Origin of the sequence: Catellatospora methionotrophica (genome assembly GCF_011297335.1) — a bacterium.
Lineage (GTDB): Bacteria > Actinomycetota > Actinomycetes > Mycobacteriales > Micromonosporaceae > Catellatospora > Catellatospora methionotrophica.
Window position 1 is genome coordinate 57,227 of record NZ_JAAOTJ010000003.1, and the last position, 57,671, is coordinate 114,897.

General features: G+C 70.2%; 46 protein-coding genes (2 of these 46 running past the window's edge). 10 read left to right on the forward strand and 36 right to left on the reverse strand.

The genetic code is table 11. The features are described from left to right. Positions 1 to 50: the beginning of a Gfo/Idh/MocA family protein gene (locus tag HAV40_RS11020; RefSeq protein ID WP_166380845.1), read on the reverse strand. The gene continues 1,039 nt to the left of window position 1, outside the view; only the first 50 of its 1,089 coding nucleotides appear in the window; its start codon is at positions 48 to 50; its stop codon lies off the left edge, out of view. A gap of 93 nt (positions 51 to 143) precedes the next feature. Between HAV40_RS11020 and HAV40_RS11025 the strand changes: the two genes are divergently transcribed. Further along, on the forward strand, positions 144 to 875 hold the full coding sequence (locus HAV40_RS11025) for an endonuclease V (RefSeq protein WP_166380846.1): 732 nt from the start codon (positions 144 to 146) through the stop codon (positions 873 to 875). Positions 876 to 979: 104 nt separating this feature from the next. Next, positions 980 to 1,447: a 2-C-methyl-D-erythritol 2,4-cyclodiphosphate synthase gene (gene ispF, locus HAV40_RS11030; RefSeq protein ID WP_166380847.1), complete on the forward strand. Its 468-nt coding sequence runs from the start codon at positions 980 to 982 to the stop codon at positions 1,445 to 1,447. 52 nt (positions 1,448 to 1,499) lie between these two features. On the opposite strand, the gene HAV40_RS11035 is transcribed toward ispF, so the two are convergent. From HAV40_RS11035 to HAV40_RS11120, 18 genes are all read right to left on the reverse strand, one after another. After that, positions 1,500 to 3,200 carry an acyl-CoA dehydrogenase family protein gene (locus HAV40_RS11035; protein ID WP_166380848.1) on the reverse strand — a complete coding sequence of 567 codons (1,701 nt, stop codon included), beginning with the start codon at positions 3,198 to 3,200 and terminating at the stop codon, positions 1,500 to 1,502. Between the two features lie 23 nt (positions 3,201 to 3,223). Continuing rightward, entirely contained in the window at positions 3,224 to 3,775 is a 552-nt protein-coding gene (locus HAV40_RS11040) for a PadR family transcriptional regulator (protein ID WP_166380849.1), read from the reverse strand. A gap of 261 nt (positions 3,776 to 4,036) precedes the next feature. After that, positions 4,037 to 4,711: a hypothetical protein gene (locus HAV40_RS11045; protein WP_166380850.1), complete on the reverse strand. Its 675-nt coding sequence runs from the start codon at positions 4,709 to 4,711 to the stop codon at positions 4,037 to 4,039. Positions 4,712 to 4,750: 39 nt separating this feature from the next. Next, positions 4,751 to 5,446, reverse strand: a complete 696-nt coding sequence (locus tag HAV40_RS11050; RefSeq protein WP_166380851.1) for a DUF6082 family protein — start codon at positions 5,444 to 5,446, stop codon at positions 4,751 to 4,753. 215 nt (positions 5,447 to 5,661) lie between these two features. Then, the gene (locus tag HAV40_RS11055; RefSeq protein WP_166380852.1) at positions 5,662 to 6,639 is read right to left on the reverse strand and encodes a macro domain-containing protein; all 978 of its coding nucleotides are present in this window, start codon (positions 6,637 to 6,639) and stop codon (positions 5,662 to 5,664) included. Between the two features lie 203 nt (positions 6,640 to 6,842). Next, the gene (locus tag HAV40_RS11060; protein ID WP_166380853.1) at positions 6,843 to 7,460 is read right to left on the reverse strand and encodes a hypothetical protein; all 618 of its coding nucleotides are present in this window, start codon (positions 7,458 to 7,460) and stop codon (positions 6,843 to 6,845) included. Between the two features lie 13 nt (positions 7,461 to 7,473). Next, entirely contained in the window at positions 7,474 to 8,340 is an 867-nt protein-coding gene (locus HAV40_RS11065) for a WXG100 family type VII secretion target (protein ID WP_166380854.1), read from the reverse strand. A 76-nt stretch (positions 8,341 to 8,416) separates the two neighbouring features. Next, the gene (locus tag HAV40_RS11070; RefSeq protein WP_166380855.1) at positions 8,417 to 8,683 is read right to left on the reverse strand and encodes a hypothetical protein; all 267 of its coding nucleotides are present in this window, start codon (positions 8,681 to 8,683) and stop codon (positions 8,417 to 8,419) included. A gap of 104 nt (positions 8,684 to 8,787) precedes the next feature. Then, the gene (locus tag HAV40_RS11075) at positions 8,788 to 13,161 is read right to left on the reverse strand and encodes an FtsK/SpoIIIE domain-containing protein (protein ID WP_166380856.1); all 4,374 of its coding nucleotides are present in this window, start codon (positions 13,159 to 13,161) and stop codon (positions 8,788 to 8,790) included. Then, positions 13,158 to 15,518: a transglutaminase-like domain-containing protein gene (locus tag HAV40_RS38850; RefSeq protein WP_166380857.1), complete on the reverse strand. Its 2,361-nt coding sequence runs from the start codon at positions 15,516 to 15,518 to the stop codon at positions 13,158 to 13,160. The genes HAV40_RS11075 and HAV40_RS38850 overlap by 4 nt, the downstream gene beginning before the upstream one ends. Continuing rightward, positions 15,515 to 16,771: a DUF58 domain-containing protein gene (locus HAV40_RS11085; RefSeq protein ID WP_166380858.1), complete on the reverse strand. Its 1,257-nt coding sequence runs from the start codon at positions 16,769 to 16,771 to the stop codon at positions 15,515 to 15,517. The genes HAV40_RS38850 and HAV40_RS11085 overlap by 4 nt, the downstream gene beginning before the upstream one ends. Before the next feature lie 34 nt (positions 16,772 to 16,805). Beyond that, a complete protein-coding gene (locus HAV40_RS11090) occupies positions 16,806 to 17,774 on the reverse strand; it encodes an AAA family ATPase (RefSeq protein WP_203671722.1) in 969 nt (322 codons plus the stop codon). Between the two features lie 47 nt (positions 17,775 to 17,821). Further along, positions 17,822 to 24,103: an Ig-like domain-containing protein gene (locus HAV40_RS11095; RefSeq protein WP_203671724.1), complete on the reverse strand. Its 6,282-nt coding sequence runs from the start codon at positions 24,101 to 24,103 to the stop codon at positions 17,822 to 17,824. Then, positions 24,103 to 24,825: a hypothetical protein gene (locus HAV40_RS11100; protein ID WP_166380859.1), complete on the reverse strand. Its 723-nt coding sequence runs from the start codon at positions 24,823 to 24,825 to the stop codon at positions 24,103 to 24,105. The genes HAV40_RS11095 and HAV40_RS11100 overlap by 1 nt, the downstream gene beginning before the upstream one ends. A 6-nt stretch (positions 24,826 to 24,831) precedes the next feature. After that, positions 24,832 to 26,364, reverse strand: a complete 1,533-nt coding sequence (locus HAV40_RS11105; protein ID WP_166380860.1) for a serine/threonine-protein kinase — start codon at positions 26,362 to 26,364, stop codon at positions 24,832 to 24,834. Beyond that, positions 26,361 to 27,959 carry an FHA domain-containing protein gene (locus tag HAV40_RS11110; protein WP_166380861.1) on the reverse strand — a complete coding sequence of 533 codons (1,599 nt, stop codon included), beginning with the start codon at positions 27,957 to 27,959 and terminating at the stop codon, positions 26,361 to 26,363. Before HAV40_RS11110 ends, HAV40_RS11105 begins: the two co-directional genes overlap by 4 nt. Further along, complete coding sequence (locus HAV40_RS11115; protein ID WP_166380862.1) at positions 27,956 to 28,741, reverse strand: PP2C family protein-serine/threonine phosphatase; 786 nt, start codon at positions 28,739 to 28,741, stop codon at positions 27,956 to 27,958. Before HAV40_RS11115 ends, HAV40_RS11110 begins: the two co-directional genes overlap by 4 nt. Before the next feature lie 719 nt (positions 28,742 to 29,460). Continuing rightward, a complete protein-coding gene (locus tag HAV40_RS11120; protein ID WP_166380863.1) occupies positions 29,461 to 30,858 on the reverse strand; it encodes an alpha,alpha-trehalose-phosphate synthase (UDP-forming) in 1,398 nt (465 codons plus the stop codon). Positions 30,859 to 31,270: 412 nt separating this feature from the next. On the opposite strand from HAV40_RS11120, the gene HAV40_RS11125 reads away from it, so the two are divergent. Together HAV40_RS11125 and HAV40_RS11130 are read left to right on the forward strand one after the other, a co-directional pair. Beyond that, positions 31,271 to 33,076, forward strand: coding sequence for a glycoside hydrolase family 3 protein (locus HAV40_RS11125; RefSeq protein WP_166380864.1), 1,806 nt, complete (start codon positions 31,271 to 31,273; stop codon positions 33,074 to 33,076). 10 nt (positions 33,077 to 33,086) lie between these two features. Further along, on the forward strand, positions 33,087 to 34,376 hold the full coding sequence (locus HAV40_RS11130; protein WP_166380865.1) for an exo-beta-N-acetylmuramidase NamZ family protein: 1,290 nt from the start codon (positions 33,087 to 33,089) through the stop codon (positions 34,374 to 34,376). Positions 34,377 to 34,416: 40 nt separating this feature from the next. On the opposite strand, the gene HAV40_RS11135 is transcribed toward HAV40_RS11130, so the two are convergent. After that, entirely contained in the window at positions 34,417 to 35,226 is an 810-nt protein-coding gene (locus tag HAV40_RS11135; protein ID WP_166380866.1) for an alpha/beta hydrolase, read from the reverse strand. A gap of 233 nt (positions 35,227 to 35,459) precedes the next feature. Here HAV40_RS11135 and HAV40_RS11140 point away from each other — a divergent pair, with 233 nt between their 5' ends. From HAV40_RS11140 to HAV40_RS11155, 4 genes are all read left to right on the forward strand, one after another. Beyond that, the gene (locus HAV40_RS11140; RefSeq protein ID WP_166380867.1) at positions 35,460 to 36,287 is read left to right on the forward strand and encodes a DUF1295 domain-containing protein; all 828 of its coding nucleotides are present in this window, start codon (positions 35,460 to 35,462) and stop codon (positions 36,285 to 36,287) included. A 65-nt stretch (positions 36,288 to 36,352) separates the two neighbouring features. Further along, complete coding sequence (locus HAV40_RS11145; RefSeq protein WP_166380868.1) at positions 36,353 to 36,784, forward strand: hypothetical protein; 432 nt, start codon at positions 36,353 to 36,355, stop codon at positions 36,782 to 36,784. 111 nt (positions 36,785 to 36,895) lie between these two features. Next, on the forward strand, positions 36,896 to 37,657 hold the full coding sequence (locus tag HAV40_RS11150) for a hypothetical protein (protein WP_166380869.1): 762 nt from the start codon (positions 36,896 to 36,898) through the stop codon (positions 37,655 to 37,657). Between the two features lie 231 nt (positions 37,658 to 37,888). Continuing rightward, positions 37,889 to 38,560: a TOPRIM nucleotidyl transferase/hydrolase domain-containing protein gene (locus tag HAV40_RS11155; protein WP_239086793.1), complete on the forward strand. Its 672-nt coding sequence runs from the start codon at positions 37,889 to 37,891 to the stop codon at positions 38,558 to 38,560. Here HAV40_RS11155 and HAV40_RS11160 read toward each other — a convergent pair. From HAV40_RS11160 to pgi, 7 genes are all read right to left on the reverse strand, one after another. Further along, the gene (locus tag HAV40_RS11160; protein WP_166381146.1) at positions 38,557 to 39,057 is read right to left on the reverse strand and encodes a transposase; all 501 of its coding nucleotides are present in this window, start codon (positions 39,055 to 39,057) and stop codon (positions 38,557 to 38,559) included. The two genes, HAV40_RS11155 and HAV40_RS11160, sit on opposite strands and share 4 nt — an antisense overlap. A 98-nt stretch (positions 39,058 to 39,155) precedes the next feature. After that, entirely contained in the window at positions 39,156 to 39,653 is a 498-nt protein-coding gene (locus HAV40_RS11165; protein WP_166380870.1) for a S26 family signal peptidase, read from the reverse strand. Positions 39,654 to 39,664: 11 nt separating this feature from the next. After that, positions 39,665 to 41,497 (reverse strand): ABC transporter ATP-binding protein, encoded by a 1,833-nt coding sequence (locus HAV40_RS11170; RefSeq protein WP_166380871.1) that lies wholly within the window; start codon positions 41,495 to 41,497, stop codon positions 39,665 to 39,667. Between the two features lie 8 nt (positions 41,498 to 41,505). Continuing rightward, complete coding sequence (locus HAV40_RS11175) at positions 41,506 to 42,009, reverse strand: TlpA family protein disulfide reductase (RefSeq protein WP_166380872.1); 504 nt, start codon at positions 42,007 to 42,009, stop codon at positions 41,506 to 41,508. A gap of 59 nt (positions 42,010 to 42,068) precedes the next feature. Continuing rightward, positions 42,069 to 42,635 (reverse strand): MauE/DoxX family redox-associated membrane protein, encoded by a 567-nt coding sequence (locus HAV40_RS11180; RefSeq protein WP_166380873.1) that lies wholly within the window; start codon positions 42,633 to 42,635, stop codon positions 42,069 to 42,071. A 791-nt stretch (positions 42,636 to 43,426) separates the two neighbouring features. After that, complete coding sequence (gnd, locus tag HAV40_RS11185) at positions 43,427 to 44,458, reverse strand: phosphogluconate dehydrogenase (NAD(+)-dependent, decarboxylating) (RefSeq protein WP_166380874.1); 1,032 nt, start codon at positions 44,456 to 44,458, stop codon at positions 43,427 to 43,429. Continuing rightward, positions 44,448 to 46,094 (reverse strand): glucose-6-phosphate isomerase, encoded by a 1,647-nt coding sequence (gene pgi, locus HAV40_RS11190; RefSeq protein ID WP_166380875.1) that lies wholly within the window; start codon positions 46,092 to 46,094, stop codon positions 44,448 to 44,450. The genes gnd and pgi overlap by 11 nt, the downstream gene beginning before the upstream one ends. Before the next feature lie 379 nt (positions 46,095 to 46,473). On the opposite strand from pgi, the gene HAV40_RS11195 reads away from it, so the two are divergent. Both HAV40_RS11195 and HAV40_RS11200 read left to right on the forward strand, forming a co-directional pair. Continuing rightward, positions 46,474 to 47,187 (forward strand): hypothetical protein, encoded by a 714-nt coding sequence (locus HAV40_RS11195; protein WP_166380876.1) that lies wholly within the window; start codon positions 46,474 to 46,476, stop codon positions 47,185 to 47,187. An 18-nt stretch (positions 47,188 to 47,205) separates the two neighbouring features. Then, positions 47,206 to 47,466, forward strand: coding sequence for a hypothetical protein (locus HAV40_RS11200; protein WP_166380877.1), 261 nt, complete (start codon positions 47,206 to 47,208; stop codon positions 47,464 to 47,466). 55 nt (positions 47,467 to 47,521) lie between these two features. Here HAV40_RS11200 and HAV40_RS11205 read toward each other — a convergent pair whose 3' ends face one another. From HAV40_RS11205 to HAV40_RS11240, 9 genes are all read right to left on the reverse strand, one after another. After that, on the reverse strand, positions 47,522 to 49,249 hold the full coding sequence (locus tag HAV40_RS11205; RefSeq protein WP_166380878.1) for a TerD family protein: 1,728 nt from the start codon (positions 49,247 to 49,249) through the stop codon (positions 47,522 to 47,524). Between the two features lie 12 nt (positions 49,250 to 49,261). Then, positions 49,262 to 50,491, reverse strand: coding sequence for a TerD family protein (locus HAV40_RS11210; RefSeq protein ID WP_166380879.1), 1,230 nt, complete (start codon positions 50,489 to 50,491; stop codon positions 49,262 to 49,264). Further along, positions 50,488 to 51,309 carry a Cof-type HAD-IIB family hydrolase gene (locus HAV40_RS11215; protein WP_166380880.1) on the reverse strand — a complete coding sequence of 274 codons (822 nt, stop codon included), beginning with the start codon at positions 51,307 to 51,309 and terminating at the stop codon, positions 50,488 to 50,490. The genes HAV40_RS11210 and HAV40_RS11215 overlap by 4 nt, the downstream gene beginning before the upstream one ends. 10 nt (positions 51,310 to 51,319) lie before the next feature. After that, positions 51,320 to 52,465, reverse strand: coding sequence for a cysteine protease StiP family protein (locus tag HAV40_RS37975; RefSeq protein ID WP_203671726.1), 1,146 nt, complete (start codon positions 52,463 to 52,465; stop codon positions 51,320 to 51,322). Continuing rightward, on the reverse strand, positions 52,462 to 54,003 hold the full coding sequence (locus HAV40_RS37980) for a phosphoribosyltransferase family protein (protein ID WP_203671728.1): 1,542 nt from the start codon (positions 54,001 to 54,003) through the stop codon (positions 52,462 to 52,464). The genes HAV40_RS37975 and HAV40_RS37980 overlap by 4 nt, the downstream gene beginning before the upstream one ends. A 125-nt stretch (positions 54,004 to 54,128) precedes the next feature. Beyond that, positions 54,129 to 55,217, reverse strand: a complete 1,089-nt coding sequence (locus HAV40_RS11225; protein ID WP_166380881.1) for a DUF475 domain-containing protein — start codon at positions 55,215 to 55,217, stop codon at positions 54,129 to 54,131. Between the two features lie 91 nt (positions 55,218 to 55,308). Then, complete coding sequence (locus HAV40_RS11230; protein ID WP_166380882.1) at positions 55,309 to 55,884, reverse strand: TerD family protein; 576 nt, start codon at positions 55,882 to 55,884, stop codon at positions 55,309 to 55,311. Positions 55,885 to 56,441: 557 nt separating this feature from the next. After that, positions 56,442 to 57,389, reverse strand: a complete 948-nt coding sequence (locus HAV40_RS11235) for a hypothetical protein (protein ID WP_166380883.1) — start codon at positions 57,387 to 57,389, stop codon at positions 56,442 to 56,444. Then, positions 57,386 to 57,671, reverse strand: partial view of a TerD family protein gene (locus HAV40_RS11240; protein WP_166380884.1) — the 3' portion only. 278 nt of this gene lie beyond the right edge of the window; 286 of the gene's 564 nt are visible here — the last part of the coding sequence; its start codon lies beyond the right edge, outside the window; its stop codon occupies positions 57,386 to 57,388. The genes HAV40_RS11235 and HAV40_RS11240 overlap by 4 nt, the downstream gene beginning before the upstream one ends.

Genomic DNA, 57,671 nt, shown 5'->3' on the forward strand with positions numbered 1-57,671 from the left:
AGGAACGCCTCGCCGAACCCCAACCCGACGACCGCCACACCCACGCTCATGGTCCCCGAGCATGGCCACTGAAATCGATTTCGTCAACCGGACCCGGCAAAACGTCGCGGGCGCGGAGCACGGACTGGCATACGCTGCCGAACGTGGCCACGACTCCCGACCCGCTGCTGGACCCGCTCGCCGAACTGGCAGCCCAGCGTGCCGAGTTCGACTGGGACGGCCACGACGTACTGCGGCTCGACGACCGCTACCGGCGGCGGCACCTTCCCCTGCTGCACGAGTCCCCACGGCCCCCGTTCGCCGACGGTGACCTTTCGCCCGGCGAGTACTGGCCGCCGATCAGGTCCGCGGTGATCCCGATCGACGACGCCGTCCTGCGCGCCGACACCTGCTTCACCGCGTTCCTCGACGAACTGCGCGACGCGGCCGGCCCCTGCGTCTGGTGGCCCGGCCTGCGGCTGCGCGCCGAGCTGGTCCACACGACCCTGGCCCCTGAACTCGACCCGGACACGCGGCTGACCGGTGACGTCCTCGCCCCGGTCCACCTGATCGTCCGCGGCCCGTGGCTGGGCCGCCTCAACGCCGGGCGCATCTACCTGCCGGTCCAGGCGACCGACACGGCCTCGGCCCGGCAACTGACCGCGGTGCGGGCCCGGCTCGGCAGCCCGCCCCGGCCGATGCTGGCCGGTTACCTGCAGCTGACCGGCGACGTGCACGGCGAGCAGTACGCCGCGCTGCGTGACCTGGTCCGCCGGTACCAGCGCCGGGTCCAGGTCGCGGTCCGGCCGCCGGACCTGTGGCTGATGGACACGATGGACGACCTGGTCCTGCGTTCGCGTGTGGTGCAGCGGCTGCCGTTGTCCGCCGCCGGGTGAGGATCCCGGCCCGGATCCGGGCACCCGATATGATCACCGGGTGCCGCGGCGGCGCCGGGCGTCGGCAGGCAGCCCCCGCCCGGGTCAATGGCTGAGGAGCGCGGATGCTGGTAGGTCTCGGAGTCGATGTCCATCCCGTCGAGGCGGGTCGTGACTGCTGGATCGCGGGCCTGCACTGGCCGGGCGTCAGCGGCTGCTCGGGCCACTCCGACGGCGACGTCGCCTCGCACGCCCTGTGCAACGCGCTGCTGTCGGCGGCCGGTCTCGGGGATCTGGGTGCCGTGTTCGGCGTCGACGACCCGCGCTGGGCGGGTGCGAGCGGCCTGACCCTGCTGGCGGAGGTCAAGCGGCTGCTCGACGAGGCGGGCCTGTCGGTCGGCAACGCCGTCGTGCAGGTCATCGGCCCCGCCCCGAAGATCAAGAGCCGGCGTGAGGAGGCGCAGCGCGTCCTGTCCGAGGCGATCGGCGCGCCGGTGTCGGTGACCGGCGCGACCACCGACGGTCTCGGCTTCGCCGGCCGTGGCGAAGGCCTCGCCGCGTTCGCCACCTGCCTGCTGCTGCGCAACCCGTAAAACGTGCCGGCCAGGCCCGGTGACTGCACCGGGCCTGGCAACCGGCGGCGAGCTAAGGCCGCATCTCGTACGCCCCGCACAGCGCCTCGACCCGCGCCCACACGGCGGCGGTCCGCGCAGCGTCACGGACCGGGCGGCGCAGGTGCGCCACGGCCCAGTCCGCCTGCTGCGCGGTGGTCGCGGCCTTGCCGTGCAACTCCGTCGCGTACGCCGAGAAGTCACCGACCAGCACCGCGAAGATCTCGTCGAGCACGTCGCGGTCCAAACCGGTCAGCTCCGCCTGCTCCAGAATCAGCTGCCCGTAAACGACCAGCGCGAACAGTTGCCCCACGGTCAGCAGGAAGTCCAGATCCCGCTGCTGCTCCTCATCGGGGGCATGCGCCAGCAGCAGCGCGCACAGCCCGTCGGCCTGCTCCCGGAACACCGCGACGCTGGCGACGTCGCCGTGCCGGTCGTACGGGCCGCGCCAGTCGTGGAACCGGATCGCCCCGAGCCCGCGCGCGGGCCCCTGCCGGAACAGGAACTCGTCGTCGGCGGCGTCGAGCCGCGTCGGCACGGGTGCGTAGTCGGCCGGGCCGAACAGGTAGTTCGGCATGAACTTGAGGATCAGCGCCAGGTTGACGTGCACGGTGCCCTCGAGCTTCGGCAGGCCCCGGATGTCCTTGGCGGCCTTGTCGAAGTAGGTGTCGGCCTCGAAACCCTTCGCGGCGATCACGTCCCACAGCAGGTCGACGACCCGCTCGCCCTCGGTGGTGACCTTCATTTTCGTCATCGGGTTGAACAGCAGATAACGCCGATCGTCGGGGCCCGCGGACCGGAAGTAGTCCACGGCCCGGTCACTGAACAGCTTCATCGCGACCAGCCGGGCGTAGGCGTCGGTGAGCTCGCGGCGCACGTGCGGGAAGTCGGTGACCTTCCTGCCGTACAGCTCGCGGCGGTGCGCGTGGGTGACCGCCTCGTACATCGCGTGTTCGCAGATGCCGATGGAGGCGGTGCACAGGTTGAACTTGCCGACGTTGACGGTGTTGAGTGCGGCGTCGAACGCGGCCCGGCCGGTGTGCAGCACGTCCTGCTCGCGGACCGGATAGTCCTGCAACCGGAACTCGCTGACGTACATCTGCCCGTTCACCACGTTCTTGACCAGGTGGTATGCCGGGTGGCGGCTGTCGGCGGCGAAGAAGACATACCCGTCGGGCCCGTCCACGTCGGCGCGGCGCCCGAACACCGACACGAGCCCGGCGACGTTGCCGTTGCCGATGTAGTACTTGCCGCCGGTCGCCGTGAACCCGCCCGCGCCGTCCGGGGTGAGGACCATGTCGGTGGCGTAGATGTCGGCGCCGTGGGTGCGCTCGGACAGGCCGAACGCCATCACGTGGCCGTCGGCGAGCAGCCCGGCGGCGCGGGCGCGGGCGGTTCCGTTGGCGCTCTGCCACACCGGGCCCAGGCCCAGGACGGTCACCTGCCACGTGTACCAGTAGCCGAGGCCGTAGAAGGCGAGGATCTCGCTCAGCGCCGCGTTGCGGGCGGTGTCCCAGCGGGTCCCGGTGCCGTCGGCCGCCGGGGTCAGGAACGTCGCGAACAGGCCTTCCTTGGCGACGAAGTCCAGGAAGTCGGCGTACCAGGTGCGGTCGTTGTAGCTGTCGACCAGCACCTTCTTGCCACGGTCCTCGAAGAAGCCGATCGTGGCGCGCAGCAGCCTGCGGGTGTCGTCGTCGAAGTGCGCGGGGTCGTAGGTGTGCGGGTTCAGCAGCATGGCGGCAGCCGCCTTCCGGGATGTCAGCGGCCGAGGCCGTGGAGAGTGTCGAGGACGTCGTCGAGCCAGGCCAGAACCATCCGCTCGTACGCGATACCGCCGCGCAGCACGACGTGCTGCAACCGCTGGCCTTCGCCGAGGGTGGCTTCATCGGGGAAGTCGCGCTGCTCGCCGGTCAGGTAGCGGTGCAGCGTGGTCTTGTGGTCGGCTCGGTAGTGCTCGACCTCGGCGATCAGCGCGGCCCGGCCCGCCGCGTCGTCGAACGCCGCACCGCGGATCTTGACCGCGAGTTCGTGGCGGACGGTCTCCGGCTGGACGGGTTCGCGCAGCCAGGTCGTCAGCGCGGCACGGCCGGGTGCGGCCACCGAGTAGGACCGCTTGTCGGGGCGGCCCTCCTGGTCGACGTCCTGCCCGGTGACCCAGCCGTCGACTTCCATGCGCTTGAGGACGCGGTAGATCTGCTGGTGGGTGGCGGTCCAGAACCGGCCGATGGACCTGTCGAAGCGCCGGGCCAGCTCATAGCCGGATCCCGGCTGCTCCAGCAGCGAGACGAGGATCGCGTGTTCGAGTGCCACGCGAGCCATGATGCTATGAAACTAGTTGCATAGCAAGAAAGCGCTAATCGGCTCGATACGGGGGCCAGTCAGCGCCTGCACGGGCCAACGTTCGCGGACGGGTTGCGCGCAAAGGTGAACACGACCCCGTATGTCTGCCCGGTATCTCGACCACCCGCTTCACCGGCTCTCGGAAGCACGGCGTAGCGGCCAGTTCCCGCCCTACGTACGGGCAGAGTCGTCGCCTACGGCCCTCCGTGCGACCTCGCTGAGCTCGGCCGATCAATCGATCGGAATTGCGCTCTCCCAGGGGATGTGCCATGGACGGTAGCCGGTTTTCTCGCATGTGACGATGAGTCGCAGCCTGCCGTTTCTGTACTGCCGCTCCCAATCGGGCTGCTCTATCCAGCGCGGTGCCCGTGAGGCCTCCAACGCGAAGACGAGGTAGCTGCCCACTGGCAGCGGCCTTCTGGGCACACTTCGTCCGACAGGGTCTGCTTCGTCAACGTGGGGCTTGAAACGAAGCGGACCCCAGATCGTGTCGGCGAGTTCCTGGGCCGTCGGAGCATTGACCCCCGGTACCTGCGGCGTGTGGTCGCCATCATCGCGGACCGACACGGTCAGCCCATCGACACCATCCAGGCCCACTGGCCCGTCGAGGTGAATGTGAAGGCGAACTTGGTCGACTAGCCGGTTCGGCTTCTCTAGTTCGTACCGGAGAGCTGGCGTTAGCTCACGATGCCACCTGTCATGCTCGACCTGAGCTATAGCCGATGCAGTGTGCGCAGCGCTCACCGCGATCGAGTTTGCCGTTTCTGCGATGGTGTTCGCCTGTTCGGCGACCTTCTTTGCCGCTGCTGTTGTACGCCACGCGAAGAACGCAGCAACGGTGCTCGCAGCAGTTGCGGCAGCGGCGCCGGCGGCTATCCAGAGTTCAGTTGCGGAGGTGTCGGGCACAGCGGCCAAGCATAGGTGTAATCGGCTCCCTCTGCTTCGTCATGTTCGTGAGGACCATCCGGCTTGCCGTCTTGCGCCTCGTCCAGAGCTTTCCGAGAGACGCATTCCGCTGTCGAACTGTCGACTCGACCGATAGAAGCCCCGCCTGACGGGCAGAACTGGCGGAACGGCGGGAGGTACGACCGCGGCAGGGCCGCTCATCGTGGCCTTGAGCAACTCCTCGGTCATTACCGCCATGAAGTAGGCGTCCCGACGGCTTGGCTGCCGAATCCAAGTCGCACCTACGTCGGTCCAAAAGGCGCGAGCGACGGAGCCTCTGAAGAATCTCTCCGCTGAGGCGCGGAGCATCAGTTCATCGATGTCGCGAATGCGCCACAGCGTCAGCCAGTGGGTACAGATGAGATTACAGAAGACGCGGAGCCGGTAGTTCGGATCGTCGCCCTCTTCGCCCCAACTATAGGTCAAGGCAGGATTTTCGAGCGTGTACTTGACCAGCTCGAACTGCCGCTGGTTCATCGTGTACAGCAAGTTAGTCCGATGCTCCCGATGCTGTAACACGAGCGAGACCGACACCCCGCAGAGCGCGATCGCTGCTACTAGTGCCGAGACGCCTTCCGCGCCAGGCATGGATAGGGCCGAACGTGCTTGCACCGCCAGAAGGGACGAGGTGGCAACGAATCCGGCGGTGGAAATTACGGAGATCGCAACAAGGGTTGACCGCTTCACCTGGAGCATGTGGCCATCGTGTCAGCGAGCCGCAACCTGCCGCCTCATGTTGTCGCTATGCCGCTTCCGGCTTCCGCTCCCTGCCCGAGTTTCTTACCGCACGGCATTTTCACCCCTGCGCAACCTGTGGTCGTCGAGGTCTGAGGCGTCGGTCGCCCTTCTCACTAATCGAAAGCCCATTAACACATTCCAGCGAGCGATGCACGTCCCGTGTTAGCGGGAACTTAGCGTGTTTGATGCGATGGGGACGCCGGCGGGCGCGGATGCCTGATGCCGCTACCCCAGCCGACCTCCCATCCCTCTGTATCGTCGAAGTAGTCGGCGTAAGCGATCGGGGGCGCGTTGTGCTTCTCGACGAGCTGCATGAGTCCAGCGAACCAGGCGACGTACGCGGGATCGTCATGGGTGACCGCGATCGTAGGCAACGCACCGAGTATGAGGTCGGCGACTACATCGGGCGCGGTGGTGACGGTGACCTCTCCACCCGCGAACGCGGTCAGCGCGCCAGTCGTGTAGCAGACCGCCTGCTTCTCGTTGCGTACGTGGAGGTAGCCGTGTTCGCTGACGAAGTTGTCGGGAGCGGCGACCGCGACCCGCCAGTACATGCCAGACGCGCTCATCCCCGGTAGTACGCGCACGCTGTGATAGCCACGTTGGTGCAGAGTTTGCACGCCTTGAAGGATGCGTAACGGCGTCGAGCGTGCGAGTGCCCGGCGAACCTCCTCAAGGACGTCCTCGTCCGTAACCACAAGCCGTACTTCGTCAGCGCGAGTGGCGGCGGTTGCGATCGTCGCGACGGCTGCGGAGATGGCGTCATGTCGCGGCCAGCCATAGGCGCCAGAGCCGATGAGTGGAAACGCCACAGTGCGCAGGCCGAGATCGTCGGCGACTTCCAGTGCGCGCCGGTAGCAGGACTCCAAGACCGATCGATCGCGCTGCCCAGCCGTGTAGTCGGGTCCAACTGTGTGGATGACCCACTTCGCAGGCAGGTTGCCCGCCGTAGTCCAGGCCGCATCACCGGTAAGAAGCCCGTTCGGAAACCTGGTGATGCAGTCGTGGAGAATCGCTGGTCCTCCCAGCCGATGAATCGCGCCGTTCACTCCACCGCCACCTCCACCGATCACCGCGTTGCTCGCGGTGTTGACGACGGCGTCCACGGCCTGCTTCGTGATGTCTCCAACGACGGCGATAAGCGTGGTCACGACACCAGTCTGCGGTGAGCGCCGTTCGCGATCAATGCTGAGGGCGGCGATAAGAACCGCCCCGCCCTCGTGTGAAGAAGGCGGGGCGCTCTCATAGCTCGCACCGTTGTCAGCGTACGACTTAGTCACTCAGGTGTCGAGCGCGACCACTCAACCTCAGAACCTCTCTCACACCGTGTTTCACAGTCTTCCTGGACGCTGGGTCAGGCGGTGACCGCCGTAGGCAGCGAGGCCAGTGCCTCGCCGAACAACCGCAGCGCCTCGTCGAGGGTCGCCGCCGGCTGGCGTGGATCCGCCTCGCCGCGCAGCACCCTCCAGCCGCCGTCGGCCAGCGCGGCCACGGCGGCCGTGCCGCCACCGCTGGCCGACTCGCTGCGGCAGGCCACCAGCGCTGGCCGGGGTTCACCGAGGTAGCGCCTGGCCACGGAGACCAGCAGCTCGACCGGGCTAACCCCGGCGCGTACGCCCTGGATCTCGAAGGTGCCGTAGGCGCGCGGCGCGAGCAGGAACATGCCCCTGTCGTGAACGTACAGGTGGGCGGCGTCGGCGGTGTCTCCGGTGAGCAGGCTGACCTCCACCCACAGCACCGGCTCGGTGAGGCCGCGCAGAACGGCCGCGAGCGGAGCCGCCAGGGTCAGTTCGGTGCCGGTGCCCGTCGCCAGGCCGCGCACGGTGAGCGAGCCGAGCCCTTCCCGCAGCAGCAGCTCGCCGCTGTTCTGCTCGGTCAGGCGCAGCCTGGCCCACGCCGTGCGCCGCTGGTCCGCGTCGGCCAGGGTCAGCAGAAATGCGAGCTCGCCGCTGGTCAATGCCAGTTTTTCCATGGGGGTCTCCCTCTCAGAACAGCCTGTCCCACAGTGATTTGGCGCTGTCACCGATGAAGTGCGCTTCCGAGACCAGCAGGTCGGCGCCGTAGCGGAGGTGACCGTCCCAGCCGGAGTACCGCTCGGTCATCTCGGCGAGCTCGGCGGGCGACAAGGAGCCGCCATAACGGTCGGCGACGATGCTGTTGAAGATCGCGTCCTGGAAGTGGGTCTTCTCCTGCAAGAAGTTCCCGATCCCTGTTCCGATGTACATGCCGGTCTCCCAGGCACCGGTCAACAGGCCGACGCGTGGAACCACGGCGGAGGTGACGTCCCAGACGAGTTTGCCCACGGTAAAGGGCTGAACGTCGCCACGCAGAAATTCTTCCCGAAGCTGTGCAACGTCTACAGCGACGGAGAGTGCGTCCAGCGGGCCGACCTTGAGAGGCAGCACATTGTCGAGGTGCTTGAGTGTTCGCCACGTCATGTCGAGATCCAGGCCCCTGGTCCAGTCCAGCGCCTGGAAGCCGTCGAGCAGGTCCCCGAGGTCGTCGAGGTCGAGCATGTACGGCAGCGGCATCACCTGGAGGCCCTGCAAGCCGGATCCGCGTTGTAGGGTGCCGCCGCCGGATTCGCTGGCCCCGCGTTGCTGCGCGGCGTTCGTGCGCAGGGTGCGGGCGGTCTGGCGCAGCATTTCGCAGGCCGCGCTGATGACGGCGGTCTGTCGCTGACGCCACTCCTGCCTGACGTGTTCCCCGTCGCGCCCCTCCCAGTGGACGCGGCCGAGGGTGCCGCCGATGGTCGAGCGGACGCCTTCCAGGGACCGCGCGCCGCGGTCGAGCTGGTCGGCGAACGCGTCGAGCTGCTCCGGATCGGCCCCGACGAAGCCCTGTGTGGGCATCTGGCTCCCTTCCTGCGACCTGCTGCTGGACGATGTGGGTCGCCGACCGGTCGTCGGCGACCCGGGTGCCGTGGCCTCAGTGGGCGGCGGCCTGCTCCTGCTCGTTGGCGTTGCGGGTCGCCACGGAGGACGTGTCGCGCAGCGCCGACGCCACGTTCAGCAGCTGGCTGCGGTGGCCGGAGTTCCATTCGCTGCGGAAGCGGTCGGCGTCGGCGCCGCGCCACTCGACGCTGCCGAGCTGGTGGGTCAGCGAGTTGGCGATGGCCTCGATCTCGTCGGCCTTGGTGCCGAGCATCTTGGCCAGGTGCCGGACGGCCTGGATGTCCATACCGGTGAGAGACATCGTTTCTCCTTCTTGTGATGAGCCAAGAGCCCAGGTCGGGTCATGGCTGACGGTACGTATCTGCCTCGTGACCGGGAATGGGGAGCACTCCCCACCCCCGGGTGTCAGCCCTCTTCGAAGCCGACGCCGACCACCGCGGTCCGGCCTGCCCGCACGAGCAGGCCACGGCCTGGCGGGAAGTCGGCACGGGGCAGTTTCATCGGGAACTCCGTGGTGAACACCCGGTCGCCGTCGCCGGAGTCGGGGCTGAGCGCCAGCCCGTAGCGGCTGCGTTTGAGCAGCTCCAGGGGTCCGGACTTGGAGCCCAGCGTGCTCGTGTCGCTCTCGCCGACGACGAAGCCACCCTGGTCCAGGCAGACGCGTACCAGTTCGGTGACCGCGTCGGCGGTGTCGGTGTCCATCGTGTACGCGGCGAACTCACCGACGTTCTCGATGAGGATCGCCTGGGGTGCGGTTGCGGTGAGCTGCTGGGCGAGTGTCTTGGCCTGGTCGCGTACCTCGTCGAGTCCGCACGCCTGGGTCCGCCACAGCGGCAGGTCGGCCAGGTCGGAGCGGCGGGCCGGGGACAGCAGGTGCAGGCCGAGGTCGGGTTTCCAGCGGTGCAGGGCGCGGGCGATCGTCCGTACCGCCGAGGTCCGGCCCGACTGCGGCGGTCCGGAGATGAGGAAGCCGCCCTGCGGGACCACGGTCGCCGGTGACAGGGTCTCGGCGAGCAGGCCGACGACGGGCAGGCCGTTGTCGGTCGACGGCAGCTGGCGGGCCAGTACCCGGTCGGGCATGCCGCGTACGGGTGGCGCTGCGGAGATGCCCGCGCGGATCATGGCGTCGGCGAACTCGCGTACCGCCGCTGCCTGCAGCTGTGTCTGGGGTGCGCCGCCGAGGAGCGCGACCTGCAGTTCCTCTCCGAGCAGCAGGCCCCGGCCGACCGGTGAGGAAGGCTGCAGGACGTCGACGGGCACGTCGAGGGCGCTGTAGTCGTTCGGGTCGGCCATCCGCAGCACGACCCTGGTCTGCACCGCCGAGGCCAGGGCGGACGGGACCGACGCGGGCCGGTCGGCGGTGAGCAGCACGTGCAGGCCGACCGCGCGGCCGTCGCGGGCGAGCTGGCAGAAGGCGTCGAAGTGTTTGAGGCGGTCGACGGTCTCGTACGCCTGCCGGAACGCGTCGGTGCCGTCGACCAGGAGCAGGATGCGTGCCTCGTGCGGGGCGCCGGCCAGGGTGCGGTAGTCGGTGATGCTGCCCGCGCCGATCCGACTGTACCGCTCTCCCCGGTCGGCCACCAGCTGGGTGAGCCACTTGATGAGCCGGATGGTGCGGTCGGTGTCCGCGCCGCTGATGATGCTGCCGACGTGGGGCAGTTCCTCCAGCATGGCCAGGCCGCGGTTGCCGAAGTCCAGGCCGTAGACGTGGCAGGGTCCGCCGCGGACGGTGAACCCCGCGGCGATGGCCAGGGTGCGCAGCAGGGTGCTCTTGCCCGAGCCGCCGGTGCCGTAGACGGCGAGGTTTCCCTGCTCGTCGGGCCTGAACGCGATCGGCGGCTGGTCCTGCTCCTCGGGCTGGTCGCATACGCCGAAGACGAGTTGCGTGTCCTGGCGCAGGGTGGGCACCCTGGCCAGGTCGTGCACTCCGGCCAGGGCGGGCAGCCAGGGCTGGCGCGGGCGCGGGATCTGGGCCTCGCGGCTGGCGAGGCTGATCGCGGCGATCATCCGCTGGATGTCGGTCGCCCCTAGGTCGGCCTGGCTCTGGTCGACCTCGGGCGCCTCCCACACCACCCGCGCGCCGAAACGAAGTTCCTCCAGCACGATCTCCGGTGGTGGTGGCGCCTCGCTGGTCCAGCCGCCGGCGTAGCCGGTCTGGAACGGCACGAGCCGGCCGGGTCCGGTCTTGGAGACCGCGCGGCCGGGGATCGCCGAGTCGAAGAACGCCGCCTGCGGCGAGCCGAGCACGTCGACGCTGTCGCCCTCGTCGGCGGTGCGCAGCGCCAGGCGCAGGTTGGTGTTGGCGCGCAGGTTGTCGGTGATCACGCCGGCCGGGCGCTGGGTCGCGAGGATGAGGTGTACGCCGAGCGAGCGGCCCCGCTGGGCCACGTCCACGACGCCGTCGACGAACTCGGGCAGTTCCTTGACCAGGGCGGCGAATTCGTCGACGACGATCACCAGGCTGGGCGGCACGTCGGCGACGCCGGTCTTCTCCAGTTCGATGAGGTCCTTGACCTTGTGCAGCGCGAACTGCCTCTCCCTGCCGCGTAGTTCGGCCCGCAGTGAGGTCAGGGCGCGGCGGACCAGGTGCGGGTCGAGGTCGGTGAAGTTGCCGACCGTGTGCGGCAGCAGCGCCAGGTCCTTAAAGGCGGAGCCGCCCTTGTAGTCGATGAGCATGAACGTCAGCCGCTGCGGGCTGTGTGCTGCGGCCATGGCGAGGATCCACGCCTGCAGCAGTTCGCTCTTGCCGGAGCCGGTGGTCCCGCCGACCAGCGCGTGTGGGCCGTCCTCGCGCAGGTCGAGGGTGTGCGGGCCGAGCGCGGTGCGGCCGATCACGGCCCGCAGCGTGCCGGCTTTGCGGCTCGGGCCGGCTGCCGCGTACGGCCCGGTGAGGATCGACCGGTTCTGCACCCAGTTCTCCAGCACGTGCTCAGCGGTGGCCGTCACAGGTTCGTCGGCGACGGCCAGCAGGGAGACGGTCCGGGGCAGGTCGCTGTCGTCGTCGACGCGGGCTCCGACGTCCACCAGCGGCGACATGAGCCGCCCCACGGCTGCTGCGCCCTGGGCGTCGAGCAGTTCCACGGCCAGCGGTGTCACCGCGTCTCCGCTGTGGACGTACCCCACGGTGGCTTTCGTGGTCGATGCGGGGACCTCGACGAAGGTGCGGCACGCGGCCGGAAGCTGGGAGCTGTCACCGGCTATCCAGAGCACGTGTACGCCGTGACGCCAGCCGCGCTCGCCGAGTTCGACCAGCCGGCTGCGATCCACCGGGGTCCGGTCCTCGACGAGTACGAGGATCGCCGGGGCGGTGGTCGGCTCCTGCTCGGCGGCGCGCAGGGCGACCTGTTCTTCCAGGGCTGAGACCAGCGCGACGGCTCCCTCATTGGTGCTGGTGAGGTGCCTGGGCGGCAGCGGGCTGTGCGGGGAGGTGGTGTGCGGCAGCCATTTGAGCCAGTCCCACGTGCGGGCGCTCTCGTCGTCAGTGAAGGCCGCAATGATCAGCTCGGCGGGCGAGTGGAGGCAGGCCGCCTGGGCGATGAGGGCGCGGGCCACGCCCAGGGCCAGGTCCCGCGCTCCGGCGACCCCGATCGCGCCGTGCTCGGCGGGGCTGGCGATGACCGGGACGCCCTCGACGGTGGCGTGCTCGCGGGCGATCGCGACGGCCTCGGCCATCAGGTCGCGGGGCAGGTCGCGCCCGGTCGGGAGTTTGATCACGCTGCGGGAGGGCTGCGGGCCCAGCCCGATCCGGAATTCGCAGAATCCGGGGTCGGCGGGTCGCCGGGTCCACAGCAGCGGACCGCGCCGGCGTACCGCCTCGACGCAGACGTCGGTGGCGGGGTGTTCGCGGCGACGCCACTCGATCTCGGTCTGCGCGGCGGCGGCGGCTTCGGTGGACAGGTCGGCGAGGTCCGCCCGGTAGCGGGCGACGGCCTTGCGGAAGCCCGACCGTCCGGCCATGGCCGTCTCGACCGCGAATCCCACGACCATGAGCGGGCTGAACGCCATGAAGATCAGCGACAGCGTCGACCGGGTGATCAGGTAGAGGACCGCCCCCATCAGCAGCGGCACGAGCAGGGCGATGATCGGGAACCGTGGCGTCTCGGGGCGCTTGGGCGGCTCGGGAGCGTCGTACTCCTGACCGGCGTAGCGGGGATCGAGGCGCGGCGGGCGGGTGAATCCGTCGGCCGCGCCGTCGGCCGGTCCGGTCGACGTGACCCGGATCGAGAGCCTGGTGTCGCCGAGCTGGACGACGTCGTCGGGGCGCAGCGTCGCGCGGGTGATCCGGGAGCCGTTGACCTCGACGCCGTTGGCCGAGGCCAGGTCGACGATCTCGGGCAGCGCGCCGATCGCGAACCGGATGTGGCGGCGTGAGGCCAGGGTGTCGGTGAGGACCACGGCGTTGTCGCGGTCGCGGCCGATCACCCCGGCGCGGGTGCGCAGCGGGACGTCGCGGGGCACGCCCGACGGGTCGACCACGGTGGCGATCGCGACGGTCTCGCCGCCGGTCGCGGAGTAGCCCTCCGGTGCCCAGGTCAGGCCGACGGTCATGCCGGAGCGCAGGCCGCTGTCGGTGAGTTTCGAGGTCGGGTCGAGCGCGGCGTCGGTGGCGCCCTTGATGACCAGGGTGGGCCGGCCCTGGATGTGCCCGGCGTGGTGCGGGGCAGGGTCGGCGCGCCACAGCCGCTCAGCCAGGTCACCGACGGTGGCTCCGGTGTCGACCGTGGCCATCAGGTCCACGGCGGACGCGCCGCTGCGCTGCAACGTGATTTTGATCTTCATGCGATACCTCCGGCGGGGGCGGCGACGGGCACGGTCCGGGTGCGCCGCCGCGAGCGCGCGCGGGCTGCGGCCCGGTCGGTGGCACGCAGCGAGCGCAGGCTCAGCGCGACGCGCCATCGCCTGGTGCGGCCCAGGCCCGCCATGAGCCCTCGCATGATCTCGTCGGTGTCCGCCCAGAACGCGTGGGCTTCCTGCTCGGTCGGTTCGGCCGACCCGTAGACGATCTCGTCGATGCGCGCGGCCAGTTCCCGGAACCCGACACCGCCGAGCAGACCCGAGGCGTCGAGGGCCGCGGCCTGCTCACTCCGGGTCGCGGCGGTGGCGGCGGTGGCCGCGCGCAGCGCGGTGTTCACCTCGCCCAGGTCGCGTACCCGGTCGAGGAGTTCCTGCCACGCTCCGGCGTAGCGGTTGGCCGGCAGCCCGTGTAGGCGACGGCGGCGACGGCGACGGGCCTTTACCCCGCGGATCGCGGCGATCAGCCCACCGGCGAGCAGCAGCGGCGGGCCCGCCCATGGCGCGACCAGCAGGAGGATTTCCAAGATCCGGCCCAGGATGGTCTCCTCCCGTGGCGCCTGCGGGAAGGGGTCCACCCGGCTGGTGTCGGTCGACGTGGTCGGCAGCCGCTGCACGTTGGGCGGCGGCACGGCCGCGGCCTCCTTGTTCTCGAAGTTCTCCGGCGGCTGTTTGCTGGGCCGTTTCGACGGGTCCGGCATGAACGCCGCCTCGGGGACCGCGGCCCAGGAGCCGTCGGCCTGGTGGAGTTCCACCCACGCGTGCACGTCCTTGCCGCGTACGACACCGGTGACGTCCGGTCGCGCGCCGAGCACCACCCGCGCCGGTATCCCGAGGTGGTTGGCGGCCAGCGCGAACAGGGACGCGTACTGCTCGTCGTCGCCGGCGGGGGCCTTCTCCTGCAGGAAGGCCGTCAGCCGGCCGATGCTGTGGCCCGGCAGGTACCGGCTCTCGCCGGGTCCGCCGTCGGTGTAGGCGCCGTTGTCCTTCAGATAGGTCGCCAGCGCCCGGATCCGCGCCCCGAGTCCGGTGCCGCCCTTCGTCCAGGCGGCGATCTTGCTGGACAGCATGGCCTGGGAACTCTCGGTCAGCGACGGGCTGGCGAAGGGCTGCAGGTCTTCGGGCAGTGTCTGGTCGGCCACCGTGGTCTGCAGCGTGTACACGTCGCCCTTGCGCAGGCGCACGGTGACGATCCCGGCCGAGAGGTCGCGGTTGTAGTGCAGGCTCGCCGCGAGTTCGGGGGCCCGCCCGCCGGCGAACTCGACCCGGGACACGGTGCCCGCCTCGGGCAGCCACGCGTTGACGTCCAGCGACGCGGCGTACGCGGCGGCGATGGACACCTGCACGGTGGTGACCGGCCCGGCCGGTCGTGGGCTGATCCGCGACGACACCAGCCGGAACGAGGCCTCCTCGGTGGCGCCCCATACGGTTCCGTCGTAGTCGTCGAGCGTCGCGATGCGCACGCTCGACCCCGGCGGCAGCCCGGTGACCGTGAACAGTTCCTGGTCCCAAAGCCGGTTGGCATCCTTGGTGTACTTGCGGAACCCGACCAGCGGGCTCGGATAGTCACTGAGCCGGAACGGCGGGACCACGTAGTCGCGCAGCACGGCGCGTGGGGTTTGCGCCCCGGGCAGCAGTGGCGCGCCGAGCGCCGCGAGGGTCGCCGCAGCGGCGAGCAGGCCGGTCGCGGTCGCGGCGCGACCCGCCCGGCGTGAGGTCGTGCGGGCCGCCGGACGCTGCCTGCGCAGCCGCACCGACGTCCAGAGCAGCGTGCCCAGCGCGAAGACGACGCCGTCGAGTACCTTGGCCGCGGGTTCGTCGGTCCCGCAGGCCACCACCACGGCGAGCGTGGTCAGCAGCACGAGGGCGGGGGCGCCCGCGCGGGCCAGCGCGGCGAGGCTGCCCGGTCGGGCCGGGCTGTCGAGCCGCCGGGCCGCGCCGAGGCCGGCCGCGCCGGTGGCCAGGCCCAGCAGGAACGGGATCACCAGCAGCGGGCTGTCCGCCGCGACCGGCGGGACGGTGGTGAGCAGCTGCTTCCAGCCCAGCACGGCACCTGCGGCGAGCTGCCGGTGGGTGTCTATCGACGTCCACGACGACGCGGGCAGCACGAGCAGCGGACCGACGGCGAAGTAGGCCAGCAGCGCCGCCGCGGCCAGTGTCACGGCCGGGCCGCGCAGCGCCGTCGTCGCGTACGCCAGCAGCATCCCGATGAGCAGGGCGATACCTGCGACGAGCAGGTAGGACGATCCGTCGAAGGTGGTGGCGAAGCCGAGCATCGCGAGCATGCCCAGCCCCGCCACGAAACCGCCGTCGACGAGCGCGCCGGTGACCGTGTGCCGTCTCATGACTTCTCTCCCTTGCGCAGCAGGCTCCGCAGGTCGGACAGCTTGCCCATGGTCAGCACGGACACCGACGCGCCGGGCGCGACGGCGGGGCTGGCCCCCGGCACGACCCGTACGACCGCGGTGCGCACGTGCCGTGGCACGCGTGACGCGCAGCGGCGCAGGGTGGCGAAGTCGGGACGCGAGCCGGTGACGACGAAGGCGAAGGTGACGTCCTGTGCTTGGCGTACGCCGTCGCCGATGAGGTCGGCGAAGCGCCTGCGCCCGAGCCCGGCGCGGGAGCAGGCGTCCAGGACCTGCTGGCTGGTCAGCCGCCGCGCGCCCTGCCGCCTGACCTGCTGGTCGGCGACGAGCACCGCCACGTCGAGTTCCTCGCGGACCGCCTCCACGGCGACGGACGCCCCGGCCGAGATGGCGAGTTCGAACTCGTCCAGGTCGGCGTAGCCGTCGCGGTCGCCGTCGACGACCACCAGCAGCTGGGTGCGCCGGGTGTCCTGGAACTGGCGCACCATCAGGTTCCCGCCCGAGCTGAGGGCCTTGGCCGAGGAGCGCCAGTGGATGAACCGGCGGTCGTCGCCGGGGGCGTACTCGCGCAGGGCGTGGAAGGCCAGATCGCTCATCGACAGTTCGCTGGTGACCCGGCCTTCGAGGTCGCGGAGCAGTCCGCTGCCCAGCGGCGGCAGCGCGGTGGTCGCCGGGTGGACGAACAGGTCGGTGGTCTGCGTCCAGCGCACGCGACGTTCGAGCAGGCCCAGCGGGTCGCCGCGCACCGTGGTGGCGGGGCCGACGGGGATGACCCCGCGCCGGGCGCCGACCACGGGAAAGCTGTCCTGCCAGGTGGCGTTCCCGCCGATGCTGGGCAGGGCGAACGTCTCCACCGACGCGGCGACGGCGATCTCCAGTTCCACGGGCAGCATGGCCGCGGCGGTGCCGTTGGTGACCCGGACCTCGACGACGGTCGACTCGCCCACGGTGAAGCGCCGCCGTCGCGGGGCGATGTCGACGGTGGGCTGAGCGCGGTTGAGGACGTACAGCGAGCACGCGGCGAGCACGAGCAGCCCGGTACCCGCACCCAGGAACAGTTCGGCCCAGCCGACAATCGCGCCCGCCGCCCACGCGGTGAGCGAGGCCAGGAGCACGGCGGCGCCCAGCGGGGTGAACAGCGAGACGACCGGCAACCGCGCGATCGTCTCGCGGGTCGCGTCGATCCGGCGGCCCGCGGCGCGTACGCGGTCGCGCACCTGCCATCGTTTCATCGTCGACGTCCTTTCTGCCTCGTGCCGAGCCGGATCACGCCGCGCGGACCAGGGGTACGGGCACCTGGGTGAAGATCTCGCGCAGCACCGCGTCGACGGTCACGCCGTCGAAGACCGCTTCGTCGTTGACCAGCACGCGGTGGCTGAGGATCGGTTTGGCCAGGGTGCGGATGTCGTCGGGGGTCACCGACGTGCGGCCCTGCGAGATCGCCCAGGTCTTGGCGCACCGGACGTAGGCCAGGCAGCCGCGGGCGGACACGCCGAGCTTGACGTGCGGGTGCTGGCGGGTGGCGGTGGCGAGTTCACTGACGTAGCCGAGGACCTCGGGTCGCACGGTCATGTGGTCGGCCAGGCGGCTGAGCGGGGCGATGTTGGCCGCGGGCATCACCGCCTGCACGTGCCCGGCCCGGTCGCGCCGGGCGGCGTCCTGCATCAGCGCGACCATCGCCTCGTGGTCGGGGTAGCCCAGGCTCGTCTTCATGAGGAACCGGTCGAGCTGGGCTTCGGGCAGCGGGTAGGTGCCGCCCTGCTCGATCGGGTTCTGCGTCGCGATGACCATGAACGGTTTGCCGACCTCTCGCGGCTTGCCGTCGACGGTCACGCGGCCCTCCTCCATGACCTCCAGCAGGGCGGACTGGGTCTTGGGCGACGCGCGGTTGATCTCGTCGGCGAGCACGATCGAGTGGAAGATCGGGCCGGGGTGGAAGTCGAACTGCCCGGTGTTCTGGTCGAAGACCTGCACTCCGGTGACGTCGGAGGGCAGCAGGTCGGGGGTGAACTGGATGCGTGCCTGGGTGCCGGCGATCGTGTTGGCCAGGGCGCGGGCCAGCGAGGTCTTGCCGGTGCCGGGGCAGTCCTCCAGCAGCAGGTGCCCCTCGGACAGCAGGCACGTCAGCGCCAGCCGTACCACGTGGTCCTTGCCCAGGATCGCGGCGTTGATGTTGGCGCACAGTCCGTCGAAGGTCGCCTGGAACCGGTACGCCTGCTCCTGTGTCACTGGCATGGTGCCTGCCTCCTTGTGAGGGTCGGGATGGTCGGGTTCGGAGCCGGTCACGGCCAGTTGTCACGGCGTCCGGTGACACCACCGCAGGTGGCGGTAGCCCAGCCGCCGTGCCCTCCGAACCAGTTGCCGGACTGTTTGGTCTGGTTGGGGCCGATACTCATCGTCACGAACCCGTCAGAGCCCAGGCTGCTGTTGAAGGTGCAGGTCTGGTTGCCGGAGAAGTTCGCCGTAGTGACCGTGATGTAGTAGCAGGTGCCGGAACACGTGCCGGTTCCCGCGCAGGCTGTCCCGGTGCTGGGCCCGCAGGCGGCACCGACCGAGACACCGACCGTCGGCGGGGGCGGCGGGGTGGTGGCGCTGGCCGACTGGGTCAGGGTCGGGCGGCCGGAGTCGGAGACGGTCACCGTGATGTTGTCGGTGGTGCTGTAGCCGACGTCGTCGCTGTAACTCCAGCTGCCCGCGCCGACCCCGGTGGTGAAGGTGGTGTCGCGGACCCTGGACTGCACCCGTACCGTGGCGGGTTTGCCGTTGGGGTTGACCGCGACCGTGAAGTTCACGACCGTGCCGTTGACCGACGTGTTGATGGTCAGGCTGTTCATGTTCCCGTAGGTCGTCACGTTGCGGCCGACCGCCGTGTTGCACGGGGTCCCCGCTCCCGCGCCGCCGCTGCTGCCGTTGCAGACCTGCAGGCTGACAGTGGTGTTCTGGCCGTTGTTCAGACCGCCGACGGTGCGCACCACGCCGGACTGGCCGCCGACGGGATAGCTCCAGGAGCCGCAGTTGCCGCCGCTCCAGGTGCACGTCACGGTCGAGCTGGCGCCGTGCGAGGCCGGCACGTCGAACGACAGCTGCGCCTGCCCGTCGGTGCCGGTCGCCGCGATGGTGTAGTCGGTGATCGGGTCGGGGGTCGCGGTCGCCTCCATGCTCGCCCCGGCGCTGGGCGGGGAGGTGTGGCCGGGCCCGCCGGCGGCGGCCGCGTTGGCGGCCACCACCGTGTAGGTGTAGATCGTGCCGTCGTTGGGGATGCCGTCGTCCGGGCACGAGGTCGTGGTCACGTCGGCGCACACCGTCACGGTTCCCGAGCCCCGGCGCACCAGGGTGTAGGTGGTGGGGCCGGGGCCGTTCGGGCCGACCGCGTTCCATGACACGGTCACCGCGCGGGTGGTGCGGTCGGCTGAGGTCAGCGAGGCGAAGTCCGGTGCCGAGGGGGCGGCGGGCGCACCGGCCGACTGGCCTCTGACCTGGGTGCCCGGTCCTGGGCCCTTGTCGTTGACCGCGATGACGGTGAACGTGTACTGCAGGTCGTTGTCCAGGCCGGGCGGGTTGAAGGTGGTGCCGGTCGCCGATCCGCGTCCGCCGCCGCTCCAGGTGATGTCGTACCTCTTGACCCGCGAGCCGTCGGTGGTCGCCGGCTGCCAGGTCAGCGTGAGCGTGTGGTCCTGCGGGTTCGACGCGCTCAGCCCGGTCACCGCGCCGGGTGCGGCGTCGGGCCGGATCTCGGCCGAACGTGCGCTGGGCTTGGACCAGCCGACGACGTTGTGCGCCTTGACCGTGAACGCGTAGCCGACGTTGTTGGCCAGCCCGGTGATCAGGCACGGCGAGGCCGCGCACTGCTGGGTGCCGCCGCTCCAGGCGACCTCGTAGTAGTCGATCGGCGCCCCGTTGTTGGCGGGCTTGTCCCAGCTCAGCTGGACTGAGTGGCTGAGCACCTCCGCGCCTGAGGACGGCGTCCCGGGCGCGTCGGGCACGCCGAGCACGTGCGCGACGACCTGGCCGGTGACGTGCCGGTCGCCGCGGCCGGTGTCGGCGACGTCGGTGACGGTCACCGCGAAGACCATGTCGCCGTGCGACTCGGCGGCCGGGGTGATCACGACCTTCGCGCCGTCGAACGACGCCTTGGCCGCCATGCCCTTGGTCTGCTCCACGGCGACGACCGACACCGCCGGTTGCCGCAGCACCGAGCGCACGTAGCCGGTCACCTCGACGGTGGCGGTGTCTCCGGCCTTGACGGCGGGGATCTCGGCCGGGCTGAACGACGCCGGGGCTGCCGGGATCACCTTGACGTGCAGCGTCGCGGGAACCGCCTCGGTGCCGTCCACGCCGACGGTGATGCTGCCCGTGGTGCCCGGCACGGTGCCGGTGTCGGCGGAGAGGGTGATCGCGCGGCCGCCGCTGTCGCCGAGTTCGATCCCGTCGGCCCGCTGGTTCCACGACGCGGTGTATCGCAGCTCGGGCAGCCGGTTGGGATCGGCGGTCCAGGTGTGGCAGACGGTGGTCACGTCGATGGTCACGACCGGTCCGCCCTCGATGACCTCGATCGGTTCCAGCGGGCAGTGCAGCACCGGGGTGTCCGGGCCGACCTGGACCGGGATAGACACGACCGCGGTGCGTGCCTGCGGATCGGACAGCGTCTGCCCGTCGGTGACCTCGAACGACAGCGCCGCCGGTCCGATGTAGTCACCGGCGGAGGTCAGCTGGAGGCCGGTCTGCCCGTCGTTGGCGGCGACCAGGCCCTTGGGCGGGGACGCCCAGATGCGGTCGGTGGTGGTCAGCCGCACCGGTTTACCGGACGGCGACACCACGTACTCACTGATGTCGATCTTGGCGCTGGTGTTCTTGCCGATGGTGATGCTGGCGCCGGGCTTGGCGTACGGCAGGCCCGAGCCCGGCGTCGAGACGTGGATCAGGCCGACCGCGGTGGCGCCGTCGGCGTCGCGCACCTCGTAGCCGACAGTGCGCGGCACGCCGGTGACCTGCAGTTTCACCCGGCCCCCGAGGAAGGTCGCGTTCGGTTCGAAGACCCGGGTGACGACCAGGTCGGCGAGATCGCCGTCGATGTCGGCGCAGCGGCCGAGCACGTCCACTTCGACCTCGGTCGCGCCGGGTGCGGGATCGGCGTACGCGTCGTACGCGATCGGCGGGTTGTTGTAGTCGTCCTGGCTGCGGACCGTGACCGTGGCGACCGAGGGCTCGCCGATGCCGTCGGTGATCGCGTAGACGACGACCACCGCCTTGCCGGGCTCGTCGGGCGCGGTCACCTCGATCGGGCCGCGCGGGCCGGACAGTTTCGCCCCCGGCGGCAGCTGCGGGTTACGGTCGGCCAGCGGCAGGATCGTGAGCGCGTCGCCTGGCGCGTGCAGGTCGTTGGCGAGCACGTCGAGCTGCAGCTGCGCGCCGGGCGCGGCGGTGACCAGGTCGTCGACGGCGACGGGCGGCTGCGGTGAACCCGGCGGGGTGATGCCGACGCGGATACCCGCCCGCCCGACCGCGCCGAAGCGGTCCGTCACGAGGTAGCTGAACGAATCGGTGCCGGCGCTGGTCGGAAACGCCTGGTACGCGATCGAGGTGGCGTTCGCGGCGATGATGCGGCCCTGCGTCGGCGCGGTCGCGATGCCGGACACGGCCACCGGGTCGCCGTCGATGTCGACGCCCGTCGTCGGGATCGTGATGGTGACGGTCTGGCCGGCGACGGCCCTGGCCTCCACCGGGACCGGGGCCGGCGGGCGGTTGGCGAACTTGTCGCCGGGCGGCGGCGTGACCGTGATCTTCAGGTGGCCGACGGCCGTGTCACCTGCGGCGTTCTGTACGACGTAGTCGACGGTCACCGGCTGCGCGATGGTCACCGCGGGCGCGGTGTAGCGGACCAGGTTGCCGGTCACGTAGGCCGCTCCGGGGTCCTGCGCGCCGGGCGCCCTGGCCACGAGCTGACCGGGTGCCGGGGCGTCGAGCACGTTGGCGGCAAGCATCATCGGCGCGCCGCCGGCGTTGGTGTCGTTGTCGAGCACGGCGACGGTGACCGTGTCACCGGAGCGCACGGTGGCGACGTCGTCGGCGGGCACCGGCGTCGTGTCGGCCGCGTCCGGCAGCAGGGTGACGCTGACCTCACCGGTGACGGGGGCCGTCAGCCCGTTGTCGACGGTGTAGCGGACGACCTGGCGGGTGCTGGTGCGGGCCGCCTCCAGGGCGCTGATCCGCAGCCACTGCCCCTCGATGACGGTGACCTGCAGTTTCGGGCCCTTCGGCGCGGGTGCGGCGTGCAGCACCGCCAGTACGCCACCGGCCTGGTCGAAGTCGTTGGCCAGCACGTCCACGGTGGCCGGGAGCTGCCCGTGCAGGACCGAGGTGTCCGGCATCGCGACCGGTGCGGCGGGTGACTTCGGCACCGGCAGGACGTCGACCCGGATCATGCCGTTGTCGCTGAACGGCGCGTTGCCGAACGCCGCACGGTAGGTCAGCTGGTACGGGCCCGGCTTGGTGGCGGTGACCACGACGGTGCCGGTCGCCAGGTTCGTGACCACGATCGCGTCGGCCTGGCCACCGACGTCTCCAGCCAGGGCCAGTTTCGCGGCGGGAGCGCTCGGGTCCGCGCCGGGCACGTCGTTCTCCAGCGGGCGGATGACGATCGGCTGGCCGACCTGCCCGCGCGCCACATCGGGCAGGGCGGTCGGGGCGACCGTGGTGGTGGCGGTCGGGGCGAGCACGGTCACGTCGATGTTCGCGGGCGTCGGCGTGCCCATGCCGTCGGATACGCCGTAGCTGACGCGGTACGTGCCACCGGCCGGCGGGGCGAGGTAGTCGAGGAATCCGTTGGTGCGGGTGGTCACCGAGCCGCGGGTGGCCTTGGCGTCGGTGAGGACCATGGGGTCGCCGTCGAAGTCGCGCCAGTCCGCCAGCAGCGGCATGGCCAGGCGCCCGCCCGAGGGCACCGACCAGCGGGGGGCCACGAACTGGGGGCGCAGTTTCGGTGTCTCGTTCTCGTCGGCCGTGCGCACCTTCACCGTGACCGCGGCCTGCTTGGAATTGCGGCCGTCGTCGACGGTGTAGGTGAAGTGCACCGGCCCGCCGGGTTCGGTGACGGTGATGGCGACGGTCTGGCCGTCGGGTGAGATCGAGACCTTCGCCGTGGCGACGTCGGTGGCGCTGACCGCCGAGATCGACAGGATGCTGCCGGCCGGGTCGGAGTCGTTGTCGAGTACGTGCAGCAGCGTGGTCCGGCCGGGGCGCGCGCCGAGCACGTCGTCGACCGCCTTGGGCGGCTGGTCGCGCAGGACCTGCCGGTCGGGGTCGGTGCGCTTCTCCTTCGACGGGTCCGCGACCGGAGGCGGCTTGACCAGCGCCCAGTTGTCCATCCGCTGCTGGTCGATCAGATCCCAGGTCGCGCCGTTGCGCAGGTCGTTGAGCACGACGACGCCCCGGTTGGCCCGGAACACCGGCCGCTGCAGGACCTGCGCGTGCTCCAGGTCGCCTTTCTTGACCTCGCCGCCGTCGCAGCCACGGGCGTAGCCTCCGCTCGTGCCGGCCCAGGCGGCGTGGACGCAGCCGCCCATCCGCACCGGTGCGGTCGGGGTGCCCGTCATGGCGTCGAAAAGGGTGGACATCCGGCCGCCGTCGAGTGCCACCGAGACCAGCCCGGCCGAGGTCGCGATGAGCACACTGGCCGCGCCGGGCAGCGGCTGGCTCGGCCGCTGCAGCACCGGCCGGGTGGCCTCGGCGGAGGTCCCGACGCCCGCGAGGGTCACCGGGGCGGCGCCGGGCACCGCGACGCGGCCGCTCGCCGGGTCGAACACGACCATCCGGTCGCCGACCGCGGTGACGGCGACCTCGGTCGGCGACCAGCCGAGCTCGCCTGCCTCGGCCGCGCCGAAACCCGAGCCCGCCGGGTGGACGACGGTGGTGTGGCCGGTGACGGAGGCGAGGTGGATGGTCCCGTCGACGCCGACCGCCAGTGCCGACCGGATGGTGCCTGCCTCACCGGGCGTTCCCACGTCGGCCGTCGCCAGCGGGGGCTGCTCGAAGTCCAGCCCCCGGAATCCGGTCAGGCTCCTGGCCTGGTCCACGCGGGTGGCCCAGACCTTGCCGGTGGCGGGGTCGAGCACGGCGAGCGTGCCGCCCAGCAGCTGCGCCTGGTAGCCGGCGGGGACGGGCAGGCCCTGCGAGCCGACGGTGACGCCGCGCGCGACGTCGACCGGGAAGACCTTGCCTTCGGTGCGGTCCCAGGCCACCACGGCCGAGCCGTCCTGCAGCACGTCCAGCGCGTAGGTCGGGTGGGCCCCGCCGGGTGGGTAGAACACCGCGTCGAGCGAGGCCGCGGGGCGGTTGAGGCGGCCGAACAGGCCGTCCTTGTCACTGGTCACCCAGATGCCGCCGTCGTTGAGTTCGACGTGGCGCACCGGGAAGCCTTCGGCGTGGATGGCCGACAGCACCAGTGCGGCGAGCCCGGCCACGAGCACGACGGTGGACACCAGCGACGGCCAGCGGCCACGGGTGCGGAGCCGGGGCGTGCGGCCACGGCGTAGGGCGTGGGGGTCTGCTCGGTGGGACCGGGCCATCACTGGTCGTCCTTGTCTGTCGGGCATACGCCGGGATGGTCCAGAAGTTCGAGGTCGGCCCGCTGCACCAGGCGGGCGGCCAGGGCGTACTCGACGAGCCGGGCGCGGCGGTTGACGGCGAGGCGTCCGGGTTCACCGTGCAGGCCGCGGATGCCGACGCGGGCGAGCTTGTCGCAGACGTTGTCGAGCTTGCGGTTGAAGCGGGTCAGCGCCCAGCCGAGCCGGGCCGCCGCCTGCGCCGACGTCGGCACCGAGCCTGAGCCGCGTACGCCGCGTCGCAGCGTCGGTTCGCACAGGGCGAGGATGAGCCGCTTCTGGTCGGTGGTGAAGACCGTCCGGCCGATCGTGGCCGGGCTGGCCTGCCCGGCGTGCCCGGCGGCCAGCGGCGTGAACGGCGGATCGGCGAGGGCGACGTCGACCTCGTAGGTGGTGGAGCCGGCGGTGAACCAGACGACGCTGCGTTCGAATACCAGGGGCAGCCACGCGCCGGGCGCGAGCCAGGCCTGCATCATGCCGTGCTCGTCGGCGACGGTGGCGGTCAGCAGCGATCCGACGTTGGTCAGCCACCACATCGAGTTCTGGTCGCTGATCTGCAGGAAGGCTCGGTGCAGGTAGGGGTTGTCGTCGATGGCGAGGGGTCCGTCGCGGCCGATGATGAACGGCTCTCCCGGCGCGACGGGGTAGGTCTGGCCGCAGAATTCGACGGTGGCGGTGGTCGACATCGGCGGTCAGCTCCCGCAGCCCTGGTCCGACCAGGCGACGGTGCCGTTGCTGCCGTCGGCGCGCACGACCTTGACCACGATGCAGACCTCGGTGCCGCGCGGGCTGGGCACGTCGACGGCCGGTTCGGTCACCGGCTTGGACTGTTCGCTGGCCACCACGCGCCACAGGTAGGTGTCGCTGTCCAGCGGGGCCGAGTAGGTCCAGGTGAAACGCAGCGTGCGGTCGTCGACGCGGACGGCCGTGATCTCCGGCTTGCCCGGTGGCAGGCTGTCGCCCTGGCTGCCCGCGCCCCCGCCGTCGGCGCCACCGGTGGTCTCGTCGACGGCAGCCGGTGTCGTGGGCGGCGTCGGGTCGCGGTCGACGAGCAGCAGCCCGGCCGCGGCCACCGCGACTATGGCGACCCCGGCGAGCCAGGCCCACCGGGCGGTACGCGACGCGGCAGGCGCGGCGGGCGCGGCCGGGATCGGGTCGGGCTGGCGTTCGCGCCGCTTCAGCTCGGTCGCGACGGGCACCAGGATCGCGATGGGGTCCTCGGGCGGCGACCCGGCAGGCGGCACCGGGACCGCGCGGAGCGGCGGCGACGGTGTGGCCCGGCCGGCGGTGCGGACGAGTTCGGGCGTGACGGACGGAGTCATCGGACGCGGGTCGCCGGTGTGCCACGGTTCGTCGGGGCGCGGGGCGCCGATCCTCTGCTCGATCGCGGTGAGCGCGACGGCGACCTCGGCGGCCGTACGGGGCCGCGCGGACGGCGCTTTGGCCATCATCCGTGCCAGGAGCTGTTCGAGCTGCGGCGGCACGTCGGAGCGGCCGAGCGGCGCGGGGCACGGGTCGGCGATGCGCGCCTCCAGTTCCGCCTGCGAGTTGCGGCCCGGCACGTCGAAGGGTGAGCGCCCCACGAGCAGGTGCCACAGCGTCGCGCCGAGGGAGAACGTGTCCGAGGCTGCGGTGGCCGGCCGTCCGGCGAGGATCTCCGGCGGGCACCAGGGCAGCGACAGCCCGAACTGCTGGTCGTCGTCGGCGCCGTCGAGGCGGCCGGCGATGCCGAAGTCGGTCAGCCGGGGGCTGCCGCGGTCGTCGGTGAGGATGTTGGCGGGCTTGATGTCGCGGTGCACGATGCCCTTGTCGTGTGCCGCCTGGACGACCCCGGCGATCTGGATCCCGAGCCGGATGACCCGGCGTACGCCGAGCAGGCGCGGGCGGCCGCTCGGGCTGTCCCGGTCGGTGACCAGGGTCAGCAGGTTGGGTCCGCCGCAGTACATCATGATGATGCAGGGCTGGCCGTCGGTGGACATCTTCGCCTCGAACACCGGGACCATGTGCGGGTGGGTCTCCAGCACCGCCATCGCGGTGGCCTCGTCCAGCATCGCCTGGTAGTGCGCCTCGCCGATGCCCTGGACACGCAGCACCTTGACGGCGACCATGCGGCGCGGCGACTGCTGCTCGTACCGGAAGACCTTGGCGTAGCCGCCGTCGCCGCCGTCGACGGGCCCGACGTAGGCGAAACCGGGCAGCTGCGGCGGCGGGGGTGTCGCGCTCATTCGATCACCTCGTACTGGAACCAGGTGGCGGCGTCCAGGTTCACCCGCCAGCCGTCGTCGATGGTCCGGCGGCCGCCCGGCGGCAGCTGCTCGGCGACGCCGCCCGGCGCGGCGAGCTGGGTGCCGTTCGTCGACTGGAGGTCGACCACGGTGACCGTCCAGCCCTGCAGGACCACCTCGACGTGCCGGCGCGAGATGCTGGCGTCGGGGCTGGGCAGCTGGATGCGGTACGGCGCTTCGGGGCCGAAGTCGTCAGGCGCACCCGGAGCGCGGCCGACGATCACTCCCCGGTCCAGCGACACCACCTCTCCGGTGGACAGCCGCAGCACGCCGAGCCGGGGCCGCGGCCTGGACTGCGGTGTCTGCGACGCGATGGCGCCGCCACAGATCCGGCAGTGCATGGCCGACGGGGGGTTCAGGTGGCTCAGGCCGCAGCTGACGGTGACGACCATGGGTCCGGTCGGCGGCGGCGTGCTCGGTGCGCGGCGGGTGGTCGACAGCAGCTCGGGGTCGATGCCCCCGGTCGCCGGTGCGCTCGGCGCGACGAATTGCGGCATCGCCGCCATGGGCCGCGCGACACCGGCCGGGCCTGCGGGGTGTATCGGGTACGGGTCGTCGCTCGGGCGGGGCTCGTCGGTGATGTCGGCCCAGGAGACGTCCGCGAACAGGTCGGCTCCGACGGCGGGTGTCGCGGCGGGAGCCGGCTGGCGGTACGGCGTCTGCACGGCGCGGTGCTCCACGACGCGGTGCTGTTCTGGTTGCCACTGGTCGCCGGTGGTGTGCGGCGGGAGCAGTGTCGCGTCGGGCAGGGGGCCGCCGGGCGGGCGCATCCCTGCCATCCACTCGTCGGGCACCGCTTCGGCCTGTGCCTGTTCGGCTGTGGAGTGCACGGTCTTACCGAAGAAGGCGTCGAAACGCCCACCCGGCTCGGACTCCGGCACCGTCATGGGGGCTGGTCCGGGTTCCGGCACCGCCCCGGCGGCTGGTTCGGGTTCCGCCGCCGAGAGGCCGCCGGGATAGGACACTTCGATCGGGAGGGCGGCCGGGGCCGACGCCTGGACCGGTGGGTCGGCGGGTGCGGACTCCATCGCCGTGGCCACGGGTGCCGGCACCAGCGCCGTGCCGCTGACGGCGTCGACGGTGATCACGGCGGCGGGAACCACTCCGCTGACCAGCGAGAGCGACACCGTCGACTCCTCGCCGTGCGGTGCGTGCCCGGCGAGCCGGAGACTGATCGCCTGGAACGACTCGACCGTCGCGTCGGCGACCTGCCCGTGACCGGCCCGCAGCTGGAGCACCTCGGACTCGGCACTGGCGTCGCCGGTGACGTCGGCCTGCGCCTGGCCGAGCACGACGATCTCCGTGCCCGCGTCGCCGCGACGGGCGACCGCGACGTTGGGCACGTGGGTCGGACGCTGCCGGCTGAGCACCGCGAGCACCTGGTCGACTGTCGCCGTCGCGCTGACCAGCTCCCAGCAGGTGGTGACGACGGGGTCGTGCTGGTCGAGGTCGGCGATGAGCCACATCCGGGCGGTGGCCATGCCGACCCAGGGACCTGGCGTGTACCGCGTGGCGACCGACTCGGGCCCGCTCATGCCGTTGCCCCGGTCGCCCGCGAACGCTGCAGCGTGTCCTCGTCCAGACCGTCGGCTGCGGCGATCAGGTGGTCGACGACAACGACGGTCACGTTGTCCCGCCCGCCCGCCGCGACGGCCTGCGCGACGAGTTGCTGTGCGGCCGACGGCGCGGTCGGCTCGGCGTACAGCACGCGGGCGATCTGGTCGTCGGTCAGCTCGCTCGACAGCCCGTCGGTGCAGATGACGAACCGTTCGCCGGGGGTCAGCGGGAAGACCCACAGGTCAGGTGCCGGGTCGGGGCGCATGCCCAGTACGCGCGTGATGACGTTGCGTTTGGGGTGCAGGTGGGCCTCGTCGGCCCGGATGGTGCCCGCGGCGACCAGTTCGGCCACTTCCGAGTGGTCGACCGTCACCTGCACCAGGCTGCCGTCGGTGAACCGGTAGACGCGGGAGTCGCCGACGTTGAAGACGACCCAGTGGTCGGTGCCGCCCAGGCGGGTGACGCCGACGCCCGCGAGGGTGGTGCCCATGCCCGAACGTGTCTGGTCGGCGGCGGCCGCGGCGAGGATCTCGCGGTTGCACTCGGTCACCTCGGTGCGTACGTCGCCTGGTTGCAGATGCGCACGCTGGGCGAGCCGGGCCAGGCGGGCCACGGCGATCGCGCTCGCCACGTCGCCGGCCGCGTGTCCGCCCATGCCGTCGGCGACGGCGAACAGGTGGCTGCTGGTGAAGGACGCGTCCTCGTTGATCCGGCGGACGTTGCCGCAGTCCGTGGCCGTGCCCACCCGCACCGAGATCATCTGGCGTCACTCCGGACCTTGTACCGAGGCCGAGGGCGGGAGTCATGCACGTTGCCCACCTCCTGGCCGACCGATGAACCGAACGGCCCGGTACGCATACCGGTGACCGTGTGCTGTGCGGCGATCGATTACCGGCGGGCCTTATGCAGCCGGTCGATTGACGCCATGGCGCAGTCTTGCGCAGCACCATGGGGCGCACAACATGCTTCCGAGTGAATACGTTTCGTTATGGCCGACCGGCATCCCTGGGTAGCCTGAGACGACCGGGTATTCGACGACATTGGATAGTCGATCACCAGTCGAACGAAAGCGATCCCGTTCTTCCGGATGATGTCAATCGGCCTTCCCAGCAGATGTCGGTCCGACTCTCGAACGCCAGGTCGTCGGGGCTGTGATGGGAATCCATACCGGACACCAGAGAAGGCGTTTCGGCGTCGTCTAATGCCGACACGGCTGAACCGCCATGGGCCGACACGGTCGGGCACCGCCGCGCCACGGCCAGTGAAACCGCATTGGCATGATCATTCACGATAGGCCGAGGGGCCGTCGGGCAGGCGCATACGCGAGGCGTGTTCGCGTCATTCGCCGCCGGCATCGACCATCGGGCCACTGCCGATCGGCGACCGGCTGAATGCGAGAGTAATTCGCGCGCCCGTACCGCCACGGCAATAAACGAGCCCCGCCGCATTTCGCGACGGGGCCTGTCATCTATCGCGCTGTCACCGCTCGGCGCAGGCCGCTTCCAGTGCGGTCAGGTATGACCGGGCCCAGGCCTGGATGTCGTGCTCGCGTACGTGTGCGCGCATGGCCGCCATCTGCGGGCTCGGCTCGGACGCGTCGGCCTCCAGCGCCTCGACGAGGGTGTCCTTGAGCCCTTCCACGTCGTGCGGGTTGACCAGGTACGCCTGCGTCAGCTCCGCGGCCGCGCCCGCGAACTCGCTGAGCAGCAGCGCGCCGCACCCGTCGACCCGGGCCGCGACGTACTCCTTGGCGACCAGGTTCATGCCGTCGCGTAGCGGGGTGACGGCCATGACGTCGGCGGCACGGTACAGCGCGGCCAGTTCGGTGCGGTCGAAGACCTGGCTCAGGTAGTGCACGGGGGCGACGCCCAGGCGGCCGAAGTCGCCGTTGATCCGGCCGACCTCCCGTTCGACCCGGTCGCGCAGCAGCCGGTACTGCTCGACCCGTTCCCGGCTCGGGATCGCGACCTGCACCAGCACCGTCTCGGAGGCTTTGAGCCGGCCGTCGGCCAGCAGTTCGCGGTATGCCTTGAGCCGGTGCTCGATGCCCTTGGTGTAGTCGAGCCGGTCCACGCTGAGGATCACCCGCTGCGGGCTGCCCAGGTCGGCGCGCAGCTTGGCGGCCTTCTCGACGACCTCGTCGAGGCTGGCCAGGGCCTCCATCTCGGCGGTGTCAATGGACACCGGGAACGCGCCGGTGCGGGTGACGTGGCCGTCGACGGTGACGCCGTGCTCGTCGGCGTTCGCGCCGAGCACCTTGGCGGCGAGCTGGTGGAAGTTGTGTACGGCCTGGATGCGCTGGAATCCGATCAGGTCGGCGCCGAGCATGCCGTGTAGCAGTTCGGCGCGGCGCGGCAGCTGCATGAACAGCTCCGGGGGCGGGAACGGGACGTGCAGGAAGAAGCCGATCCGCAGGTCGGGGCGCTGTGCGCGGAGCATCGCGGGTACGAGTTGCAGGTGGTAGTCCTGTACCCAGACGACCGCGCCGTGGGCGGCGACCCGGGCGGCCTGGTCGGCGTAGCGCTGGTTGACCCGCTGGTATGCCTCCCACCAGCGGCGGTGGTGCACGGCGGGTTCTACGGCGTCGTGGTAGAGCGGCCACAGGGTCGAGTTGGCGAAGCCTTCGTAGTGGTCGTGGACGTCGTCCTCGGACAGCTCGACGGGGATGAGGTGTACGCCGTCGACGTCGGGCAGCGGCGCGGTGGGGCCGGTCTTCTCGGCCCAGCCGATCCAGGTGGCCGGGGTGTTGACCAGGACGGGGTGCAGTGCTTCACCCAGGCCACCGGGGCTGCGCCGCCATTCGAAGACTCCTTCGGAGGCGGCGGCGTCGTTGATGGGCAGACGGCTGGCGACCACGACTAGCGAGGCGTCCCGCATCGGGTGCTCCCTTTCCACGCTTTCGCTGACATGAGAACGGTTGGTGCTGTTGTGCGGCATTGACAGTCAAGCGAACTTGTACCAACCCAAAGTTACGCCGCGATTACAGAACGCAAATCCTTCGTTCGTGCCAGTCTCCACACAGTAACCGCGACCCACGCCTCGATCCATAGCCGTCCCATGGGCGCGGTACACAGTGGATCGTCTCGAAGCGCAGCTCGCACGTGCGAGAACACTGTCGCACCGGCGACCGCCGCGCCGATCGTGACCCGAGCGGAAGCCACCGGGGCCCTCACTGTCCGCACATGCCGCACGGAAGCCCGTACCGCGATGATGAAGATTAGCTTCTTGACCCTCTACTTATATGTAGCTAACTTTCACATAGTCGAACAACTCTCCCTGGAGGCCGTCGATGAAACGTTTCGTCGCCGCCGTCGCAGCCCTGGCGACAGTGTGGTCCGCTCCCTCCCCCGCCGCGGCGCGGCCGGCTCCCCCACCAGCCGCCGAACACGGCTGGGTGACCTCGACCCTGCGGCACATGAGTCTTGAGCAGAAGGTCGGCCAGCTCTTCTCCACCTACGTCTACGGCTCCGACGCCACCAGCCCCTCGGCCGCCGACCGCAGCGCGAACCTGGCGGCTTTCGGCGTGGAGACCCCCGCGCAGGTCGTCGACCGCTTCCACCTCGGCGGCGTCGTCTACTTCGCCTGGTCGCACAACCTCGACAACGTCCGGCAGATCGCGACCCTGTCCAACGGCCTGCAGACCGCCGCGCTCGGCGAAGGCGGCAAGGACGACGTGCCGCTACTCATCTCCACCGACCAGGAACAGGGCCTGGTGCAGCGGATGCCCGCACCCTCGGCCCAGTTCCCGGGCTCGATGGCGCTGGGCGCGGCCCGCTCGCCCGCCGCCGCGCGCCTGGCCGCCGAGATCACCGGACGCGAGCTCGGCGCGGTCGGCATCCGCCAGCCGTACGCGCCGGTCGCCGACGTCAACGTCAACCCCGCCAACCCGGTCATCGGGGTCCGGTCCTTCGGCGCCGACCCGGCCCTGGTCGCCGACCTCACCGCCGCGCAGGTGGCGGGCTTCGAGCAGGGCGCGCAGGTGACGTCGGTGGCCAAGCACTTCCCCGGCCACGGCGACACCGCCACCGACAGCCACACCGGCCTGCCGGTCATCAGCCACACCCGCGAGCAGTGGGAAACCATCGACGCCCCCGCGTTCCGGGCGGCCATCGCCGCGGGCATCGACTCGATCATGACCGCGCACATCGTGGTGCCCGCGCTCGACCCGTCCGGCGACCCGGCGACCCTGTCGCCGGCCATCATCACCGGGGTGCTGCGCGAGCAGTTCGGCTTCCAGGGCGTCGTCGTCACCGACGCGCTCAACATGGCCGGGGTACGGGAGAAGTACGGCGACGCCCGCGTCCCCGTACTCGCCCTGAAAGCCGGTGCCGACCAGCTGCTCATGCCACCGAACCTGCAGCTGGCCTACGACGCGGTGCTGAACGCCGTGCGCGGCGGCGAGCTGACCGAACAGCGCATCGACGAGTCGGTGCGCCGGATCCTGTCGGTCAAGTTCCGCCAGGGCCTGGCCGGGTCGCCGTACGTCGACGCCGACGCGGCCGTCGCCTCGGTCGGCAGCGCCGCGCATCTGGCGGCGGTCGCGCAGGTCACCGACCAGACCCTCACCGCGGTCCGTAACGACGCCGGGCTGCTGCCACTGGCCGGAGCAGACCGGTCCGTGCTGGTCACCGGGTGGAACAACGCCGCGTTCAACCCGATCGGGCGGCTCGCCGGCGGATTCACCGCCCGCGGCTCGCGCACCACCGCGCTGCCCGCGACGTTGCCGTCGGCGTCGGCGATCGCGGCGGCGGCAGCGCAGGCCGCCCAGCACGATCTGACGGTCGTACTGGTCAACAAGGCCTGGGACACCGCGGTCGGCGATCCGCGCGCCAGCCAGCAGCAACTGGTCGCCGCCCTGGTCGCCACCGGCAGACCGGTGATCGTGGTGGCCGTGCGCGACCCGTACGACATCGCCGCCCTGCCCGGGGTGAGCACCTACCTGGCCGCCTACACCTACACCCCGGCGGCGATGGACACCCTGGTCCGGGCGCTGCACGGCGACCTGTCGCCGCACGGGCGGCTGCCGGTGACCATCCCCGCCGCCACCGACCCCGCCACCACGCTCTACCCCATCGGCCACGGCCTCACCTGGTAGGAGAAAACCCTTGCTACGCAGAAACCTGATCACCGGTGCCGCCGCCGCAGCCGGCGTACTGGGCGCGGGCGTGCTCTCACAGCCCGCGTACGCCGCACCGAAACCCCGCCGGGTGGAGACCGGACTCGACCGGCTGGTCGCCGACCGGTTCGCGACCCTGGCGGGCCAGAAGGTCGGCGTCGTGTCGAACCCGACCGGCGTCGACGCCGACTACCGGCACCTGGTCGACCTCATCCACGAATCCGGCCGGGTGAACCTGGTCGCGGCGTTCGGGCCCGAGCACGGCTTCCGCGGCTCCGCGCAGGCCGGCGGCAGCGAGGGCACCGGCGTCGACGCCCGCACCGGCGTCACCGTCTACGACGCGTACGGCGCCTCCCAGGCCAAGTGGGAGGAGCTGATGACCCGGGCCGGGGTCGAGACCGTCGTGTTCGACATCCAGGACGTCGGGGTGCGTTTCTACACCTACATCTGGACCATGTACACCTCGATGGTCGCCGCCGCCCGGCTGGGCCTGCGCTACGTGGTGCTCGACCGGCCCAACCCGATCGGCGGGCGCGCCTACGGGCCGATGATGACCCCGGAGTTCACCTCCGGCGTCGGCCTCAAGGAGATCATCCAACAGCACGGCATGACGGTCGGCGAGCTCGCCCGCTTCTTCAACGCCGAGTTCCTGCCCGCCGAGGCCGGAGCCCAGGTGGAGCTGGAAGTGGTGGCGTGCAGGCACTGGAAGCGCGACATGTTCGCCGCCGACACCGACATGCCGTGGGTCATGCCCAGCCCGAACATGCCCACCCCGGACACGGCGCTGACCTACCCGGGCACCGGCCTGTTCGAAGGTGTCGCCTCGATCAGTGAGGGCCGCGGCACCACCCGCCCGTTCGAGCTGGTCGGCGGACTGGCCACCGACTTCGACTACCACTGGTCGGACCGGCTCAACGCCCGCGACCTGCCCGGCGTCCGGTTCCGGGAGGCGTACTTCGTGCCGACGATCGCCGGGCACCACCCGCCGCTGCTGAACAAGATGTGCGCGGGCGTCGAGGTGAAGGTGACCGACCGGGCCGCGTACGACCCGATCCGCACCGCGGTCGCGATGCTCGTGGAGGCGCGCAAGTACGCGGCGTTCGCGTGGCGGGCCGACGCCTACGACCCGGTGCGGCCGTACTGGGTCGACAAGCTCACCGGCTCGCCGCGGCTGCGCACGATGATCGACGCGGGCGCCGACGTCGACGACGTGGTGGGCGCGTGGTCGGCGGAGCTGGCGGCGTTCGAACGGCGCCGCCGCCCGTACCTGCTCTACTGACCCGCGAACGGGGGCGCCCGGGTGCTCCGGGCGCCCCCGTTCACTTGCCCGGCAGTACCTCGTCCAGGAAGTCGATGCCCCGCTCGATGAGGCCGCCGATGTCGTCGTACCCCTCGAAGCAGTGGTCGGCTCCGGGCACCAGCAGCAGGTCCGCCCGCACCCCGGCGGCGCGCAGCGCCTGCGTGAACGCCTCGCCCTGCCCGACCGGGACGATCTGGTCGGCGGTGCCGTGCACGGTGAGGAACGGCGGCGCCCCGGGGTGTACGCGGTCGATCGGATTACCGAACGCGACGAACTCGCGACGCCCGCTGGGCGGGCCGCCGAACAGCATCGCCGGCGGGCTCGCCGGATCGTCGAGGTCGTCGAAGGCGAGCAGGTCGACGGCCCCGTACCAGTTGACGACGGCCTGGATCGCGGTGTCGCCGGAACCGGTCAGCCCGGCCATGGCGGCCAGGTGTCCACCGGCCGACTCCCCCAGCGCGGCGAACCGGGCCGGGTCGAGGCTGAGCTGTTCGGCCCACAGGCGCAGCCACCGCACGGCCGCCTGGACGTCGAGCAGCTGGGCCGGATACTGAGCCTCCAGGACGAGCCGGTAGTCGACGTCGGCGACCGCCCAGCCCCGGTCGAGGAAACGCTGGTGGAAGCGGTGCGGGGCGACCGGTGGGGGCAGGCCCACCCGGCTGCCCTCCAGCCAGCCGCCGCCGTGTACCCACAGCAGCACCGGGAACGGCCCGTCGCCCGGCGGCAGATGCAGGTCCAGGTGCAGCGGCCGGAAACCGGGCACCACGGCGACCGTGCAGTCGGCGTAGGTCACGGTCGGCCGCGGCTCGGGCGGCGGATATCCGGTCACTGTCGCACTCCATCCATGATCACTACTGTCGGTTCGACAATACTGCGGATCCCCGACTGATCACTCGATTTGCCCGGCACCTGTGCGTATCTCGGGACGCCGTCAGCTCACCTGCCCGGAAAGCCGGGTGAACTGGAGCCCGTGCGCCCGTGACAGATGCTCGCGACGTCAGTCGCGGGGCTGTCCTTCAGGCCTCTACCCAGGCCGGATCCAGGCCACTACAGTGCCCGATCATGGACGCTGTCATCGTCTGCCTGTGGATCTGCGCCGGGACCTGTGCCGCGACGTGGATCGCTTCCCTGATCACCGACGAGCACTCGTGGGTGGACCGGATCTGGTCGATCATCCCTGTCGTCTACGTCGGCGTCTTCGCCGCCGCGGCTGGCTTCGCCGACCTCCGGCTGAACGTCGTCGCGGCGCTGGTGCTGCTGTGGGGTGCGCGGCTGACGTTCAACTTCGCGCGGCGCGGCGGGTACGCCCCCGGCGGTGAGGACTACCGCTGGCCGATCCTGCGCGCCCGGCTGGCACGGTGGCAGTTCCAGCTGTTCAACCTGCTGTTCATCACGGTGTACCAGAACATCATCCTGTTGCTGATCGCGCTGCCCGCGTACACGATGCTGACCCACCGCGGCGGATTCGGCCCGGTCGACGCCGTGCTCGCGCTCGTGTTCCTGGGGCTGCTGGCCGGGGAGACCGTCGCCGACCAGCAGCAGTGGAACTTCCACCGCGACAAGCAGGCGGCGCTCGCCGAGGGCCGCGTGCCGCCGTCGCGGTTCATGCGCAGCGGGCTGTTCCGCTACTCGCGCCACCCGAACTACTTCTTCGAGCAGGCGCAGTGGTGGGTGGTATTCGGCTTCGGAGCCGTCGCAGCCGGGTCGTCGCTGCAGTGGACGATCCTAGGACCGGTCCTGCTGACCGCGCTGTTCGTCGGCTCGACGATCTTCACGGAGTCCATCACCCTGTCCCGCTACCCCGAATACGCCCGCTACCGGGCGACGACCTCGCCGATCGTCCCCTGGCCGCCCCGCAGCGACGCACCAGCGCCCGCAGACCAAGCCTGAGCGCCCTGACACCGAGGTTGGACCACGCTGGCATCGACAACTATGCGGTCTCGTTGGAGCCCTTGATGCGAGAACACCATCCGATCGACCGTCTGATCGCCACGGTGCAGGCACCAGTGACCGCACCGGTCGCCGATGCGATGCACGCGTCGTCTCAGCGGCTGGCCAGCCACCGCCAATGGGTCCTGGGGCCGCCTGAGCTGTCCGACGAACCAGCCGGTCGCGAGGGCCGGTCGCTGGGGTTGGCGCTGTCGGTCTACACCGCCCGGCCACCCTGGGGCGGCGACCTGGACCGCACGATCGACCGCGCCCACCTCAACGAGGCAAAGGAACTCCTCGGGGAGATCTGCCGGATCTCCGGCGAGCGTCAGGTGTCGTTCGCTGTTGATTTCGCAGGGGAAGCGATCGGCTGGGTCGAGGAAGGTCGCATGGACGAATCGCTCGCGATCGGCCTGATCGGCGAGTGGCAACGAGTCTTGGACGGGCAGGAGCAGTAGGTACGCTGCCGCGCATGCGTCGGATATCCGGCGCGATGTACTAACGGCGGCGGGAGCGCCCTCTCACCGGTAGCGCGATTCCATTCCGGCGCGTACCGCAGAGGAGATCCGATGCAACCCGATCAACTGGCCCCCGACGGTTCAGTCACCCTCACCGACTACCTGACCGCCCTGCGCAAAGGGCCTACGCCGAAACCATCCGGCCTGATCTTCCCGGAGGACATGCTCGCGAAGTTCGACGAGTTGTACGCCTTCACCGAGACGAAGGCCCTGGAATCCGGGCATGCCCTGACCTTCGACCCAGCATCGGGCACGTTCGTCCACGGTGCCACCATCACCGGCAACCGCAACTCGATCAACCCGACGCTGATGGCCGGGATCGACGACCCGAACTGCTTCGGCTTCGTACACGCCCACCCGTCGGCGTCCATCGGATACCAGGGTGGGTACTGCCCTCACTCGGTCGAGGACCTGCTGACGTTCGAGTCCTACAGGGACAGGCCGTACTTCTTCATGATCGTGGTGTCTGGTCCCGTGGTCTACACCATGGTGTACATCAAAGGCGCCTCCGTCTGGTCAGACGACGTGAAGAATCACCTATACCACCGGCTGCAGGAATACCAGGCAAAGGGACAGGAATTGCTCTACCCGGCTGCGGGTGGCCAGCAGGCATACGGCGATCTCGGCGTGAGCATCGAGGAGACCGAGGAGGCCGGGGAGGCCCTTCGGCAGCGGCTCATCGACAAGACACCGAACTTCGGCCAGTCGGTGGAGAAGATCTCCTACGACGAATGCACCGCGTTCAGCACTGCATACAATTATTTGTTCGCCATTCAGCGTCGTCCTCAACAGAGCGTCTGCCAGCTCCTGTGACGGACGTCCGCCCGGTCGCTGCGGCCACGCCGCGAACTGTGGACTGCCCGCGGCACCGGCCAGCGTCGGCGAACCTGCGACCGGCAGTCGGACGACCTGGTAAACGTGTTGTCGCCGGACTGCGCTGCGGACGATGATGGCGGCGAGGACCCGCCACTCGTCTGCCGGTCTCCGACCGGTGACGGGCGGTCTGCTCCGAGCGAGCTGACCCCACCAGCAACGGAACCCGCCATGGAACTCGCCAGACGCCGTGAACTCGCCCGCCGGGCGCTGGACGGCTACGACAGCGGCCCGGACGCCACCAACCGGGCGCTCGCCGGTGCCCAGGCGAGGATCGCCGATGCTGCGGGGCTGATCCTGGTCGAGGGGGTCAGCGACCAGATCGCCGTGGAGACCGCCGCGGCGGGCCGTGGCCGTGATCTGGTCGCCGAGCGTGTCGTCGTCGTGCCGATCGGCGGGGCGCACGCCATCGGCCGTTTCCTGACCGAGCTCGGCCCGCTGGCGACCCGGCTGCGCCTGGGCGGGCTGTGCGACGTACGCGAGGAGGAGATCTTCCGGCGGGCACTGACCGCCGCGGGCCTCGGCTCGCCGGGCACGCGCGCCGACATGGCGCGCCTGGGTTTCCACGTCTGCGTCGACGACCTCGAGCAGGAGTTGCTGCGCGCGGTGGGCGTCACCGGGGTCGAGGCCCTGTTCGCCTCGCAGGGTGATCTGGGATCGTTCCGCACGTTGCAGGGCCAGCCGGCCTGGCGCGGCCAGGATCCCGAGCGGCAGCTGTGGCGGTTCCTGCGCGCGGGCTCGCACCGCAACCTGCGCTACGCCCGGCTGCTCACCGAAGCGGCGCTGTCCACCGACGCTCTGCCCGCTCCGCTTGCCGCGCTGCTCGACGGAACCGCCGACTAGGTCGTGTATCGAAGTGCGTGTAGCCACTCGTTGATCGCCGTGATGTGGATCGTGGCGAGGTACCGGACGGCGAGCTTGTCGTAGCAGGTGGCCATGGCGCGGTGGCGTTTGAGCCGGTTGATGCCGCACTCGACAGCGTGACGCTGCCGGTAGGCGACCGGGTCGAACATCGGTGGTGGCCGGCCACCGGCCTGGCCGCGTCGACGGCGGTGGCCGGCCCGGTTTGCCCGGGTCGGGAAGGTGGCATTGATCCCGCGTCGACGCAACAGGTCGCGGTTGGCACGGCTGCTGTATGCCTTGTGCCAGGATCCGTAGCAGTCAGGTACGTCGCGCCACGGCGCACCTACCCGGACACGCCACCGGATACCGTCGATGAGCTGCCGTTTCGTCCATGCCGACGGCCGACCCACCCGCGCGCCTGCCGGTAGCAACGGCTCCAGGACCGCCCACTGCGCGTCGGTGAGATCGTGCCGCCTCGTCACCGTTAAGGTAGCCACGAGGTCTCCGGTATACAGGTTCTGCTTGGTCGCTGAGCCCTTTACCGGAGACCTCACTCCTTATCGATCATCGACACCTAACGACTTCGACACATGCGCTAGGTGCGCGCAGTGGGTGTCAACAGCGGACCCTGAGCGCTGCGCAGTTTGCGTACCGCCACGCCGATCAGCCAGCTCGCCGGGAAGTAGCCGATCTGGCGGGAGTCGTAACTCGCCGTGGCGTTGTCGCCGACCAGCACCATCATCCCTGGTGGCACGACCGTTTCCGGGCGGTCGGCGAGTGCGGGTACCGACGCGCGCGGCACGGGGTCTCCGGGCAGTGCCAACACCCGTTTGAGCATGAGGCGGCGAGGATCGGCGTCGCCTACCGTGTCACGGGCTGGTGGTGCGGTGTTCACGCGTGGGCGGCGGACCACCACCACCTGTCCGATACGCAGGTGGGCCGTCCCGAATCTCCTGACCACCAGCACGAGGTCGCCCTCCCTGTATGCCGGCAGCATCGACCGCCCCGTTACCGCTGCCGCCACCAGGAACCGGTTCGCGAGAATCAGCACCATCACGGCGACCAGTACCATCGCACCTATCAGCACCCACATGGTCTTCTGCCTCAGTCCAGCCCAGACGTGGCGGGCACGTCGACAAGATAACCCTGCGCCTGGCGCATGAACAGGCGAGCGTATGAACCGCCACCTTCTATGAGTGCGTCGTGGTTGCCCTGTTCCACCACACGGCCCCCCTCGATCACAGCGATCGAGTCGGCGTCACGGATGGTGTTCAGCCGGTGGGAGATCAGTACGCTGGTGCGGCCCGTGCGAAGCGTGTGCAGCCGGCGATGGATCTGGTACTCGGCCTCTGCGTCCAGCCCCGACGAGGGCTCGTCCAGGATGAGCAGGTCCAGGTTCTGCCGCAGGAACCCTCGGGCGAGCGCGATCCGCTGCCACTGGCCGCCGGACAGCGACACCCCGGCGGTGTTCGGGTCGTCGTCGGGGAACGTGCGGCTCAGCAACGTCTCGTAGCCCTTTGGCAGGTTGTCGACAACCTCGTGTATGTCGGCGCTGGTCGCCGCAGCGATGATGCTGCGCCGGTCGGACAACTGTGCCAGGTCGCCGAGCCCGATGTTCTCGGCGGCCGACAGGTCATATGTCATGAAGTCCTGGAAGACAGCGCCGATCCGCAACCGTAGCTCCTCTACGGGAAAGTCACGAATGTCCACGCCGTCCCATCGGATGCTGCCGCGGACCGGATCGTAGAACCGGCAGAGCAGCTTGATCAAGGTGCTCTTGCCGGCACCGTTGAGCCCGACGAGCCCGAGCGCCTTGCCTGCCGGAATGTGCAGGTTGACCCCGTTGAGAACCCATGGATGCTCGGCGGAGTACCGGAACCAGACGTCACAGAACTCGATGCCGTGACGGAGCGGCTCCACGGCCGTGGTCCGGGCCGGGGCCGAGAGATCCGGTGGTGCGGCGACCACAGTCCGATAATGATCGAAAAGGGCAAGCGCCTGGTGCAGTGCGCCGATACGGTCGATGGCTCCCGACAGGCCGCCGACCACGCCCCCGGAGGCGGCGACGACGATCGCTATGTCGCCGACGCTGAGTCGGCCGGCGCCGGCCGACAGCACCGCCCAGACGATGGTGGCACCCGCGACCAGGGCGCCCAGCACGGCCATCGTGCCGTGCGAGCTCAGTTCGCGGCGGTCCATCTGCCGCTGCTCGCGATGGATGGCCATGAGCTCGCGCAGCATCCGCAGGATGAAGAAGTCCGCGAGGCCGAAAAGGCGGATCTCCTTGGCGGCGTCCATCCGGGTGAGCAGGCCCTCGTAGAACATCTCCCGACGTTCCACCCGGCTCAGGCGCCAGATCATCGCCGTGCGCCGCCGTGACAGGTCCAGTTGGAGCAGGATGGTCGGCACGGCGGCGATGAGTGCGAGCAACATCAACCATGGGTTGAGCACGATCAGCGCGGTCAGGAACCCGAAGGTGGTGACCAGCCCCTGCCCGATAGCCAGCAGCGCGGTGAAGATCGTCGAAGGGCCGCCCCGGCCGGCCTGGGTGGCCATCCGGAGCTGGTCGTAGAAGACCGGGTCTTCGAGCCGGGCGAGGCCGCTCAGGCGCTTGACCGACCTCGCGAGCGCTTCCTGGGCGACCAGCACGATGGCCCGTCCCATCTGCGCGGCCGCGTACTGCATCAGGTAGGGAATCATCGCGGCCAGCAGCCCGGCAACGGCCATCGCCACCGCGAGGCCGAGCAGCCGCCGCAGGTCCCTGTCGCCTGCCGCGATCCCGTCTATCACCAGTTTGCTCAACCACGCGAGCCCGATCGGCAGCACGCCTGCCAGTAGGGCCGAGAGCACCTGGACGGCCGCGCTGCCGCTGGCGGCACGCCATACCAGCAGCAGCGCTTGTCGCATCCCCCCGGGGGTGCGCGTCGTCGTGTCCATGCCCAGCGTCAGAACGCCGCGAGCGCCGTCAGCCGTTCGACGCGGTAGCTGGAGTCCAGCACCACGCCGTGCTCGTCGACCAGCCCTACCGCGGGGAAGGCGTCGACCTGGAATGCTTTCGCGAGCGGCCCGTTGCCGGACTCCACGACGACCTTGGCCGCGTCGACCATCGGCCGGGCGAACTCGGTGGCCAGGTCGGCGTCCCCGACGACCACGGCGATCACCCGTGCCTTGCCGCCCGGCATTGCCTCGGCGAACTTCACGAACTCCGGGGCCTGCTCTTTGCACGGTTCGCAGGTCGGTGAGAAGAAACCGACGAGCGTCGGACCTTCGAGCAGGTCCAGTGCGACGGCGTCGCCATCGAGCGTGACGGCCGAGAATCCCCCCACCGTCGACCCCTTGGGCGCCATCATCTCGGCGGCGGCGTCGGAGTGGCTGCCACCCCTGTCGGCCAGAAGCTCGGAGTGAGTACGCAGACGCTTGATTACGCCGAGGGTCAGGACGAGATCCACGGTGCAGATCACGCCGACGAAGACGACAGCGGCGATGAGATATGGCATATGTGTTCCTCCTAGGATGAGTGATCGGCACGGCGGCGCGTGGTGCCCGTTTGCTCGGACGCGAAGAGCGCCGCGATGTCGTCCAGGTGGATGAGCACGACCGCGGCCATTGCGCCGCAGCACACGGCCAGGCCTGCGCCAGCCGGGTTGAGGGCTGCTCGCGTGCCGATGGCCGCGGTGAGTAGGCCGGTGAGCGCAATCACGGTGAGCAGCAGGTTGCGTACTACGTGTATGCGGCTCATCCGGGAGACGCCGCTGCCGAAGCAGCGGCAGCTCGGTGCGAGACCGCGCCGGAGCGCTCGTACGATGGCGACTACGAAGACCAGGAGCACGCCTGCGGCGATGAGCAGTCCCCAGCGAAATGTCGCGGAGAGCACGGTCAGGCCGACGATGGCCGCCTCGGCAAGCACGGTGGCCGCGGCCAGCAGGCGGGCCGCGGCTGCGGTGGGCTGCCCGAACCCGTACAGGGAGTCGGTGAATTCGGAGAACGCCGCGCGGGTGCGCACCTTGCCGACCACGGAAACGGTGAACACCACGATGATTGCGCAGCGTGCACCGACCGTCCAGAGTTCCCCCATGTCACGAACCCTTCCAAACCGTATGCGCGAATGGATGGTGACGGCTCCGCGACCGACCGGTCACGGAGCCGTGACCGGCTAGCAGATGCAGACGGTGGGGTAGCTGGGCTGGCAGGTTCCCCTGCAATACCAGTGACATCCGTCGCATTCGCAGCGGTCGTAGTACCGGGTGCCGAACGAGCCTGCGCCGCAGGCGCGACAGCCGCAGTACGGGGTGGTGACCTTGCCGGCCTGACCGGCGCATTCACAACCCGGGTCGGCCGAAGCCTCGACACGAGGAACGACCATAGCCAGCAGGCGATCGCCAACTGATTCGAGCATTCGTAGCATGTTATCCCCCTTTCTCTGCCACGATTCAGCACATGCGTGCCAAGAGCCACTCTCGCCTCTGACCGACGGATATGTCAATACCTAAATATAGTTGCAATACGCAAATAAAAGTATTTGCATTGTGCAACAAAGGCGCTCGACCGGTTCCACGAAGATCGTTGATCTATCCACGTCCGACGATGAGCTGGCTCGCGAAATTTATTCAAGTAGCCTGCCACCAGCAGATATGCTTCTGAGGATGAGTCACGACGAATGTTCGGGGCCACTTGCCGCCCGACGCTGTGATAACTTGCCTCCAAACAGGAGGATTATATGCAACCACGAGCACGTGACCCTGAAAGGGCTATGAGAACGCCGACGAGCATGGCAGTCACCGCTGCTGAATAGCGTTGTCTATGGCGAGCGGGGCCTTCCACTGGCAACTGAGGGCGACACCACCCCCGCAACCGACCAAACCGCCGTCAGGGCTTCTTTTCGGCGTGGCCGCCGAATTCGCTGCGCATCGCCGACAGGATCCGGTCGGTGAACTCGCCGAGCTGGCGTGACTCGAACCGTTCGTACAGCGCGGTGGTGATGACCGATGCCGGAACGCCCTCGTCGAGTGCGGCGAGCACGGTCCAGCGGCCTTCGCCGGAGTCGGAGACCCGCCCGGTGAAGTCGTCGAGTTCGGGTGAGCGCGCGAACGCGTCGGCGGTCAGGTCGACCAGCCATGAGCCGACGACCGAGCCGCGCCGCCAGACTTCGGCGACCTCGCCGACGTCGATGTCGTACTGGTAGGCCTCGGGGTCGCGCAGTGGGGTTGTCTCGGCGTCGACGGTGCGGGTCTGCTTGCCGGCGTCGGCGTGTTTGATGACGCTGAGTCCTTCGGCGATGGCGGCCATCATGCCGTACTCGACGCCGTTGTGGACCATTTTGACGAAGTGGCCGGCGCCGTTGGGACCGCAGTGCAGGTAGCCCTCGGGGGCGGTGCCGTCGGTGCGGGTGCGGCTCGGGGTGGGTTCGACGTCTCCCTTGCCGGGGGCGATGGTCTTGAAGATGGGGTCGAGGTGGTTCACGGCCTCGACCTGCCCGCCGATCATGAGGCAGTAGCCGCGTTCCAGGCCCCATACGCCGCCGCTGGTGCCGCAGTCGACGTAGTGGATGCCCTGGGTGGCGAGCTGCTTGGCGCGGGTGATGTCGTCGCGGTAGTAGGAGTTGCCGCCGTCGATGATGGTGTCGCCGGGTGCGAGCAGCGGGACGAGCTGGGTGAGGGTGGCGTCGACGATCGCGGTGGGCAGCATGAGCCAGGCGGCGCGGGGTGGGTCGAGTTTCGCGGCGAAGTCCTGCAGGGAGGTGGCGCCGGTCGCGCCTTCGGCTTCGAGTTGCCTGATCGCGTCGGCGTCGACGTCGTAGACGACGCAGCGGTGTCCGTCGCGCATGAGCCGCCGGACGAGGTTGGCGCCCATCCGGCCGAGTCCGATCATGCCGAGCTGCATGGGCCGGTCAGTGGCCATCGTGGTCTCCCCCGCCTTTGAGTGCCCGGTAGCGTCGGATCAGGGTGTTGGTCGACGAGTCGTGGTTCAGCGCGGGTTCGGTTCCGCCCAGTTCGGGGATGATCGCCACGGCGAGGACCTTGCCGAGTTCGACGCCCCACTGGTCGAAGGAGTCGATGCCCCAGATCGTGCCCTGGGTGAAGACGCTGTGCTCGTACAGGGCGACGAGCGCGCCGAGGATCCGCGGGGTCAGGGTCTCGGCGAGCAGCACGTTGCTGGGACGGTTGCCCTGCATGACGCGGTGCGGTGCGACGTCGGGCGACGTTCCTTCAGCGAGGATCTCCTGCTCGGTCTTGCCGAACGCGAGCGCCTGGGCCTGGGCGAAGACGTTGGAGGTGAGGATGTCGTGGTGGTCGCGCAGCGGGTTGAGGCTGCGCCCGAACCCGATGAGGTCGACCGGGATGAGCCGGGTTCCCTGGTGCAGGAGCTGGTAGAAGCTGTGCTGGCCGTTGGTGCCGGGTTCGCCCCAGTACACCGGGCCGGTCTGGTAGTCCACGGTGGTGCCGTCGAGGGTGACGTGTTTGCCGTTGGACTCCATGGTCAGCTGCTGCAGGTAGGCGGGGAAACGTTTGAGGTACTGCTCGTAGGGCATGACGCCGATCGACTGCGCGCCGAGGAAGTCGACGTTCCAGACGGTGAGCAGGCCCATCAGCGCGGGCAGGTTACGGTCGAGGGGGGCGGTGCGGAAGTGCTCGTCCATGGCGTGGAAACCGGCCAGCAGTTCGCCGAACTGCTCGGGGCCCAGGGCGACCATGGTGGACAGGCCGATGGCGGAGTCCACCGAGTAGCGGCCGCCGACCCAGTCCCAGAAGCCGAACATGTTGGCGGTGTCGATGCCGAACTGGGCGACGCGTTCGGCGTTGGTGGACACGGCGACGAAGTGTTTGGCGACGGCGGCGGGGTCGCCGAGCCGGGCGATCAGCCAGTCGCGGGCGGAGGTGGCGTTGGTGAGGGTCTCCAGGGTGCCGAAGGTCTTCGACGAGACGATGAACAGGGTCTGTTCGGCGTCGAGGTCGCGGGTCGCTTCGACGAAGTCGGTGGCGTCGACGTTGGAGACGAACCGGAACGTCAGGTCGCGGTCGGTGTAGTGGCGCAGTGCCTCGTACGCCATGACGGGTCCGAGGTCGGAGCCGCCGATGCCGATGTTGACGATGTTGCGGATCGGCCGGCCGGTGTGGCCGAGCCACGCACCGGTGCGGATCTTGTTCGCGAAGTCGGCCATCCGGTCCAGGACCTCGTGGACCTGGGCGACGACGTCGACGCCGTCCACGGTCAGCGACGCGTCTCTGGGCATCCGCAGGGCGACGTGCAGCACCGAACGGTTCTCCGAGACGTTGATCCGGTCTCCGGCGAACATCATGTCCCGGCCCTGTTGCAGCTGTGACTGCTCGGCCAGGTCGAACAGCAGCCGCAGCGTCTGGTCGGTGACGCGGTTCTTGGAGTAGTCGAGGTAGAGCCCGGCCGCCTCGGCGGACAGGCGCTCACCGCGCTGGGCGTCCTCGGCGAACAGGTCCCGCAGGTGGCGGTGCTGCAGCTGCGTGTGGTGCTCGGCGAGGGCGGCGTAGGCGGGGCGCTCACGCAGCGGCGGGATCGGCACGTCCTGTTCCTTCCTTGGCCAGGTCGCAGCGAGGGCCGCAAGCGCGTGCAGAGCCCCGACCGCTCATCCGAAGAGTACTTGACCAGCTACCTGCCGTGACGTCGTTCTCCGGGTCGGGTCGGCAGAAGGTGCCGGCCCGGCAGCCCCGGTCGCCGGGTCGGCCTGGCTGCGGCGGTTGGTCAGGCAAGCAGTCCTACCGCACGACCCCGAAAGGATTAGGCCTGGCGTCCTGTTCGGCGGGGGTGAACGTGCAACGGTCCGAGGTCGCGTCCGCTATGCGATGCGGGTTCACATCGGCGGCCGAAATGAGCCTGTCAGGCGTCGGCGCCCGTCGATAACATGCGTCGCACCGGACCCGACGGCATGGGAGCAGGTTCAGATGTCGCAGAGCACTACCCGCGAGCTAGCCACCGTCGCCAGCCGGGCGCTGGTGCAGGACATGCAGTCCGAGCAGTGGGCGCTGACCCGCACGTTCGCCGTCAACCTGCTCGGCCGCAACAATGCCGCCCGCGAGTCGCAGATGGCGCAGACCCTGGACGATTCGCGGGCGTCGCTGCTGTCGGGCACGGCCGAGCGCAGCGCGGTCGAAGCGACCTGGCAGGCGCGCCTGGAAGAGTTCATGTACGCCGACTCCTCAGCCGAGACGCGGGTGCGCAACTTCGTCACCGCGTCGGGCCAGCCGCTGCCCCAGCCCGCTTCCCTTCACCAGCAGGCCACGGCCAGCGGCAACGCGCAGGTGAACCAGGCCGGTCGTGACATCCGCCACGACAACAGCCGCAGGACCAGCTTCGGCGGGCCGCTGGCGGTCATCGCGGTGATCGCTGTCCTGCTCATCGTCGGCGGGTTCGGGGCCGTGAAGATCATCTCTTTCATCGGTGGCTCTTCCTCGTCAACGGTGATCACCGAGGACAGCAGTTGCGGCGACTACCTGCTGGCCTCGACCGAGGAGCGCGAGCACGCCGTGAAGTCCATCGGGATCGCGAAGGGCGCATCCGGGGCGGGTAATCCCATGGCCCGCCTGAACGTGGACTACAGCTGCGGCCAACAGCCCAGCGCCCGCGTCGGCGACGTCATCGCCAGGCAGAACTACTGAGCCCGGCGAGGTCCCACCATGACTACTCGCGTCAAGCGCCGGATCACCGGTGGCCTGCTCATAGCCGTGTGCGTCGCGGCCGCCGTGTTCGCCGGCGCCGGAGGCCTGGAGGTCGTCAGCTGGCTGGCCGGCATCGGCAGCTTCCTGATCGCGGTGTGGACGTGGCATCTGACCCGCGACTCCGAGCAGCAGCCGCAGCGAGCAGATGTCACGCAGTCCGCCGTCGCGGACGGCAACGCCATCATCAATCAGGCTGGCGGCGACATCGAAACGCGCTGAGCGACGCATCCCCGTGCCTGGGAACAGGTTCGTCTCCAGGCACGGGGATGCGTCGTCAGCCGGTCGCCAGCCGTGCCAGGACCTGCTGCATGGCCCCGGGATCGCCGACGACGTCGGGTACGTAGGTCCACCGCAGGCCCACCCAGGGATCGCCGATGTGGTCGTCGGGCACGGCCGACAACCGCAGGAACGCCTGCCACATCACCGAGATCAGCGGGCTCGCCCCGATCACGTCGGCCGGATCGGCGACCACCACCACGCCCACGCCCGCCATCGGGCCCAGCTCCAGCAGGTACCGGAGCTGGCCCACCGCACGCTCGTCCAGGCCGTACGGGAAGTCGTGCAGCACCAGCACGTGCTGTGCGGGCGTCTCGCGCACGGCGAGCATGTCCATCGCGTTGCCGCCGCGCGCCATCCGGGTCAGGTCGACCCTGGCCACGAGGGTGTTCAGCAGCTCGGCGAGCTGCTGCGGGGTGTCGGCTGAACCGCCGACGCCCATGCCCGCCGCTGAGCCGGTCAGGGGCGCGAGGCTGCGCAGCGCCGCCCCGGCGCCCACGGGATCGCCGACGTGGATGGTGATCCCGCCCGGCGGGCACGAGGCCAGCAGCCGGATCATCAGCGCCCGCGCCGCGGCACGGGCGGCGTCGCGGTTGCCCGACCCGGAGTCGATCCACAGGGGTGTGGTCAGGGGCAGCCGGACCAGCATGGGCAGCAGCAGCTCGGGCGCGTCACCGCCGTAGAGGTCGCCGACGCGGACGGCGACGGCGTTCCTGGTCGGCGGGTTCCAGCCGCGCCAGACGTGGCTGTCCCAGTGCGCCATCGTCGGCGGGAGCGAGGCCCGCAGTTCACGCACCTCGCCGAGGAGTTGGCCCATGTCGCGGCGGTAGTCGGCCTCTGCACGGCGGACGAGATCGTCGTAGCGGCTCTCCGCGGTCGCCTGCTTGGCGTGGGTGAGCGGCGAGTTACGCGTCGCGGGGTCGGCGAACACCGCACTGAGCTCGTCGTCGCGCCGCTGCTCGGCGTAGGAGGTCGCCGATTTGTACGCGGCCGTCGAGCGCGCCGCGTCCTCGTAGATGCTCCACGACAGGTCGTAGAGCTGCTCCTCAGCCTGGGCGTCGACCAGTGCCCCGGAGCCGGCCACGCCGGTTCCCAAGCCGGGGCCCGACCAGGCCTGTGGGGCCGGCGCCGGGGGCTGCGCGCCTGCCGGACCCGCGGTTTCGCCCGGGGCGCGCAGACCGCGGTGGGCCCTGCTGGATACGGCAGGTGCCGCAGGTGCCGCAGGTGCGGCAGGTGCCGTGGCACCGTGGGCGAGCGCCAGTTCGGGCAGTCCGCCGTCGTAGCCCTGGCCTACCGCGCGTAGTTTCCAGGCGCCGTCTCGCCGGTAGAACTCCCAGGCGATCAGTGCGCGCTCGCCGCATAGACCGGTCATTGTGAAGGTGAACAGCTCACCCCCGCCGCCGGTGTGCACCCGTGCCGTCGGGGCGACGGCGAGGCTGTGGGCGGCGGCGTCGATGCTCACGACCGCCAGCACCCGGGCGACGTCGGCGGGCACGACGTCCAGCGCGATGGTGAGGTGCGACGGCACGTCCACGGTGGCCGCGTGCCAGGAAACACCGTCGGCGACGGGCGACGCGGCGCACACCAGGTCGGTGTGCGCGCGTACGCGACCCGTCGTCGACAGCAGCAGGGCGCAGAGCTCCATCGTGCCCGCGACGTCGACCGTGACCTGCAGCGACGGGTCGGACAGTGTGGTGTTCTGGCCCTTTGCCAGCGCTATCGACATCGTGCGGCCTGGTCAGGCCGAGACGAAGTGGTTGAGCACCGGCAGTGCTTCCATCGGGTTCTTGGCGTGGATCGGCTCGCCGATGGCGTGCATCTTCCAGCCGGAGGCGTCGCGGTAGAGCTTGGCCATCACCATGCCGGTCGCCGCACTGCCACCCGACAGCGTGTAGCGGGCGAGTTCGGTGCGGGTGGTCTCGTCGACCAGGCGGCAGAACGCGTTGGCGACCTGGGTGAAGGTGTGGCCCTTGTACGACGTCACGATGAAGATGATCGAGGTGACGTGGGCCGGGACGCGGGCGAGGTCGAGGATGACCGACTCGTCGTCGCCGTCGCCGTCGCCGGTGCGGTTGTCGCCGGTGTGCATCACCGAGCCGTCCTTGGACCGCAGCTGGTTGTAGAAGACCAGGTCGACCGGCTGCCGGTCGGCGAACATGATCGCCGTGGCGTCGAGGTCGATGTCGACCTCGCGGCTGCCGAACATGCTCTTCTTCTTGAGCGGGTCCCAGCCCAGGCCCATGCGCACCATGGTGAGCGTCGAGCCGTTCTGCTTGGCCAGTGAGACGCGCTGTCCCTTGACCAGGCTGACCGGTGCGCCGGGACGCCCGGTGGTCTGCATCGCGGGCGGCGCCGCGGGTGCGGGGGCGGCGGGTGCAGGGGCGAACGGTGCGGCGGCGACGGGAGCCGGGCGGGCCGCGGGGATCGTCGGCGGCGCGGCCGGCGGTGCGGTGGGCGCGGCCGGCTGGTCGACCACGACACCGTGGTCGGAGATCAGTTCGTCGAGGCCGCCGGCGTAGCCCTGGCCGACCGCGCGCGCCTTCCAGGCGCCTTCACGCCGGTACACCTCGATCGCCACGACGATGCTCTCCGTGGCCAGGCCGGTGATCTGGTAGGCCGCGATCTCGGCGCCGCCGCCGTCGGTCACCCGCGCCATGGGGGGCCCGTACTGCCCGAACCGGGTCCCGGTGCCGTCGAGGCTCACCACGATCCGGACCTTGTCGATGTCGTTCGGCACGGCGGGCAGGTTGAGGTCGATCTTCCAGGCGGTGCTGCCGGGAATCTGGCGGACCGAGACACCCGGCCCGTCGGGCTGGTTGTAGAACACGAAGTCCGCGTCGGAGCGCACCTTGCCGCTGGAGGTGACCAGCAGCGCCGACAGATCGGCGGGCGTACTGGTCTCGACCGTCACCTGCAGCTGGCCGGTCGGCACCGGCATGTTCTGCCCCTTGACCAAGGTTGTGCTCATAACATCTCCTTCGGATGCGAGTGCTTGCCGTCATCGAGTTGGCTCAGGTACCAGGCCGAGATCTCCGCGCCGGCGGCCGCGCCGCTGGTCGCCGTGGTGTGGCAGTGCGGCGCGCGGAACCCGGCCGTGTGCAGCTCTCCGTGGGCCGGACGCACCGCCCGGTCGGCGGCCAGCAGCATCCCCTCGTCCAGCAGCGAGTCTCCACCGGCGACGACCCTGTCGGCAGCCAGCCGTTCGGCTACACCGGCCACCGCCCACGCCTTGTCCAGCACGGTGGGTACGAGGTAGAGCTTGCGTCCTTGCAGCGACACCCGCCATCCGCGCGGCTCGGCCCACCTGCCGGCCTCGGCGGCGACGGCGCTCAGCCACGGCGCCGGTTCGGCGGCGACCGCGTAGACGAAGAAGTCCTCGGCCGACTTGACGTCGGTGAAGGGGTGCGCCTGCGCCCAACTGGCGACGTGGGCCCACACGGTGCCGAACGGTGCCGCGGAGGCCGCCGTCGCGCGGCGTACGCGCCGGTCCCAGGCCGGGTCGGGGTCTCCGTCGACCAGCAGCCGCGCGCCGTTGCACACCAGCGCGAGCCGCGGTGCGGGGCCGGGCAGGCGGATGCGCTGGTACTGGGCGCTGGTGCGGGTGGTCACCGGCACCAGCGCGCCGGTGCGGGCCAGCCGCTCCCAGGCGCGGTGACCCTGCGCGGTCATCGCTCCGCAGGACCGCCCGCGGTACTCGTCGACGCTGATCAGGTCCGCGCCGTCGCCGCCGGTGCGCGGCGAGAAGATGACCGTCCCGTCGAGGTCGGTCGCCACGATCGTGTTCACCGGTCCGCCATCACCGCCGCGGTCCTGGCGACTGCGGGGCGATCAGGCCCACGCAGGAGTACGGCAGGTCGTCGACCTCCTCCACCGGCACCCCGCGTTGGGCTGCCAGCAGAAGCACGTGGCGCACCTCGTCGCGGGCGTCCGGGCGGACCAGCACGCGCCAGGTCACCCTGCGCAGCAGCACCCGCGTGGTCTCACCGACCCCTGGTTTGACCAGGTTGACCCGCCCGATGCCGTAGCGCTCGGCGAGCTGCTCGACTGCCTGCCAGCCACGCCAGTCCGGGGTGCGGTCGGCGGCGGCCAGCACCGGCCAGCGGGCCGCGACGTCCGGCGCGACCGCGGCGAACTCGGCTGACACGGTGTCGAGGAAGGTGCCGGAGACGTCGCTCGCGCTCAGTTCGCGGTAGAACTTCGCGCCGTGGAACTGGCTCGGGCCGATCAGCCGGTCGTTGAGCACCGTACGCGACACCAGTCCCGACACGGTCGAGTTGAGGCAGGCCGAGGGGATCAGGAAGTCATCGCGGGTGCCGTACACCGTCGTGCAGTGACCGGGGTCGGCGAGCACGGCCAGGGTCGGATCGAAGTCGAGGCCGTCCTCGGCGCGTACCTCGTCCAGTGCGGCGCGCAGTTCCCGGGCGATCGCTCCCTTGCCGGTCCAGCCGTCGACGAACACGATGTCGGCCGGGTCGTGGCGGGCGGCCAGGTAGCGCATCGCGACCCGGTCGATGCCCCGGTCGCGCACGATCGACACGGTGTAGTGGGGCAGGGCGAGGCCGTGGTGCTGTGCCGCCCAGCGCCGCATCAGGATGCCGATCGGGGTCCCGGCGCGGGCCAGCGATACGAGCACCGGCCGTGGCCGGGTCGACAGGATCAGCTCGGTCACGACGCCGACCGCGGTCGCCACGCGGGTGGCTGTGTCTGCCATCACCTGGTGGAACAGCTGCTGGTATTCGGGTGTCGGCTGGTATTCGATCGGCAGGGCTTCGGCGTAGTGGCCGGCGCCGGACTGGATGGCCGCTTCGCGCTGCTCGGTCGAGATCTCCAGGGCGACGTGGGACAGATCGGTCAGCAGCCAGCTCACCTCGTCACCCGCGTACGACGAGAAGGCCGGCCCGTGCAGGGCGGCCGGCTCGGTCTTGGTGGTCGCGGGGGTCATGGCAGCCGCACCACGATCAGTTCGTCACACACGCCGCGCAGCGCCTCCACCAGCCCGGACGGGTCCCACAGGGCATCGGTGTCGCCGGGGCCGTCGATGACCAGCACGATCGCGGCGAATCCCGGTTCGCGGGCCGACGGGGCCACGTTGTAGGCGAACCGCTCCGGGGCGTCGCGGTGACCGGCGGTGTCGCGTACCACGACGGCGCGCAGGTCGTGTGCGGGGAACGCCAGGCTGGTGCGGATGGCGTACGACGGGTCGTCGATCGCCAGTGCCGGGGACCTGGTGGTGGAGGAGAACAGGATCTCGTCCGCCGGGTGCTCCGAGCGCTGCTCGGCGATGGCGCACGCGACCCGCAGCGGCGTGTACATGAGTTCCTCGGTGCCCAGCACGAGGATGCGACCGTTGGCGGGCAGCTGGTCGGCCACGGTGGCGGCGACCTGCCTGACCGCGTCGTCCAGCTCGCCTCGCCGGGCCGCCGGGATTCCCCGCCGGCCCCCCACCGGCAGGCCCGCGGGCCACTGCGGGTTGACGCGGCGCACGGTGGCGCGGACCGTCGCGGCACGTCCGGTGCGGTCGGGGGTCCGGGCCTGCTCGGACGGCTCGCTGAATTCGGCGACCAGCTGGCGGCCGCGTTCGAGGACGTCGTCGGGGGTGGACAGCACGCCCTGTGCGAGGGCGACCACGTCGATCCGCGTACCCAGGCGCGCGGCGTCGGCGGCGAAGGCGGCGCGGTCGGCGTCGCTGCGAAGGTCGAGCAGGGTCGCGATGATGTATCGCGGGCGGTGCCTGATCGCCTGCAGGACCCCGATGGTGGCCAGCGCGGTGCGACCGGTGGTCAGTTCGTCGTCGACGAGCACGACCGGCCTCTCGGTGGCCAGCAGTTCCGGTTCGGCCGGGACCAGCAGGTGTTCGGTGGCGTGGCTGTGTGCCTCGGTGAACGTGCCGACCGGGGTCTCGCCGGGCAGCAGCCGCCGGGTGGAGTGCAGGTAGTCCGCGTCGGGCAGGGCGTCGGCGACCAGGTGTCCCAGCGAGGTCGCGGTCTCGGCGTACCCGATGACCAGGACCGGGCTCGCCCCGATCGCCTGCGCGACCAGTTCGCCCAGGCGGTGTCCGGCCTCGCTGGCCCGGCGGGGGGTGACGGGGATGTTCTTGCCCAGCACCGTCGAGACGACCAGGTGGGCGCGGCGGGTGTTGCGCCTGACGGCGAGCCCGGCGAGGTCGCTGAGCATGACCTTGTCGTATCGCGACGCCTGCGCGCCGCCGCCGGATTCGGTCTGTTCGGCTGTTTGCTCGGTGGCGGAGGTGTTCATGGTGACGACGACGCCGAGCCGGTCGGCGACCCAGTCACCGGCCCACACGGCCGGCGTACCGGTGCCGTCCAGGTCGGCTTCGGTGCGCCCGGCCTGGCGTGGCACGCCGCCGTTGTCGGCGCCCGGTGCCGCCGATGGGTGGGATCCGGCGCGGGTGAACTCGTCGGGCATACGTTCGAGCACGGACTGCGGCCGTCGCGATGGCGATTCACGGACTCGTCGCATGGAACCTCCTTGTGTGTCGGCCCCCCGTCAAGGCCCGCCTGCGGTAAGCCGCCAGCGGCCTGGGCACGCGCGACTGCGCGGCCCAGGCGTTCTCGCCGTGGCGACGTGGTGGTGCTGGTCGGCCGTCAGGCCGACACGAGTTCGCGGTCGGGATCGTCGTCGGCGGCCTGGGCCGCCGCCAACCGGCGGTTGCGCACCACGGAGCTGATGAACGCGGCGGCGATGCAGACCACGCCCGACAACCCGGTGATGATCTCGTTGAGGTGGTACTTCATCGTGATCATCAAGATGACCGCCAGGGCGCCGATCGCCCAGTGCGCGCCATGCTCAAGGTAGACGTACTCCTGCAGCGTCCCCTTGTTGACCAGGTAGACCGTCAGCGAGCGGACGTACATGGCGCCGACGCCCAGGCCCAGCGCGATGACGAACGGGTCAGAGGTGACCGCGAACGCGCCCACCACGCCGTCGAAGCTGAACGACGCGTCGAGCACCTCGAGGTAGAGGAACAGGAAGAAGGCCTGCTTGCCGACTGCCAGCGCGACGCCGTTCTTGGCGCCCGCGGTGCTGGGCTGGGCTTCCTCCTCGTCCTCGGCCTTGTTGGAGAACAGCTCGCCGAGGCCGTTGACCAGCAGGTAGGTCAGCAGGCCGAGCATGCCCGCGACCAGGACGGTGACCGGGTCCGGTGCCAGGGTCTCGGCGACCAGCAGCAGCGCTCCGAGTGCGATGACCACCGACAGCTGGTCGAGTTTGCCGACCTTGCCGAGGGCCTTCTCGATCGGGGCGAGCCAGCTGATCTCGCGCTCCTCGAACACGAAGTCGAGGAAGATCATGAGCAGGAAGATCCCGCCGAACGCGGCGATGGCCGGGTGCGCGGCCAGCAGTTCGTTCTTGTAGGTCTCGGGATCGTTGATCGCCAGATCGACGACCGCGGCCGGTGAGATTCCCGCCGACGCCGACACCAGCACGAAGGGGAACACCAGCCGCATGCCGAACACGGCGATGGCGATGCCGATCGTCAGGAAGATCTTCTGCCAGAACACGGACATGCGGCTCAGGACGCCTGCGTTGATCACGGCGTTGTCGAACGACAGCGAGATCTCGAGGACGGCCAGGATCGCCACGAGGGCGAGCATGGTCGGGCCACCAAACCAGAATGCGGCGGCGAGGGCCAGAATGGTGAAGATCAGTGATCCGCTGAACGTTCTGATTGCCACAGGTCAGCCCTTTCTTTGTGTTGTTGAACAAGGCGCGAAGCGTAGTGTGGGTCACCCGATCGAGCGGGTGACCCACACTGAAAAGCACAGCTCAGACGTTCACGCCGTAGTCGGAGGCGATGCCGCCCAGGCCGGTCGCGTAGCCCTGGCCGACGGCCCGGAACTTCCAGTCGGTGCCGTGCCGGTACAGCTCTCCGAAGAGCATGGCGGTCTCGGTGGCGGCGTCCTCGCTCAGGTCGTAGCGCGCGAGTTCGCTGCCGCCGGCCTGGTTGACCACGCGGATGAAGGCGTTGGTGACCTGGCCGAACGACTGGCTGCGGGCAGCCGCGTCATAGATGGAGACCGCGAAGACGACCTTCTGGCACTCGGCCGGCACGGCGGCGAGGTTGACGTCGATCTTCTCGTCGTCGCCGTCGCCTTCGCCGGTCAGGTTGTCACCCTGGTGCTTGACCGACCCGTCCGCGCTCGTCAGGTTGTTGAAGAACACGAAGTGACTGTCCGAGATGACCTTGCCGGCGGCGTCGCACATGATCGCGCTGGCGTCGAGGTCGAAGTCGGTACCGGTCGTGGTGCGGGTATCCCAGCCAAGACCGATAGTCACCGCCGTCAGACCCGGCGCCTCCTTGGTCAGGCTGACGTTGCCGCCCTTGCTGAGGCTGACTCCCACAAATTCCTCCTGTACAGATCGGCGGGCCGATGCCCGCGCTGAACCGGGCAGACATATCCCCGCTCACTCGATCGGAACGCGGCTCGCCGCACCCAGACCGGAAGTCTGCCACACGGTGCCAAGGTGCACGGGTCCCCGAAAGAACGAAGCCCCCACGTACATGATCAACACCATGCCGCGCAGTGGCCATCACCATGTTCAACCAGGTTGGGGGCAACGGCAAGGGTTTGGGGACCGAGAGATATGACTGGTTCAGCAGTCCGAGTCGGACATAAGTCCTTACGCCCGGACCCGAGGAGCCGACCCGGCTCGGCAACGGCGTGCCCGGCTCAGCCGTTCGCCAGGGCGGTCGGCCGAAAAGCCATGCGTGTGACGACGATCGGTGGAGTCACCGAAGATCACGAGACCACGGGCGGTGACGCCATCCGGCCCTGAAGCCTTGTGAGCATAGTCATCCCGCCGGGGACCGACGCTCACACTGTCACTTCAGACAAGTCGCATGTTTTTACCCTATCGGTACAAATAATCTCGCCTGTCGGCCCGGCCCGAAAGCCCTGTCACCCGACAGGAGTGTTCGCGTCGAGCCATGAGATCCGGTCGAAGCCGTATGCCAGGCAGGCGTCACGAACCGACGCGCTGACCGCGTCCATTTCGGATCGAAGAACGAATTCTCCGCGAACGTTGTAGAGCGACAGGAACACGCACACACCACGCGAAGGCGCCGCGTCGATCGGCAGCTCGATCTTCGCGTGACCCTGGGTGGATACCACCAGGGCGCCGCCCCAGCTCAACTCCGTGGCGCTCGGCGAGTAGCCGAAGATGATCAGACGCTCGATCTGCCGACACTGCCGCAGGTCGATGCTGAGCTGTGCATGCCGGTCGCGTTTGCCGGTGATCACCGGACGCGGCGAGCCTTTCGGGGCTGAGCCCGCGCCGTCGGCGTCGAGCAGGGTCGAGGTGTGACCGGAGCGCAGTTGATACGCGCAACCCAGCCGCAGATCGCCCACCAGGTCCGAGCACATGGCCGTGAAGGTGAGGCTTCCTACCCCCGTCTGCAGCCGGGTGAGCGTCACGGTCGGCGCCCTGGGGGTGAGGATCGTATGCGTGCCCGACCAGGCTCGGGCAGCGGGCGGCACCCGGGAAGCAGCCGGGCCGGTCTGCTGCGCCGCGGTCACCGAGCCCGTGCGTCCGGCCGCCGCGGCCGTGGGACTCGGCGGGGTGGACAGGTCGAGCGACTGACCGGCCGAGGCGGGCGACAACGGCGCAGCAGAGGCCGCAGGCGTCGCCGGAGCCGACAGGTCGAGGGCAGACGACCATCCGGCCGGACCCGTCGACGGTGCCGGGGTCGGCGGGGCCAGGCCTGCGCGAGCAGCCGGTGCGGCCACGGGCGCGGCCGGGCCGGCAGGGGCCGACTGCCGGGTCACCACTTTTTTCGGGCGTGACCTGCGGCGCAGGAACGGCAGATCGTCGCGCCGTGGTGCGTCGTGCGGTCCGGGCCGGTTCACAGCGTCACCCCGTAGTCGGCGGCGATACCCTCGATTCCCTTGGTGTATCCGCCGCCGACGACCTTGAACTTCCATCCGCCGTTGTGCCGGTACACCTCGCCCAGCGAGATCCCGGTCTCGGCGCTCAGCGCCTGCGCGAGGTTCTCCGAACGGACGAGTTCGCTGTTGTCGGCAAGGTTCAGCACCCGGATCCCGCACTGCTTGAGCTGCCCCAGGGCGCGACGGCGAGCCGTGCCCTCGTTGATGTACAGGACGACGGCGATGCGGCTGATCTCGGCGGGA

Bases quoted from the DNA above. Each gene is read 5' to 3' on its own strand.
- ispF (WP_166380847.1), top strand. From the start codon at position 980: ATGCTGGTAGGTCTCGGAGTCGATGTCCATCCCGTCGAGGCGGGTCGT.
- HAV40_RS11035 (WP_166380848.1), bottom strand. From the start codon at position 3,200: ATGCTGCTGAACCCGCACACCTACGACCCCGCGCACTTCGACGACGAC.
- HAV40_RS11050 (WP_166380851.1), bottom strand. From the start codon at position 5,446: ATGCTCCAGGTGAAGCGGTCAACCCTTGTTGCGATCTCCGTAATTTCC.
- HAV40_RS11060 (WP_166380853.1), bottom strand. From the start codon at position 7,460: ATGGAAAAACTGGCATTGACCAGCGGCGAGCTCGCATTTCTGCTGACC.
- HAV40_RS11065 (WP_166380854.1), bottom strand. From the start codon at position 8,340: ATGCCCACACAGGGCTTCGTCGGGGCCGATCCGGAGCAGCTCGACGCG.
- HAV40_RS11070 (WP_166380855.1), bottom strand. From the start codon at position 8,683: ATGTCTCTCACCGGTATGGACATCCAGGCCGTCCGGCACCTGGCCAAG.
- HAV40_RS11075 (WP_166380856.1), bottom strand. From the start codon at position 13,161: ATGAAGATCAAAATCACGTTGCAGCGCAGCGGCGCGTCCGCCGTGGAC.
- HAV40_RS38850 (WP_166380857.1), bottom strand. From the start codon at position 15,518: ATGAGACGGCACACGGTCACCGGCGCGCTCGTCGACGGCGGTTTCGTG.
- HAV40_RS11085 (WP_166380858.1), bottom strand. From the start codon at position 16,771: ATGAAACGATGGCAGGTGCGCGACCGCGTACGCGCCGCGGGCCGCCGG.
- HAV40_RS11090 (WP_203671722.1), bottom strand. From the start codon at position 17,774: ATGCCAGTGACACAGGAGCAGGCGTACCGGTTCCAGGCGACCTTCGAC.
- HAV40_RS11095 (WP_203671724.1), bottom strand. From the start codon at position 24,103: ATGGCCCGGTCCCACCGAGCAGACCCCCACGCCCTACGCCGTGGCCGC.
- HAV40_RS11100 (WP_166380859.1), bottom strand. From the start codon at position 24,825: ATGTCGACCACCGCCACCGTCGAATTCTGCGGCCAGACCTACCCCGTC.
- HAV40_RS11105 (WP_166380860.1), bottom strand. From the start codon at position 26,364: ATGAGCGCGACACCCCCGCCGCCGCAGCTGCCCGGTTTCGCCTACGTC.
- HAV40_RS11110 (WP_166380861.1), bottom strand. From the start codon at position 27,959: ATGAGCGGGCCCGAGTCGGTCGCCACGCGGTACACGCCAGGTCCCTGG.
- HAV40_RS11115 (WP_166380862.1), bottom strand. From the start codon at position 28,741: ATGATCTCGGTGCGGGTGGGCACGGCCACGGACTGCGGCAACGTCCGC.
- HAV40_RS11120 (WP_166380863.1), bottom strand. From the start codon at position 30,858: ATGCGGGACGCCTCGCTAGTCGTGGTCGCCAGCCGTCTGCCCATCAAC.
- HAV40_RS11125 (WP_166380864.1), top strand. From the start codon at position 31,271: ATGAAACGTTTCGTCGCCGCCGTCGCAGCCCTGGCGACAGTGTGGTCC.
- HAV40_RS11140 (WP_166380867.1), top strand. From the start codon at position 35,460: ATGGACGCTGTCATCGTCTGCCTGTGGATCTGCGCCGGGACCTGTGCC.
- HAV40_RS11145 (WP_166380868.1), top strand. From the start codon at position 36,353: ATGCGAGAACACCATCCGATCGACCGTCTGATCGCCACGGTGCAGGCA.
- HAV40_RS11150 (WP_166380869.1), top strand. From the start codon at position 36,896: ATGCAACCCGATCAACTGGCCCCCGACGGTTCAGTCACCCTCACCGAC.
- HAV40_RS11155 (WP_239086793.1), top strand. From the start codon at position 37,889: ATGGAACTCGCCAGACGCCGTGAACTCGCCCGCCGGGCGCTGGACGGC.
- HAV40_RS11165 (WP_166380870.1), bottom strand. From the start codon at position 39,653: ATGTGGGTGCTGATAGGTGCGATGGTACTGGTCGCCGTGATGGTGCTG.
- HAV40_RS11170 (WP_166380871.1), bottom strand. From the start codon at position 41,497: ATGGACACGACGACGCGCACCCCCGGGGGGATGCGACAAGCGCTGCTG.
- HAV40_RS11180 (WP_166380873.1), bottom strand. From the start codon at position 42,635: ATGGGGGAACTCTGGACGGTCGGTGCACGCTGCGCAATCATCGTGGTG.
- gnd (WP_166380874.1), bottom strand. From the start codon at position 44,458: ATGGCCACTGACCGGCCCATGCAGCTCGGCATGATCGGACTCGGCCGG.
- HAV40_RS11195 (WP_166380876.1), top strand. From the start codon at position 46,474: ATGTCGCAGAGCACTACCCGCGAGCTAGCCACCGTCGCCAGCCGGGCG.
- HAV40_RS11200 (WP_166380877.1), top strand. From the start codon at position 47,206: ATGACTACTCGCGTCAAGCGCCGGATCACCGGTGGCCTGCTCATAGCC.
- HAV40_RS11205 (WP_166380878.1), bottom strand. From the start codon at position 49,249: ATGTCGATAGCGCTGGCAAAGGGCCAGAACACCACACTGTCCGACCCG.
- HAV40_RS11210 (WP_166380879.1), bottom strand. From the start codon at position 50,491: ATGAGCACAACCTTGGTCAAGGGGCAGAACATGCCGGTGCCGACCGGC.
- HAV40_RS37975 (WP_203671726.1), bottom strand. From the start codon at position 52,465: ATGACCCCCGCGACCACCAAGACCGAGCCGGCCGCCCTGCACGGGCCG.
- HAV40_RS37980 (WP_203671728.1), bottom strand. From the start codon at position 54,003: ATGCGACGAGTCCGTGAATCGCCATCGCGACGGCCGCAGTCCGTGCTC.